This window comes from Sphingomonas sp. PP-F2F-G114-C0414, from assembly GCF_003688595.1.
In the GTDB taxonomy this organism is placed as follows: domain Bacteria; phylum Pseudomonadota; class Alphaproteobacteria; order Sphingomonadales; family Sphingomonadaceae; genus Sphingomonas.
Genome location: NZ_RCWT01000011.1, coordinates 514590 through 571687, shown reverse-complemented (window position 1 = coordinate 571687; position 57098 = coordinate 514590). Strand labels below are relative to the sequence as shown.

The window sequence follows — 57098 nt, the reverse complement described above, 5'->3', positions numbered from 1 at the left end:
CGGGACTGGCAGCGAAACCCGATCTGATCGTGGTCGACCATATCCAGACGCTCGCGAACGTTTCGCTGTGGCGGCTCTTGCTAGGGCGCACGCCCTTCGTCTTCATCGCACACAACGTTACCCCGGACACGCTGGTCGATGGTGCGCGGCTGCGGAAATCGCGCGCGTCGGCGGCGTTCCTCCGCGTCGAGGCGGTGCAGGCGTGGCTGATCGAGGCGCTGCTGCTGCGGCGTGCGGCACGGACCGTGTTCATCTCCGACAGCGACGCGCGCCACTATCGCGGACTGACCGGCGCAAAGGGCGTCGCGCTGTGCCCGGTGATTGAGCGCGCGCCGATATCCACATCGCCCGCGATCGCGCCATCCAACGACATCGACCACCGCCGCGTCCTGTTCATCGGCAGCCCGGGCTTCCCCCCCAATCGCGCGGCGATCGACTGGATCACACGGTCGCTGGCGCCCGCGCTGCTGGCACTCGAAGCCCCCGCGATCGTGACGTTCATCGGCAAGGGAACGCGCGAGCATATCGGCACACCCGCCGCCAATGTCGAAACATTGGGCTTCGTCGCCGACGACGAGATGGAGCGGTTGCTCGGCGCGTGCCTTTGCATGCTGAGCCCGGTCGTCCACGGCAGCGGGCTGAAGATCAAGATGCTCGAGGCTTTCGCCGCGGGCGCGCCGGTGATGGCGACGCCGCTGTCGCTCCAGGGCTTCGAATTCATGGGCGTGCCCGCGCTGCTCGACCTCGACCAGCCCGAGACAGCCGCTCGCCACATCTTCGCACTCGCGCAGGACCCGGCAGCGGTCGAGGCGGCACGGACGCACGTCCGCGAGCGCTGGGCCGCGCACAGCCGGCAGCGCGAGGGCGCCCTGGTCGATACGCTGATCGGAGCGCGCGCAGGACGGACCGGATGATGGCGCCCAAGACGGATAAGGAGCGGGCATCGTGAGCGAGCCGCAGACGCACGCAGAATCGACCGGTCCTCTTGGGACGAAGGTCAGGGTGCTCGATCCCAATTTGTCGATCTATCTCGATCTGCTGCGCCTCGTCGCGGCGTTCGAGGTGGTACTCGGCCATGCCCGGCATTTCGTCATGCCCCGGCTGCCCGGGTTCATCTCGGGCCACACCGGTGAGGCGGTCGCGGTGTTCTTCGTGCTGTCGGGGTTCGTCATCGCGTTCGTCGCGGAGGAGAAGGAACACAGCCTGCGCGCCTATGCGACCGCGCGTCTGTCGCGGCTCTATTCGGTCTGCCTGATCGCGCTGCTGGCGGGGTTCGTCTGCGACATGATCACGCAGCGATATGGCGTGGTACCGCTCACCGATCACCCGTTCTACGATCCCGCCTACCTCACCAACTTGCCGTTCGCGCTGACCTTCACCAACGAACTCTGGTTCAGCCACCGCGTGTTCGGCAGCAACGAACCCTATTGGTCGCTCGGGTTCGAAGCCGCCTATTACGTAATCTTCGCCGCGTTCTTCTATCTCGGGCGCGTGCGGGGCGCGGTGATCGGCGTCCTGCTGATGCTCGCGTTCGGACCGAAGATCGTCGCGTACATGCCGATCTGGCTGTTCGGGCTGCTCGCCTACCGCCATGTTCGCGCCGGCCGCGTGACGATGCCGAAGCGGCTGGCGCTTGCCGCGTTCGTCGCGACGGTACTCGCCTATTTCGTCGTCAAGCGGACGTTGGAGCATTGGGCGTGGCCGATGTACGACCAAGCCGACCTCGCGCAGCTGGCGAAGAGCTTCGTCTATTTCGCGCTCGTCGGCGGGCTGATCACCGTCAACATCATCGCGTTCCGGCGCGCGACGGAGGGGCGGACGATCTTCCCCGCCGGCATCGCCCGTGCGATCCGCTGGCTGGCCGGAGCAAGCTTCACGCTGTATCTCGTCCACCAGCCGTTCTTCCTCATGCTGGCGTCGGTGTTCCCGAAGCTGCGCGCGAGTGCGCTTGGTGGACCGGTAGCAATCGTCGCCGCGGTAATCCTCGCACTACTGATCGCCGAAGTGTCGGAGCGTCGCAAGCGTGTGTTCCAGCGCGCGTTCGGCAAGCTGCTCGGCGTCGCACCGCCGTCCCGATCGAAGGTCGTTTTGAAATAATCTTCGGAGCAAAACAAATATTAGTTAAGATCGAAGAAACTATAGAATAACAGCAATTTTTCATTGCATGCCACCTAGATAGAGCGAGGGTTCAGGGTTTCGCCCGCACTAGGGAACAGATGGTGGCAACGGTACACAACGCAGCATTTTTCGCGGATCCAGCCGAACGTCGCGCCGACACGTGAGTGGCGTTGGCGCGTACCGGTACGCTGCGCCTGCATGACGAGACGACGTCGCGCGAGATCCGGATCGCCGATCTCAACCGCGACGGGTGCCGGATCGAATCGGTACTGCCGTTGCTGCTCGATCAGAATGTCGTGGTCGGCATTCCCGGCGTAGGCCAGCGTGAGGCGCAGATCACCTGGGCCGGCGCACGCGATTATGGTTGCCAGTTCGACCTGCCGCTCCCCGCCGGCAGCATCACCGCGGCGATGACCGACAATGTTTATGGTTTGAACACCATCACCGGCGCGATCCGTGCGCCCGCTACATTCAAATGGCAGCCGCGCGGGCGGTTGTTGCTCCTCGGCGTGATCAGCCTGGCGGGATGGACCGCGATCACCTTGGTGGTCGAGCGTCTGCTGGGCTGATACTCCGCTAGCTTCCGAGACGTGCACTGGCCGTCCCCTTCACGCGCAGGAGGGGGCGGCCAGTTTTTTGTGCGCCTACAACATGCGGTAGCGTATTCCCGCACCGCTGCCCGACAGCGACACCACGACGGGCCGCGACCCGACCGGGATCGTCGTGTCGCGCGGGCCGGCGGGCGAACAGATTGGCCGGTAGGGCGTCGGCGCGCCACCGATTTGCAACTCGGCCTTCTGGGCGGCACGATCCGTCCACGCGATCAGCGTACGCGACTGCCCGTCGCTCATCCTCGCCACGGTCAGGCCGGGCTGCGGCCGATCGATCCGCCAGCTTTTCGCGCGGCCGATCAGGCGGCTGACATCGCGCATCATGCAGGCGGCCGGCTTGGGTTTGTAATCGTAGGTGAACAGCCCGAAATTGGCCTCGTTGTCGGTGGGGTCCTGGGCCTGGTCCTTCAACTGATAGATCCAGACACCGCGCATCCACGGCGTCGCCGCGGACCACAGCAGGAACTGGGCGATGTTATTGCCCGAATCGTTGCGCGCGATATCGCATGGCCCGCCCTGCGTGGTCGGCCAGCCGATCTCGGTGACGTAGATCGGCATCGCCCGACCGCCGCGGATCCGCATCTTCGTTGCGAGCGCCTGCATCCGCGTGATCGCTTCGGCGGCAGTCCGGTTATCGGGGCGTTCGCAGTGGTTATAGTAATGCACCGACAAGCCGTCGGCGCCCTTCAGCCCGCCGCCGCCGGCCACCGCGTGCACCCACTGCCACCCGTCATCCGTACCCGCCGCACCGGCCAGGACGGTGGCGTTCGGTTGGGTCGCGCGAATCGCGGCGGTCGCCTTGGCCGCCAGTCGGGCATAGGCGTCGCCGCCGCGTGGATCGCCGGGTGCGGCGCGTCCGATCAGCTTGCCCATCGCTGGCGCGGCGTTGAGATTCCACTCGTTCCAGATCTCGTAGATCGGGCGTCGGCCTGCGGTCTGGCGTGCGGCCTCGCCGGCAAAGTTCGCAAACGCCGCACGACCCGCATCGGTCACCGGCACGCCGTCGCCGCCGATCGCCGGATTGGGATGATCCAGGATGAACAGCGGCCGCGCCTTGGTCGCGGCCAGGAACGCCGCCAGGCGGGGCCGCATGCTGCCGGGCGCGTTCATGCCCGCGCCCTTGAAGCCCGGCCAGGTCAGGTCGTCGCGGAACGACGATGCACCGACCGTGTCGATCGCCTGCGCCGTCCGGGCGGGATCATAGCCATATTCGCCACCGATCCCGAAATGCACGCCGACGCCGATGATCAACGGCGCGGCGCGTGGCGTCAGCGGTCCATCGGGCAGTGGCCGCAACGGGCCGGGCGACGACGACGGCATCGGCGCCATCGATGCGAGCGCGACGGCACCTCCGACCAGCCCGGTCAGCACCAGCCCGGTACGGGCCACGATCTTCCCGGCCGTGAGGCGGGATTTCGGGGATCGAATAGATGGCATTGGCTTCTCCTCAACCCCCGGAATCGCGCCCTACCGCCCCCGCGGCGCGGGCTCAATAGGCGTTGCTGTGGACGAGAACGGTCATCGTCCGGAACAGGATCTTGACGTCGCGCATCAGGCTCCAGTCATGGAGATATTCGAGATCGGCCTGCAGCCGATTCTTGAGATCGACGTCGCGGTGGGTCGCGCCGCGGAACCCGCGAACCTGCGCAAGGCCGGTGATTCCCGGCTTCAGCGCGTGGCGATGCCAATATTCGCGATCGACTTCCCAGAACAACTGGTTGCCCGCGAGCGACCCAAGCGCGTGCGGGCGCGGCCCGACCAGGCTCATGTCGCCGAGCAGGACGTTCAGGAACTGCGGGATCTCGTCGAGGCTGGTCTTGCGGATGAACGCGCCGACGCGGGTGATGCGCTTGTCGTCGCGTTGCGTCGAGGTTGCGCCCTTCGCATCGAGGCTTTCGACGCGCATCGAGCGGAACTTCAGGATGTTGAAGATGCGGTTGCCGCGCCCGATCCGCTCCTGCCGGAACAGCACGGGGCCGGGCGAATCGAGCTTCACCGCGAGCGCGATCAGCACCAGTGCCGGGGAGATCGCGATCAGCACGATCAGCGTCACGATGATGTCGAGCGCGCGCTTCTTGGCCATGTCGGTATAGCTCAGCGGCCCGCGTGCAACGAGCAGCGTCTGGCGGCCCTTGAAGTTCTGCAGGCCCAGCACGCCGAGCTTGCCGAAACCGGCCGACAGGATCTCGCCGTCGACATTGGCGCCGCGCAGGAGCAGCGACCAGTCGAGCTGGCGATCGACCGGGCAGTGCACCACGACCCGCTCGTACTTGCTGACCATCTGGCCGAATCGATTGAGCATGTGCGGATTGCCCATGTCCGGCTCGATCCCGGCCTCGCCGGCAAAGATTGTGTCGCAGAGCTTCGGCTCGTGCCATTGCGCGCGCGGTACGTCGTCGACGATCAGCAGTTCGGCGACCAGCTTCGGCGCGACCGTGCGCCGGACGACGATGACGATGATCATCCGGAACGTCGCCATCAGGATCGTGGTGCCGCCGAAACCGATCGCGAATGCGACGCGGGAGATGTCGTTGCCCGCCTGAACGAAGAAGATCAGCGTCAGCAGCGCGAACCCGGTGATCGCCAGCGGCACGATCGCGCGCATCATCGATTCGGTGCCGCTGGTGATCGCGGGCCGGGAATACGCCTTGTTGTTGAAGGCGATAAGGAAATAGATCGGCAGGACCGGATAGGCGAGATCGATCCCGCTCAGCGACAGCCAATTGTCGCCGCGGACGAAGCTGCCGATCGCGAATCCGATCGCGATCGCGAACAGGTCGGTCGCGATCAACAGGCAATATAGCCGCAGGCGCAGGTTCCGTCGGTGGAGGGCGCCGGCCAACGAAACTTCGCCGAGATGGTCCATGGCTACTTCCATCGCGTGACTTTATCCTTAGAAAATCGGCCCCTGGCCACCCGACCGGTTTTCGCTGCGCTGCAACAGTGATAGCGGGTGGGCCATCGTGGAGCAATCACGGCGATATAACCTTACGATGCAGGATCTAACCTGAACGAAACACTCGAATCAGTTTAGATTGCCACCCATGGCGGCGCATAGCAGCCTTGCAACAATATGGCGTCACACCGTGGCTATCCCCGGATGGAATTGGAAAATAGAGACAATGATCGCAGTTAATGGTCGTTTTCTGGGACGCTCGGTCACCGGCGTCGAACGGTTCGCGCGCATGTTGCTGGGGCAGGTTCACGACCGCATCGTGGCGGGTGTCGAGCCACCCCGCTGGACGCTGTTGCTGCCGCCCGGCGTTGCTGCACCGCCAGAATGGCCGTGGTTTTCGGCGCGCACCGTCGGTCGCGGCGGTGGTCACGCCTGGGAGCAGATCCATCTGCCGCGAGCGGTACACGGGTCGACGCTTCTCAACCTGTGCAACTCTGGGCCGATCGCGCCGCGCCGGTCGCTGACCGTGATCCACGACGCACTGGTCTACGATCTGCCGGAGAATTTCTCGCGACCGTATCGGACGATGCACCGGACGCTCGGGCATCTGATCGCGCGTCGCTCACAGATCGCGACCGTGTCGGGCTTTTCGCGCGATCGTCTGGCCGCAGTGCTCAAGCTCGACCCCGCCAGAATTCCGGTGATCCCCAACGCGGCGGACCATGTCGAGGCGATCGTCCCTGATACCGACATCGTCGCGCAACTGGGCCTGATTCCGGGCCGATTCCTGCTCTTCGTGGGATCGTTCGCACCGAACAAGAACCTGCCGCGCGCGCTCGAGGCGTTCGCGCGGGTCGCGCGGCCCGACGATCGGCTCGTGCTGGTCGGCGCGGCGGTCAAATCGTTCGCGCAGAACGGCATGGACGACGTGCCGCCGGGCGTGATCCTGCCGGGCCGGATCAGCGACGAGGCGTTGATGGGGCTGTACCGCGCCGCCCGCGCGCTGGTGTTTCCCAGCCTGTATGAAGGCTTCGGCATCCCACCGCTGGAGATGATGCAGTTCGGCCGTCCGGTGCTGGCGGGCGATATCCCCCCGGTGCGCGAGGTGTGCGGCGATGCGGCGCTGTACGTCGATCCGACCTCGATCGACTCGATCGCGGCGGGGCTGGAGCGGATCCTGCGCGACGACATTCTGGTCGACGATCTGGCGGCACGCACCGCGGCGCGCGCTGACGCCTATAGCTGGTCGGCGAGCACCGACGATCTGATCGCCGCGCTCGCTGCGATCTGAATAGCGAGCGAAAAACGCCGATCAGACCGGGCGGTCGGCGTCGCTGGCGTAGAGCGCGATATAGCGGCCCGCGACCGCCGCTTCGGAGAATTGCTCGAGCAATGCCGGATCGGCGGTGCGGCGCGCGCGCCAGGTCGCCGGGTCGTCGAGCGCAAGGCGCAGCTGCGATGCGAGCGCCTCGGGATCGTCCTTGGCGTACATTGCCGACAGCGGCGCCATATGGCCGATCTCGGGCGTGCCGCCAGCGTCCGAATACAAGGTCGGCGTGCCGCGCGCGAGGCTTTCGATCATGGTACGCGGCAGCGGTTCGGGCCAGGTCGAGCCGATGATCAGGACGTCGATGCTGTCGTAGAACGCATCGGCCTCGACGAACCCCATCCAGTCGATCCGCGGATCCGGATAGCGCGCCTTCAGCCCGTCGATATAGTCGGTCTGGCCACCGCCGGCGATGCGCAGTCGCCAGTCGCCTTCGACGCTGGTGATTGCCGCGAGCACCACTTCGATGCCCTTTTCGGGTTCGACCCGGCCGATGACGCCGAACACCAGGCCGGGGGCGTCCTCGCGCCCCGGTCGTTCCGTGCTGGACACCACCGCGTTCACATCGGCGATGTTGAAGATCACGCGGCTCGGCGTATCGTCGAAGAAGCCGTGACGCTCGTGCGTATCGATCACGTACTGACTGTTCGAGGCGACCGCATCGACGAGCGGCGTATTGCGCTTCTTGCGGTCGGTCAGCAGCCGGCAATCGGCGCAGCGTTCGACGCAATCCTTGCGATCGCGGTATAGCGCGGCGCGGGCGCACATAAGGCTGTAGTCGCGCAGCGTGTGGACGATCCGGATGTCGTTGGCGCGCGCCCAGTGCCAGATCTCGGTCGAGAACCCCTGCAGATTGTTGGTGTGCAGCACGTCGGGCTTGATCCGCTTGGCGAGCGCGATCAGGTCGCGAGTCGCCCGCCGATTTTTCCGGTCGCGCAGGTGCCACATCAGGCGCACGGGCTTCGACGGACGATGACCGGGGCGGAACGGCCAATAGATGTTGCGCAGCGGCAGGCGGTGTACCGTCACCGGACCGTCGCGTTCCTCGATGATCGTATCGCCGTCGTGCAGCGACGCGACGTGAACCTCGTGACCGCGCGCGCCGACCGCCCGGCCGAGCAGCGCGACCGACCGCTCGGCGCCACCGACGAGGGAGGGGGGATACAACGTGTTCACGATCAGAATGCGCATGCTACCCTATCAATTCGTCTTTTGCGTATCAGCCGCGACCCAAATACCGCGGAGGAGGCGCACCATGGAATTCAAGGCGGCGTATTCTAAGGCGACATCCACCCGTTCTGGTCGATCGTTACTGTCGTCTCGATCAAATCCAGTGCGGATACTACGCCATCGAACGTTCATCTCGCGTCTGCGATATCGTGACCTCAGCATCTTTCGCAACCGTGAACTTGTGACGGCAAGGGCAGGCACGTGTCCTCTACAGACGATATTTTTACAAAAAATGATACGAGTTCACCGTTATGGCTTTGCGTGACGTCACAATTGCCGCAATGCACAAAAAATTTCTTTATACCATTTTCACCATGCCGAATGGCAGTCTCCAGCAGAGGTAGTGTCCGCCCATGACCAATACGGAATCAGGCGAAGCCGCCGGTTTCCGCGCGGCGGTTCGGCGTGATCTCGCGTTGTTCGCCCATCACGAATCGACCATCGTAACCGCGGGCTTCGCCTTGCGGATGATCCTGGTGACGCAAGGGTTCCAGTTCGTGCTGGCGCGGCGGATCCAGGATCTGTTGGCGCGCATTCCCGTGATTGGTCGTCCGATGCGGCGTATCTGGTGGTGGGCGACGTGCCGCTCGTTCGGTTCGGAGATCGCGATCGGCTGTACTGTTTCGCCGGGACTGTACATTCCTCATCCATACGGGATCGTCGTGGGCGTCTGCACCTTGGGCGAAAACGTCGCGATCCTGCAGAACGTGACGATCGGCTCCCGCCATTCGCACAGCCCTGGTCATGCACGGATCGGCCGAAACGCCTATCTGTCGGCAGGGGCGGCAATTATAGGCGCGATCTCAATCGGGGAGGGAGCCATGATCGGCGCCAATGCCGTAGTGTTGCGTGATGTGCCGAACGGTGCGGTCGCGGTTGGCGTGCCGGCCCGGATCGTCGCCGCGTCATGATGCTGCGCGAACTCTCGTCCTATAGCCATTGGAGCGGCACACAATGCGCATCCTGAGCATTTCCGCCTATTATCCGCCTTATGTGATCGGTGGCGCGGAACTGTGCGCGCACAGTCTGACCTATTGGTTCGCAGCCAATGGCCACGAGGCGGCGGTACTGACAGCGGCGCCGATGGCCGAGCATGAGAGCTGGGCGACGCCGCAGGACGGCTACACGCTGTACCGGGTCGGCACCCCGCACATCTATCCGGTGTTCAAGACCAGCCAAGCGCCGAGCTGGAAGAAGCCGATCTGGCATGCGCAGGATCATTACGATCCGCGCAACGAGGCTATGTTCGAGCAGGTCATCGCCGATTTCAAACCCGATTTCATCCATATCCACTGGATATCGGGGCTGGGCTATAACGGGTTGAAGGCGATCGGCCGTCACGACATCCCGACCGCGATCACATTGCACGACCTTGCCTATACCTGCCTGCGTACGACGATGTTCCGCGGCAGCGACGAGTGCGTCGGCCAGTGTACCAGTTGCCGCGTGAGTTCGAAGGTCAAGATGGGGTTCCTGCGTGAGATTCCGCGGCTCGGCTTCATCTCGCCGTCGCAGTCCAATCTCGACACGGTGTCGTCGTTCCTGCCGATTGAGGACTATCCGCGCTTCCACATCCTCAACCCCAACCGCTATCCCACCCCGCGCACCACGCACGTGCCGTCGGATACGGTGCGACTGGTGTTCGTCGGACGGCTGGAAAAGACCAAGGGGATCAATTTCCTCCTCGAACTGCTCGATCCGCTCGCCGCGCAGTATAAGTTCCATCTCACCGTGCTCGGCAAGGGGCCGGAGGATCAGGCGTTGCGGGCGGCGTATGGCGATCGCCCGTGGCTGACGATGCAGGGCCATGTGCCGCAGCAGAACGTCTCCGATCTGATGGCCGAAAGCGATATGCTGATCGTTCCGTCGCTATGGGCCGAAAATTCGCCGGGCGTCGTGTTCCAGGCGCTGGTCAACGCGGTGCCGGTGATGGGCAGCGACAAGGGCGGGCTGCCCGAACTGATCGAGCCCGGTGTCAACGGCATGCTGGTGCCGCCCGGCGACACCGAGCGCTGGCGTGCGGCGATCGTCGATGTGTTGGAGAATCCCGAGCAATTGCTGGTCCTGCGCGAGCAGGCCGCCAAGCAGACCGACCGGTACGACTATGACGTGCTCGCCAAACAGATGCTCGACGCGTTCGACCAGATCGCGGCCGGCAGCGGAAACCGCTGACCGACGCGAGGATCGCGATTTGTCCGGCAGCCTAGAGCAGGCGGGCGTTGACCCCAAGTCGGCTGGCGTTGGGCATGTCGATCACGACCGGCATCTCGCCGATGGTGAGGGTGCGGTCGGAGGCGGCGGCAGCGGTGGCCTGGCAGAGGGTGCGGGTGGTGTAGGCGGCGGTGCCGCCGACCGTGATCCGCCCCTGCCGGCCGGCCACCGCGCTCCACGCGACGATCGCCAGGCCGCGCGACGTCGTGACGCGGATCACCGTCAGGCCGTTGTCGACGCTCTGCACCGCCATCGCCTTCGCATCGGCGATTACCGCGCTGGCATCGGCGAACGCGCACTGCGCCGACTTCGCCGCGTAATTGGCGTCGTACAGACCGAAATTATGCTGGATGTTGGTCGGATCGACGCCCGAATCCTTGGTCTCGTAATACCAGGACCCCGCCACCCAGGGCAGCGCGGCGGTGTGCAGCAGGAACTGCGGCACGTTGGTCGCGATCTTCGCCGCGCTCACCGCACAGACGTTGGTACCCGCCGGCCAGCCCCATTCGGTGACATACAAGGGCAGGTCGCGCCCGCCATTGGCGCCGGCGATCTTGGTATGCAGCAGCGTCAGCCGGCCCAGCGCCTCGGACGCGGTGCGATTGGCGGTACTGGCGCAGTGATTGTAGATATGCGCGGAGACGCCGTCGGCCTGCGCCGCCGCCCCGCGGGCGAGGACGTCGAGCGTCCATTGCCAGTCGGGATCGTCGCCCGCCGCGCCCACCAAGACCTTCGCGCTGGGTGCGACCTGCTTGATCGCGCTGGTCGCGCGCGCAGCGAGCGGCGCGTAGTAGAGCGACGCGCGATAGTCCGACGCGTCGCCCGGACCGACCATCACCGGCTTGTCGCGGACGACGTTGCGGTTCCATTCGTTCCAGATCTCGTAGATCGCATCGCGGCCGGCGGTCGCGGCGACCGCGCGCTGCGCATAGGCCGCGAACGCGGTCTGTCCGGCATCGGCGACCGGCGGCGACGCGCCCGGAATGAACGCGTTGCCGTTGTTGAGGATATACAGGGGTCGTGCGGTGGTCTTGCCGAGGAAGGTCACGAGCGGCTGCGGCAAATGCGCGCCGGTGACGTCCCAATCGGGTGCCAGCGCGTTCCAGTAGAGATCCTCGCGGAACGCCCGGATGCCGCTATCGGTAAACCGCTGCGCGACGCTGTCGGGATCGTAACCGGCGAGCGCCGCATAGGAGAAGTGCGTGGCCGCGCCGACGATATAGGGCGACGCGCGCACCGGCAGGTCCGACGCGGCAAATATGATCGCGGTGGCGCCGGCTTCGGTGGGCAGCGCACTGGCGTCGGCGGCGGTCGGCGTGGCGGCAGGCGCGGGCGTCGGCGACGGCACTGCAGCAGGAACGGTCGTAACGGCTTCGGTCGAGGCGGAACTGCCGTCGCCGCCGCCGCAGGATGCGAGCAAAATGCTGAATAGTGGCAAAAAACGGCGAACCATGACGAACCCTCGATGAGGACTCATGCTTAATTCGCAGGGTTTTACATGCGGTTAATGGAGGGGACATATAGGAACACTTATGCGGCAGCGCAGCGTGATCGAAGGTGAGTTCGTCTTTTACATCGGTTAGGAGCGTCTTGACGCCGTGGATACGAGAAGGCACGCAGACTCTATGTTCGGTTGTTATTCCTCACCGGTTCGTCGCTCGATGTTGCATTGCAGCATGAATCGCGCGCGAGTCTTCAGCGTCATTGCCCAGGCAATGGGTGCCGCTGCCTTCGTCGTTCCGCAGGTCGCCGTCGCGCAGTCCGAGCAGCTGGGGAATCCGTTGCTGCCGATCCCGCTGATCGGCGTGACGACGATCGATCAGCCGGGTCTGAGCGTGACGCCGTCGGGGGAGGTCGCCTATGACGACAACATCTTTCGAACCAACGAAAACCGCGCGGCGCCGGTCGACGACATCATCGTCACGCCTGCGGTGCGCGCGACCTATCAACGGCAGGTCGGGCATAACGACCTGCGCGTCGACGGCGATTTCGCCTATAGTTTCTATACCCGGAACACCGATCGCAGCCGTGCGCGCGCCGACATAGAGGGGACCGGTACGATCCGAGTCGCTGGCATCTGCCAGATCCAGCCCGATCTGCGATTCGCGCGGCAACAGGCTGATTATGGCGACATCAACGGCCCGGTCGACAATTTCCAGACGTTCTCGACGGTGGCGGTGAAGGCCAGCTGCCCTCGCGCCGTGGGGTTCTTTCCGCTGGCCGAAGTGTCGCGGCGGACGACGCGCAACACGACACAGTTCGATTTCGCGGACCAAACGCTGGTCTCCGCGGCGGGCGGAATCGGCTATGCGCGTCCCAGCCTGGGACAGGTGGCACTGTTTTATCGCTATTCGCGAGCGGATCGTCCGACGATCGGCGTCGTCAATCGCATCGACGAGGCGGGCGTGACGTTCAATCGCGCGGTCGTGAGCCGGGTCGAACTGAACGTCGATCTGCATTACCTCCAGGCGCGAAGCCAGGGGGCCAACGTGCGCCCCTATCATGGCCCCGGCTGGGACGTGGACCTCGTATTCCGGCCTATTCCGCGGATCATGTTCAAGGGTGAGGCGGGTCGGCGCATCGTCAACGATTCGCTGGTGCCGTCCGGGTTCACCGTCCAGTCCGATTACGCGCTGAACACCGAATGGCGGTTTGCCGAGCGCACCACGCTGCGCGGCGGCGCGATTCTGGGACGGCGACAGTTTCGCGGCGATCCGCTTGTGATCGCGTCGCCTTTTTCCAGCGATCGTTTTTCCAGCCTGACTTTGGGGCTGACCCGTGCGATGGGCGAGCGCCTCAATCTGACGTTGGATGGCCAGCGCACGTCGCGGCGTACCAATACGGGGTTAAACGATTATGATGCCAACCGCGCCGCGGCCGGCGTATCGTACAGGTTCTGACACAATGACGAGGCACATCATGACAGTTAGCTGGCACTTCGTACGCCTGGCTGGCGCAGTGGCGTTGTCCGCGGTGCCGCTCGCGCAGGCGCAGGCGCAGGTCGCCAATGCACCCGTTGGTCAGGGACCCGTCACGCCGGCAAGCTCGTACGTGCTCGGGCCCAACGACGAGATTTCGGTCACCGTGTTCGGGCAGGATTCGATGTCGTCGAAGACGCGGATCCGCGCCGACGGCACGATCACCGCGCCGTTCCTCGGCGTGGTCCAGGCGGCGGGCAAGACGACCGCGCAACTCGGCACCGAATTGTCGCAGGCATATGTCCGTGGCGGCTATCTGAGCAAGCCCTCGATCAACGTCGAGATCACCGCCTATGCCAGCAAGACCGCGACCGTGCTGGGTGCCGTGCCCAATTCGGGTCTCTATCCGATCGATCGACCCTATACCGTGTCGGCGATGGTCGCGCGCGCGGGCGGGCCGCGGATCGACGGCGCCAACGCCGTGATCCTGACCCCGGTCGGTGGCCAGCCGGTCCGCATCTCGCTCGCCGATCTGGCAGGTGGCGCGTCGCGCATGGTCCAGCCGGGCGACACGCTGTTCGTGCCGACCGCCGAATCGGTCTATGTCTACGGCGAAGTCAACAAGGGCGGCGCCTATCCGATCCAGCCTGGCATGACCTTCCGCCAGGCGCTGGCGCTCGCCGGCGGGCCGACGCTGGCCGGTTCGGTCAAGCGGATCGAAGTGCGGCGCGGCGGTCAGAAGATCGACAAGCCCGATCTCGACATGGTGGTCCAGCCCGAAGACGTGCTGGTCATCAAGGAAAAGTGGTTCTGATCGTGATGATCCCGATCCTGTTCGAAGCGCGGGGTAGCCACGCGTGAGCTTCTTCGCACGCCTCCGTGACTGGCTGTCCGGTCTGCTCGATCCCGAGCCGCCGATGTCGAGCCTGCCCGACCTGCGTATCGCGGTCGGTACGCCCGTGCAGGAAGCCTCTGCGACGGTGCGTCCGGGTGCGCGGCCGGGGTCGGCGACGCAGCCGGGTCCGGGTGCGGTGTCGCAACCGGCGCGCGCGAATGCGGGCGTCATGGCGATCAGCTCGCAGCGGACTCGTATCCATGCGGCGTTCGATGCCGGGATGCCGGTCGAGCATCGCGCCGGTCTGGCCGGGCGCGCGCGCGAGCTCGACCGGCTCGTCGAGGCCGTCCTCGAGCACGGCAAGCACGGCATCGTGTTCGGCGCGCGCGGGTCGGGCAAGACATCGCTGTCGCGCGTGTTCGGCGATCTGGCGGACGAGGCCGGGGCGACGGTCCTGTACAATCTGGCCGGTGGCGACATCGATTTCTCCGAGCTGTGCCGTCCGTACCTCGTCGAGCTGATGTCGATCCCCGGCGAGGGCGTGCGGCGGATCGATATCCAGCCGCTGCTCAACGCGCCGTTCGACGCGCGGCAGGTAGCCAGCATCCTTGCCGAAAAGGTTCGCCGGCCGACGATCTTCGTGCTCGACGAGTTCGACCGGATCGAGAACCTGGCGACCAAGACCGAGATGGCGACGCTGATGAAGCTGCTGTCCGACATGCGCTCGCCGGTCCGGATCGTCGCGGTCGGCATCGCCGCTAATCTCGAGGACCTGATCGAGGGGCATCCGTCGCTCCGCCGGCATATCGTGTCGGTGCCGATCGGCGGGATCGAAACCGAGCAGCTCAAGGCGCTGCTGCTGCGCTGCTGCGAGACCGCGGGCATGACGATCGACGACGCCGCGGCCACCAGGATCTCGCGGTCCGCGGTGGGGTCGCCCTATCATCTGCGGTTGTTCGGATCGAATTGCGCGATCGCGGCAAGCCGCGCGGGTCAGGACCATATCGACGACGCGGTGGTCCAGCAGGGTCTGGTCGACGCCTATGCCGAGTGGAGTGCGCTGAGCCCGCGCGCCGCCGCGGTGGTCGCCGATATCCAGCGGCTGCCGAAGCAGATCGCGACGGCGGCCGCGGTCATCTGCCTCGCGGCGGCGATGCGGACTCGCATCGAACGCACCGAGGTGGTCCTGGTGCTCGACGAAGACGGCCATGACGATGCGACGATCGCCGCGGCGTTCGCCGCGTTGAGCCCGATCCTGCATGCCAGCGCGATCGAAGGCAGCTATTATTTCGACGATACGCTGGCACCGCAATTCTATCTGCTTGTGTATAATCGCAGGATCGATCCGACCCGGATCAAGACCCCCGGGCTCGACGATCTGCGAACTGTTCTGGAACGGGGAGTGCGTGATCTGTGATCGGTTTCACTGACTTGGTAAGCGCGATCCGGTATAGGCTCCGGCTTGTCCTGATCGTGGGCGGCCTGGTGTTTCTCGCCATCGCCGTGCTCGGCTTCACGCGTCCCCGCGCCTACACCGCGTCGTCGTCGGTGCTGGTCGATCTGACCCAGCGCGATCCGGTCAGCGCCAACAGCGTGACCGGTTCCGACAATAGTTCGGTCCTGGAATCGGTGATCGGCACGCAGGAGGACATCATCCGCAGCGATGCCGTGCTCGGCGAGGTGATTCGCCGCAGCCCGCAGTTCCAGAGCGCGAAGCTGGGCGATACGCCGGCGGAGCGGACCCAGAACGGCCTCGTCATGCTGCGCCGCGATCTCGCGATCAGCAACGAGAAGGGCAGCAACGTGATCCGGCTCAGCCTGACCGCGAACACGCCCGAGCAGGCGGCCAAGACGCTGAACCTGATCGTCGACACGTTCCTGACCAAGCAGGTGACGCTGCGCAGCGGCAGCGCGCAGGGTAACGCCAAATGGTACGACGCGCGGACTCGCGATGTCCGTGACCGGCTGGAAGCGGCGCAGTCGCGCTTGTCCAACTTCCAGCGTCAGCACGGCATCGTCGGCATGAACCGGATGGACGTCGAAGCCGACCGCGTCCGCAACCTGTCGACCGAGCTGGTCTCCGCGCAGGCCGCCGCGGCGGTCGCGCAGTCCAAATCGGGGTCGACCGCGCAGCCCGAGGTCGCGCAGTCGACGATCGTCCAGGACCTTCAGCGCGAGAGCGGTCTGCAGGCGGGCAAGGTCGCCGAGCTGTCGAAGACGCTCGGTCCGAACCACCCCGACATGCTGGCCGCCAACGCGCAGCTGGCGGCGCTGCGCAGCCAGCTCGAATCGGCGCGGTCGATCCAGGCCCAGGCGTTGACCGCCTCGAGCTCGGCAGCGGGCCGGCGCGAGTCGCAGATCCGCGCCGATCTGGCGGCACAGCAGACGCGCATGCTCGCGCTGTCGGGTGTGCAGGATCAGCTGAACGTGCTGCAGCGCGACGTCGATGCGGCGCGGGCGACCTACGACACGGTGCGTCAGCGCTACAACGAGGCGACGCTGCAATCCGAGGTGTCGCAGGCCAATGCGAGCCGTCTCGATCGCGCGGTGGCGCCGACGCTGCCGTCCAAGCCGAACCTGATCCTGTGGGTGATCGCAGCGATCGTGTTGGGTGCGGGCGCTGGGCTCGCCTCGGCGATCGGACAGGAAATGCTCACGCCGCGACTGCGCACTCCGTCGGGGACCGCGCGTGCGCTCGATCTCGACGTGATCGCCGACATGACCGACATCGAAAGCGGGACAACGGGCTGGCGAGCCCCGCGCAAGGAGGCAATAGCGTGAGGCTTCGTTCGACCACTGGTCCCGCATCGTTTCGCTCCGACGGCGACGATACCGGATCGTCCCATGTCGCCCCCGGCAGCGTCGATCCGCTGGTCGTCGCGGCCTATGCGGCCGACACGCCCTATGTGGTGGCGGCGCGCGCGATCCGCAGCTCGATCCTGCAAAGCTACGGCGAGACCGATCGCCGGTCGCGCGCCTGTGCGCTGATCGGCGTCGATTGCGACGAGGCGCTCGCCGTGCTGGCCGCCAATATCGGCGTGGTGATGGCGAAGGCCGGATCGCACACGCTGATCGTCGACACCAATCGCGCGCATCCGCGGATCGCGAGCCTGTTCCAGCTGGCCGACCATGCCGATCACCAGGGCACCGCGATCCCGGGCCTGCTGGTGCAGGGGACCGGATCGGAGGGCGGCAGCGGCGAACCGATCGAGCGGCGGTCGCTGCTCGAACAGCATGACGCGGTCGCGACCTCGAGCGGCCAGATGCTGGCCGTCGCCGCGATCCATTCGACCAACGGTGCGACCAGCATCGCCGATGCGATCAGCGGCTTCGACGCGGCGGTGATCGTCGTCCGCAAACACCGGACCAAGCGCAGCGACGTGCGTGGGCTGATCGAAGTGCTCGACCAACACGGCATTCCGATCACCGGCACCGTCCTCGTCTGATCGCATGGCCGTGTCGACCGGACCGCGCGGGGATGGCGGCGCGCCCCGCGTGCTGCATGTGTGCGACAGCATCATCGGCGGGACGGGGAGCTTTCTCGCCGAGCTGCTGACCCCGCAGGCGGAGCTTTATGGCCCCGCCGCGCTGACGCTGCTGATGCCCGAGCAGCACCGCGACCATATCGAGCCGCGGCTGCGCGACAGCGGCATCCGGTTCGTATTCTTCGATCGGCCCAACCGGCTGCGGGGCATGGCGAAACTGTTCTTCGCGTATCGACGCGTGCGGCGCGCGACCCGGCCTGACATCGTCCACGCGCATTCGTTCGGCGCGGGCGTGATCACGCGGATCCTGCGGTTCGGGCGGCGGCCCCGCGTGTTGTTCTGCCCGCATGGCTGGGCGTTCAGCATGCAGGTATCGCCGAACGTGCGGCGCTTCATCGTCGCGGTCGAGCGTTATCTGGCAAGGGCGGCGGACCGGATCCTGCTGATCTCGCCGCACGAACGCGATGTCGCGGTCGAAGCCGGCTTGCCCGAGCGCAAGCTGGTAACGATCAACAACGCGATCGCCGCGGCCCCGCCCCCGGTCGTGCCGGCGCGATGGGACGACTCCCGGATCAAGCTCTTGTTCGTCGGCCGGCTCGACCGGCAGAAGGGGCTCGATCTGCTGCTGGAGGCGATCGCCGGGCTGGGTGATCGCTATGCACTGCGGATCGTCGGGCAGGCGGTGCTGTCGACGGGCACGGGAAGTCCGACGCCCGATTTCGTCGAGTATGTCGGGTGGCGCGATCGCAACGGCGTGGTGGCCGAGATGATGGCGGCGGATGCGATCATCGTGCCGTCGCGCTGGGAGGGCTTCGGCTTGGTCGCGATCGAGGCGATGCGAGTCCGCCGCGCGGTGATCGCCTCGACCGCGGGCGGGCTGAACGACATCCTCGACGGCGGACGCTACGGCGTCAGCTTCCCGGCGAACGATGCGGCCGCGCTACGCCGGACGTTGGAAGCGCTCGACCCCGCCACGTTGCCCGACTGGGGCGAGCGGGGCCATGCGCGCTTCATCGCCGAATATACCGCGGAGAAAATGGTCGATGCCGTCGACCGGGTGTACCGGTCCGCGCTCGACGACTGACGCGGTCGCACGCCGATCGGGCGATCAGGACGCTTCGGCGATCAGCTTGGCGGCGGCGGGCGTGTTCCATTCATAGCCGCCCGTCATCCGCCACACTTCCTTGCCCGCCGAATCGTACAGGATCGTGGTCGGCAGGTTCGCCTGATAGGCGAGGCTGAGGCCGAGCTTCGGATCGAGATACGGCTTCAGCGTCGAGAACTTCTTCGCGGCGAAGAACGGCGTCACCTTCTCCGCGCCCTGCATGTCCTGGCTGACCGCGATCACCTGAACCTTGCCGGCGAGCGACTTAGCGGCGGCGTCGAGCGTCGGCATTTCCGCGACGCACGGCGCGCACCAGGTCGCCCACATGTTGAGCAGCAACGGCTTGCCCTTGAACGAGGCGAGCGTCACCGATTTGCCGTCCGGCGCGGTGAACGCGACCGCCGGCCCGGTCTCGCCCTTGTGGCTGCGGTCGAGCTTTTCGGCGGGTGCGGCGGGGCCGGTCGCTTCGTCGGGGGCAGGGCCGGACGCGACCTCGTCGGCGGACGCCGTGTTCGCAGCGACGACGTTTGCTTGCTCCGGCGCGGACGATTTCCTATCGCAGCCGGCGACCAGCAGGCCCATCCCCATCACGGCGGCGATCGGCCCAGACTTTAACAGCGAATTGAACACAGGATTCGAGAACATGGACGGTTCCAATTCGATGTGGGGCGGGCGGTTCGCCGAAGGACCGGCAGCGGTCATGCGCGAGATAAACGCCTCCATTCCCTTCGACAAGCGGCTCTGGCAGCAGGATATTGCCGGCTCGAAGGCGCATGTCGCGATGCTCGGCAAGCAGGGCATCGTTTCGGCGGAGGACGCTGCGACGATCTCGGCGGGCCTCGACACGGTGGCGGCGTACTACGCCGAGCACGGCGTCGAGGAGGATCTGGTCCTCGAGGATATCCACATGCAGACCGAGGCGCGGCTGGCCAACGCGATCGGTCCGGTCGCGGGGCGGCTGCACACAGCGCGCTCACGCAACGATCAGGTCGCGACCGATTTCCGCCTTTGGGTGCGCGATGCAATCGACCAGGCGCTGGCGGCGCTCGCCGGGTTCCAGGCGGCGCTTCTCGCGCGGGCTGAAGAGCATGCGGCGAGTGTTATGCCAGGCTTTACGCACCTCCAGTCCGCGCAGCCGGTGACGCTCGGGCATCATCTGATGGCGTATCACGCGATGATTGCGCGCGACATTGGGCGGTTCGCGGATGCCCGCGCAAGGATGAACCGATCGCCGCTGGGTTCGGCTGCGTTGGCGGGCACGGGTTTTCCGATCGACCGCGCGATGACCGCCGAGGCGCTCGGCTTCGACGGGCCGATGACCAACTCGCTCGACGGCGTCAGCGACCGCGATTTCGCGATCGAGTATCTCACCGCCGCGACGCAGACCTCGCTGCACCTCTCGCGGCTGGCGGAAGAGTTCGTGCTGTGGGCGTCGCAGCCGTTCGGGTTCGTCGCGCTCAGCGATCAATGGTCGACCGGCAGCTCGATCATGCCGCAGAAGCGCAATCCCGATGCGGCCGAGCTGGTCCGCGGGCATGCCGGGCGGATCCTCGGCTGCATGACCGCGCTGATGGTGACGATGAAGGGCCTGCCGCTCGCCTATTCGAAGGACATGCAGGACGACAAGCCGCCGGTGTTCGAGGCGCACGACCTGCTCGCGCTGTCGATCGCGGCGATGACCGGGATGGTCGAGAGTGCGACGTTCCGCACCGATCGGATGCGCGGGCTGGCCGAGAGCGGCTTTGCGACCGCGACCGATCTCGCCGACTGGCTGGTGCGCGAGGCTGGTCTCCCGTTCCGCGAGGCGCACCATGTCACCGGGCGCGCGGTGAAGCTGGCGGAGGAGCGGAAGGTCGCGCTCGACGCGTTGCCGATCGAGGACCTGAAGGCAATCGATGCGCGGATCGACGAACGCGTGTACGGCGTGCTCTCGGTCGACGCATCGGTCGCCAGCCGGACCAGCTTCGGCGGCACCGCGCCGGACAATGTGCGTGCCGCGATTCGAGCGGCTCGGGGAGAGACGGCATGAAGCGGTGTGTTGGATTGGCGGGACTGGCGTTGGCCTTGTCCGGGTGCGGTGCGGCGGACGGGTTGAAACCGGCCGAGGGCAAGATGCTGCCAGTCGCGCCTTACGGTGCGAAGACCCGGCCGACGCCGGCGCAGTTGCTGACGCCCACCACGCAGCAACGCCCCAAGCGCAGCGACGAGCTGCTGACCCAATCCGACGAGCGGCGTAGCGACGAGTTCGACCTGCCGCCGCCCAACTGAAGACCTGATCCATGGACCATTTCGCCTATCGTGACGGTGTCATGCACGCCGAGGACGTCGCCCTGCCGGCGATTGCCGAGGCCGTCGGCACGCCCGTCTACGTCTATTCGACCGCCACCTTCCGCCGCCATGCGCAGGTGTTTCGCGATGCGCTGAAGGGCGCGGGCCGCGTGCACCTGGCCTATGCGATCAAGGCCAATCCGAACGTCGCGGTGCTGCGCGTGCTGGCCGACGAGGGCTATGGCGCCGACGTCGTTTCGGCTGGCGAGATGCAGCGCGCGCTGGCGGCAGGAATACCAGCGTCGGACATCGTGTTCTCGGGCGTCGGCAAGACTCGGCGCGAGCTGGCGCAGGCGCTCGATGCGGGGATCGGCCAGTTCAATCTGGAGCTGGAGGAGGAGGGCGAAGTCCTTGCCGCGCTCGCCCACGCCCGCGGGGAACGCGCGCCGGCGGTGTTGCGCGTGAACCCCGACGTCGATGCGGGCACGCACGCGAAAATCTCGACCGGGCGCAAGGAGAACAAGTTCGGCGTTGCGATCGATCAGGCGGTGGCGATGTTCGATCGGTTGTCGCAGCATGACGGTCTCGATTTGCGCGGCGTCGCGATCCACATCGGCAGCCAGCTCGCCGATCTCGCGCCGCTGGAGGCCGCCTATGCGCGGATCGGCGAACTGGTCGCGGAACTGCGTGCTGCCGGTCACACGATCAGCCGCGTCGATCTCGGCGGCGGTCTAGGCGTGCCGTACAAGCCCGGCGACGTGCTGCCGAGCCCGGCCGAGTACGGCGCGATGGTCGCACGCGCGACTGCCGACTGGGACGTCGAACTGATGTTCGAGCCCGGTCGCGTGATCGCGGGCAATGCGGGCGTGCTGCTGACCGAGGTGATCTGGGTGAAGCCCGGCGTGGTGAACCCGTACGTGATCGTCGATGCGGCGATGAACGACCTCGCGCGCGTCGCGATGTACGACGCGTATCACGACTTCGTCGCGGTCGCGCCGAGCGGCGAACGGATGACCGCCAACATCGCCGGGCCGGTGTGCGAGACCGGCGACACCTTTGCGATGGGCCGCGACATCGACGCGGTGAAGTCGGGCGATCTCGGCATCTTCCGCACCGCGGGCGCGTATGGCGCGACGATGGCCTCGACCTACAACAGTCGCGCTTTGGTCCCCGAAGTGCTGGTCGACGGCGACCGGTTCGCGGTGGTCGCCGACCGCATCCACCCCGAGACGATCCTGGCGGCCGAGCGCGTGCCGGAATGGCTCAAGCGGTGACGGCTTCCGTCCCGCTACAGAGCCTGCCGCTGTTCGTCAGGCTGGCGGGGCGCCCGGTGATCCTGCTGGGCGAGGGCGAGGCGGCGGATGCCAAGCGACGGTTGCTCGATCGCGCCGGGGCCGATGTGGTCGGTGAGGATGCTCCGGCTGCGCTGGCGATCGTCGCGATCGACGACGAGGACGACGCGCTGGCGGCGGTCGCGCGGCTGAAGGCGCGCGGCATCCTCGTCAACGCGGTCGACCGCTCGGCGTTGTGCGATTTCACGCTGCCGGCGATCGTCGACCGCGCGCCGGTACTGATCGCGATCGGGACGAGCGGCGTGTCGGCGGGGCTGGCGGCGGCGTTGCGACAGCGGCTGGAGGCTCTGGTGCCAGCCGATCTCGGCAAACTCGCGCTGGCATTGCAGGCCGCGCGCGGCGCGTTGCGGGTGCGTTGGCCCGACATGGGCGAGCGCCGCCGGGCACTCGCGACGGCGATGGGGGCGGGCGGGATGCTCGATCCACTCTCGCCAACACACGACGTCGACGCATGGCTGGCCACACCAGACTCCCCTCCCTGGAAGGGAGGGGCAGGGGGTGGGTTGGCTGCTGATGCACGGGCCGACTCCCAACTGACCTACCCACCCCCAACCCCTCCCTTCCAGGGAGGGGAGCAGGTTGCGATACGGCTCGCCTCGACCGATCCGGACGACCTGACATTGCGCCAGGCGCGCGCGCTGGCGAGCGCGGACCGGGTGTATCACAGCGCTGACGTGCCCGCGGCGATCCTCGATCGCGCGCGTGCCGATGCAGCCCGCCATTGCGCGGCAATGCCCGCCGATCCCGGCACCGGCCTGTCGGTCGCGATCGAGATGGCCTTGTGAGCGGCTTCGGATTTCGTATCACCAATGGCGAAGCGACGCGCGTCGACGTCAAGGAAGCGCTCGATTGCACCGCCGACCTCGTCTGGGTGCATCTGTCGACCACCGCCGAGCATGCGCAGGCGTGGCTGCGCGACGAGGCCAAGCTGCTCGATTACGTCGTCGATGCGCTGACCGCGACCGAGACGCGGCCGCGCTGCGAAGCGGTCGGCGACGGCGCGTTCGTCAATCTGCGCGGGCGATCGAAGGAGGAACTCGACACCTCCGACCTGCTCGCTTCGGTGCGGATCTGGGCGGTGAAGGGCCGCGTGTACTCGGTCACGCGGAAACCGCTGATCGCGGTCGCCGAGGTCGAGAAGATGGTCGAGCGCGGCGAGATCCGCGATCCGGGCGACCTGATCGCCGCGTTCGCGACCGCGATCACCACCGATCTCGATCCCGACGTGGCGACGCTCGGCGACGAACTCGACGATTGCGAGGAACAGCTCGACGCCAACCGCGTGTTCGAACTGCGCCGCACGGTCAGCAAAGTCCGCGTCGCGGCGATCGGCTACAAACGTTTCCTCAATCCGCAACGCGCGGCGCTCGAGAAGCTGGCGGCGTTGCCGGGTGACTGGCTCGCGGACGACGATCGGCTGCATCTGGCGGCGGCGGCGGACCGTGCAGCGCGGATGGCGGAGGAGCTCGAATCGATCCGCGAACGCTCGGCCCTGGTCCACGAGACGCTGACCGACCTGCGCGCCGAGCAGATCGACAATCGCTCGCTGATCATCTCGATCGCGGCAATGGTGTTCCTGCCGCTGACGTTCCTGACCGGGCTGTACGGAATGAACGTCAAGGGCCTGCCCTATGCCGAGGAACCGTGGGCGTTCGATGCGATCGCGGTGGCGTGCCTGGTGATCGCGGTCGGCGTCGTGGGGTATTTCTCCGCGCGCCACTGGTTCCGGCGGTAGCGCTTACGCCGCGCTGACGGTCCGCCAGGCCTGCGCGATCTCGTCGAGCATGTCCGCCGAATCGCGGAACGGGCGCGGGTCGAGGCCGATCGAGGCGTTGATGATGGTTTTCCGCGCGCCGCCGTACAACCGCGCCAGCGTCTCGGCGACCGCGCCGCCATTCTCGAAATCGAGACCCGATTCGAGCGCGAACAGGATCGCGGTGGCGCGCGTGACCCGCTCGCTCTTGATCGCGAGCTTGCCCTTTTCAGCGGCCCAGGCGGCGGCCCGCAACGCGGCGACCAGCTCCTTGTACAGCAGCTGGACGAGCGCCGGGCCGTCCGCGGTCGCGGTGCGGCCGACCGCATCGATCTGGCGATAGGTCGCGAACGGGTCGCGGGTCAGGGTCGTTGCGTAGGTCACGAGTCGCTCTTGTTCCATTGGGCGATCTGGCCGGCGAGGAAGGTCTGCGTCGACTTGTACGCCGACACGCGCGAATTCATGCTGGCATATTGCTGGGTCAGGCGCGTGTTCATCTGAGCCGACTGATCGGTGACCTTGTCCTGCTGGTCGGTGACGACGGACTGCGCCGCGGTGTAGCGCAGCGCCGACGCACCCAGCCCGGTCAGCGTGCTGGTCGCGCCAGTCGTCAGCGCGGTCAGCGTGGCGGACAGGCCGAGCGCGTTGGTCCCCGACGGCGCGAACATCGATTCGATCGTGTCGGGGTTCGCCGCGATCTGTTTGGCGAGCAACACCGCATCGACGCGCAACGTGCCGTCGGTGCTGGTCGCGACGCCGATCTCCGACAGCGTGCGCGGGATACCCGAGACCGCACCGCCGACGAGTGCCTTGGACGACAGCGCCTTGAACGATCGCAGCAGGCTGGTCGCGGCGGGATCGGAGCGGAGATTGCCGGTGATCGGATCGGTCTGCGCGGTGATCGCGGCGAGCACCTGGTTGTAGGTGTCGACGACATCGTTGACCGCCTGCGTCAGCGCGTCGGTCGGCGGGGTGCTGCCCAGCGTGACCGGGACCGTCGAGACGGCGTTGAGCTGAAGCTTCACGCCGTCGACCAGATCGCTGACGGTGTTGCTTGGCCGCTCCACGGCGATGCCGTCGACCGTCAGCTGCGCGTTCTGCGCGGTCGAGACGAGGCTGGTTTTCGTCGCGCCGCCGCCGATGTCGACCGCATCGCCGGTCGCGCCCTTCAGCGTGAACGCCTGCGCGTCGCCGGTGCCGCCCTTGACCGACAGATACGCGCCGCCGTTCGCATCGGTAACGACCGAGGCGGTGACGCCGGTCTTCGCGGCATTGATCGCCGATGCGATCGAATCGATGCTGCCGTTGCCGACGGCGATCGATACCGGGGTGCCGCCGCCGATCGTCAGCGTGAGCGCCCCGGTGCCGAGGTCGGCGGTCCGGTCGGCTACCGCAGTCGTCGTCCGCGCGACCTGTGCGGTGGCGAGGCGCGTGACGGTGACGCTGGCCGCCAGGGTCGACAGCTTCGCACCGGGCAGTGCGGTGGCGGACAGGATTGTGGTGTTGGAGCTGCTCGGCTGGGTCTGGAGACTGCCGCTCTTCACCAGATTGGCGAGCGCGGTGGAGAAGCCGGTGATCGCGCTCTTGATCGTGCCGATTCCCGAAATCTGCGCGGTCAGCGTGTCGGCTTTCGCCTTCAACGTCGCGGTCTTGGTCGCGAATTGCGCGTTGACCAGCGCAGGGACCAGCGTGGAAGTATCGATCCCGGAACCGGTGTTGAGCGACGTCAGCAGCGCCTGGGTCGCCGACTGGATGACGCTCGTCGCGCTCGGCGTGGGGGTCGCAGTGGGCGTCGGCGTGGCCGTCGTGCTGGTGGTCGAAGTTACCATGGCGAAATCCCTGCACTGCGCACGCTTACGATCAGTAACGGCCGGGCCGCCGCGATCTTTAGGCCTGTTTCATCCCGTTTTCGTCGAATCGCGCGTCCTTCGGCACGGTGACGAACGGCTGGACCGGAGCGGCCGCCCCGCCCCCCGTGCCGCCGGCTGCGACGTTGAGCCCGAACACGAACGCGAGCACGGTCGCGATCGCCATGTAGAGGTCGTCGCGGACCTCCTGATTTTCCTTGCTGGTGTAGTAGATCGCACGCGCTAGCATCGGATATTCGAGCACCGGCACGCGGCCCTCCGCGGCGAGTTCGCGGATCGCCAGCGCGGTCGCGCCGCGCCCCTTGGCGACCACCACCGGCACCTGATCCTTGCCGCGATCGTAGCGCAGCGCCACCGCGAAGTGCGTCGGGTTGGTCAGCACGACATGCGCCTCCGCGACCGATTTCCGCAGGCCACCGCTCGCCATCGCGCGCATCTTCGCCCGCATCTGGCCCTTCGCCTCGCCATTGCCCTCGGTCGACTTGTGCTCGTCCTTCACCTCCTGCTTCGACATCCGCATCTTGCCGAGGCGGCGGATGATCTGGATCGGCAGGTCGATGCCGGCGATCGCGCACAGCCCGAACGCCATCGCGATCAGGATCGCCTTGAACGTGCCGCCGAGCGACGACAGCGCCTGGTTGAGATCGGCGGACGAGGCGAGCCCCATCGTCGTGTGCGCGGCCTTCCACAGCATCCACCCGCCGATCGTGCCGAGCAGGATCACCTTCAGCAGCGACTTGCCGAGCTCGATCCAGCCGTTCGATCCGAAGATCCGCTTGAGGCCCGCGGCGGGATCGACCCGGCTGTATTTGGGCGCCATCAGCTTACCGTTGAAGCCGAGCGAGCCGAGCCCGGCCTGGCTCAGGATCGCGGCGGCGATGGTGACGACGAACAGGCTGATCAGCGACGGCGCGAGCTTGCCGCCAGCGTCCATCAGCGGCCGCCACGGCGAGAAATCCTCGACGTCGGCGTGGGTGAACTGGAAGCTCGATGCCATCACCTGCTTGCAGGCGGTGATCAGCGTCGGGCCGGCGTAGATCAGCCAGCCGACGCCCGCGACCATGCTGAGCGCGGTGGCGAAATCGCGCGATCGAAGGATGTCGCCCTTCTCGACCGCATCCTTCTTGCGCTTGGCGGTTGGCGATTCGGTCTTTTCACCGCTGTCCTCAGACATGAGCCGCCGCCGCCATCAGCCGAGCACCAGGTTTTCGGTCGCCGACAAGCCTTCGCGGACGATGACGAGCATGTAGTCGCCCATCGTCGGGAACGCGATCGCGAGCGTGATGACGCCGACTGCGAGGCTGGCGGGGAGGCCGACCGCGAACAGGTTGAGCGCGGGCGCGGCGCGGCTCAGCATGCCGACGACGATGTTGAGGCAGAGCAGCAGGAAACCGACCGGTAGCGCGAGGAGCAGACCGGCGAGAAACGCATAGCCGCCGAAGAAGGCGATCGCCTTCAGCCGCTCGACGCCGATCCACGCGGCACCGGGCGGGAGCACGTCGTAGCTCCGGACGATCAGGTCGATCAGGATCAGGTGGCCGTCGACCGACAGGAACAGCAGGGTGAGCATGATCGAGAAGAACTGGCCGAGCGCCGGCGACGATTTGCCGTTCTGCGGATCGATCGAGGAGGCGAAGCCGAGCCCCATCGCGCCGCCGATCACTTCGGCCGCGATCATCGGCGCGGCGAAGGCGATCTGGAGAACGAAGCCGAGCGCGAGCCCGACCAGCGCTTCGGCGGCGGCGGACAGCATCGTCGGAACGCTGAAGATGTTTTCTGGGGGCACGATCGGGTGCGCCGCGAGGACGAGGAACCCGATCGCGCCCGACAACGTGACGCGCACGGTGACGGGCACCGAGACGTTGCCGAACACGGGCGCGGCGATGAACGTCGCGCCGATCCGGATCATCACGAAGAAGAGCGCCCAGAGCTGGGGCTCGATCGAGAGACCGAAGCCTAGCATGGCGCAGACCGCGAGAGCGCGCACGCTGCGCGCCACGCGGGCAAGCCCGGCCGGCCTCGGCAGGGCCGAGGACCGACGACGCGGCTTTGCCGTGGCGCAATGCTGTTCGAATTCCTGTTCGGATTATGTGCCACGCCGCGGCAAAGCCGCGTCGTCGGACGGGAGCTTTGCCCCGCCGGCCGGGCTTGCGCTAGCAGCGCAGGCGTGGCCGCGCTGGCGCTGCGCCTCACTTCACGAGGTCCGGAATGCGCTCGAAGATCCCGATCGTGAAATCGCTCAGCAACCCGAGGATCAGGCTCCCGAAGATCAGGATCGACACCGCGACCACCACCAGCTTCGGTACGAACGACAATGTCTGCTCGTTGATCGACGTCGCCGCCTGGATCATCCCGAGGATCAGCCCCGCGAGCAGCGCCGGGATCAGGATCGGCGCGCTGGCAAGCGCCAGCACCCACATCGTCTGGTTGGCGACGGTCAGGAAATATTGCGCGTCCATGGCTTACAAAACTGCCGTTCGTGCTGAGCGAAGTCGAAGCACAGGAGTCTCAGGCCCTTCGACTACCGCCCTTGGCGGTAGTTTATCCTGAGCGCCTGCCTTGCAGGCAGCCGAAGGGCTCAGGGCGAACGGTAGGTGTGGGGCGAACAGGAGTGTGGGGCCGTGCATAGCTCTACGTCGCGAACGAGTTGGCGAGGCTGCCCATCGTCAGCGCCCAGCCATCGACGAGGACGAACAGCAGCAGCTTGAACGGCATCGAGATGATCGTTGGACTGAGCATCGCCATGCCGAGCGACATCAGCACGGTCGCGACGACGAGATCGATGACGATGAACGGCAGGAAGATCAGGAAGCCGATCTGGAACGCGGTCTTCAGTTCCGACGTGACGAACGCGGGGAGCAGGACCGAGAAGGGGATGTCGAGCGACGATGCGTAGGGGCCGGACTTGGCCATCTGCGCGAACATCGTGACGTCCTTGACGCGCGTCTGCTTCACCATGAACGCGTGCAAGGGCACGCCCGCGGTGGTGATCATCTGCGTGCCCGCGAGCTTCCCCGCGGCATAGGGCTGGATCGCGGTCGTGTTGATCTGGTTGATCGTCGGCGCCATGATGAAGAACGACAGGAACAGCGACAGCCCGAGCAGCACCTGGTTCGGCGGCGTCTGCTGGAGGCCGAGCGCCTGGCGCAGGATCGCGAGCACGATGATGATCCGCGTGAAGCTGGTCATCATCAGCAGGATCCCCGGCAGGATCGTCAGCAGCCCCATGATGATGAGGACTTGCAGCGAGAGCGACAGCGAGCCGCTCTGGCCGGTATTGCCCGCGGCCTGGCCGCCGAGCTGGCCGAGCGCGCGATCGACCGCGTCGCCGACGGCGGGGTTGGTCGGGGCGGGGACGCCTTGCGCGAAGGCTGGCATCGCGAGGAACAGGGCGAGGAGGACGGCGAGGCCTATCCACACCCACGCGTTGGCGCGCGACCGCGGCGCAGCGTTGCGCAGTGCGCCGTTCGTGGCTTCTGGATTCCCGCGTTCGCGGGAAAACGGCTTGGCCTTCGACGCGGCAAACAAGGCCGGACCGGAACCTTGGCGCGTCACTGTAGCGCGGGGGCTCATGCGTCGACCTTGTCGATCAGGTGCACGCCGCCGCGGCCGACCGAGACGAGCAGCCGGCGGCCCTCGAAATCGATCACCGCAAGGCGCAGGCCCGGCGAGATCATCATCGTTTCCTTGACGCCGATCAGCCGCGTCGAGGGCTTGCCCGGGATCCGGCTCTCGAACTTGCGCCACAGGTACAGGCAGCCGAACATCAGTCCGCACACCAGTGGCAGCAAGATCACGAGCTTGAGGATATAGGTCCAGAGCATCGTGGTTCAGCCGCGCTTGTCTGGCGACACGAGCTCGGTCATCCGCACGCCGAAGCGCTCGCCGACCGTCACCACTTCGCCGCGCCCGATCAGCGTGCCGTTGACGAACACGTCGAGCAGCTCGTTGGCCTGGCGATCGAGCTCGATCACGCTGGATTCGCCGAGCGCGAGCAGTTCGCGCAGGGTCAGGCTGGTCGAACCGATCTCGACGGTCAGCTTGACGTCGACATCCTGGAGCAGCCGAAAATTGGCGGCGACGGCAGCATCTACGGGGAAGCCTCCGGTCATGTCGTTCATGCTGCAAATCCTTCGTCGAAACTGGTAATCGAGGTGAGCTGGATGGCGGCGAAGCCATTGGACGTGCCGACCGTGCCGCAACCGAGCCGGTTGTTGCCGACCATCACCGGCACGTCGCCCGAGATGGTGATCGGGATCACGTCGCCGGGCTTCAGGTCCATCAGCATCGTCAGCTTGACGACCGGCTCGGCGAGTACCGAGCGGATCGGGAAGCGCACGTTCATCGCGGCCCGCGTCAGCTCGGTGCGCCAGGCCGGATCGGGCTCGGCCGACTTGCCGACGACCTTGGCGGTCAGCGACGGCGCATGCGGCTTCAGCGCGGAGACGGGGTAGACGAGGTCGAGGAACACGGGTTTTGCGGCGCCCGCGGCGATGCCGAAGCGCGTGACGATCATCGCGTCCTCGCCGTCGAGATCGGCGATCATCGCCGGGTTCACCTCGACCCGCGTCGGCAGGAAGTCGAACCGCGCCATCGGCTCCCATGCGGTCTTCAGCGGCGCTGCGATCATCTGGCCGATCCGCGCGACCATCGCTTCGGCGGCGGGTGAGAATTCGGTCGGCAGCGTGTGCGGCGCAGCGCCGGTGCCGCCGAAGAACATGTCGAGCATCTCGAGCACGAACTTGCCGTCCATGATGCACAACGCCTGCGCCATCCCCGGCGTCATGATCAGCGGCAACCACGCGGTCAGCGCATCGCTACGTTCGGCCCGGTAATCGGTGAAGCGCTGGACCACCAAAGGCTCGGCCCAGCAGCGGACCTCCTGGCGCAGCAACGGCTCGAACACGCCGCGCAAACCGCGCGCGAACCGTGCCGAGAGATGCTGCAACGAATGCAGGTCGCCGAACGGATTGAGCTTGGCCCCGCCGAGCATACCTTGATGCATCGCGCCGCCCTGGGGGGCGGTGGAGCGATCCCGGTCGCGTCGCTCGCGTGTCTTTGCTGGGGCCTCGTTAACCATGCCTCACTGAACAACGAAACTGGTAAAGTAAACGTTACCGATGCCGCCGAAGCCTTCCTTCTGCTTGAGCGTATCGTTGATCGCCTTGGCCAACCGGACCTGCAACTGGCGCTTGCCGTCGCTGCTCATGACCTGCTCCTCGGTGGTGTCGCCGAGCGCCATCAGGATCGCAGAGCGGACCGCGATGTCGTTGGTTTTCAAGTTGGTGATGACGGTGTCGTCGTACGGCGTGGCGACCGCGATACCGACCTGGACGAAGTGCGACGAGTCCTGGAGATTCGAGGTGAACTCCTTCTCCATTGGGTAATAGGTCGACGCGTATTTGTCGCCGCCCTCTCCTGCGGGGGGCTTCATCCCGTGATTTTCGGGCGCGGCCTCGTCGCCGCCATGACCGCCGCCTTCGCCGCCTTCGGTGGGATGCTTCTGCTCGCTTTTCGGGACGAGCTTGGGCTTTCCGTCGTCGGCCGCCGCAGCGTGACCGCCGCCGAGCAGGCCGGCGTTCGACGCATACACGCCCGCGCCGACGCCGCCGCCGACCAGCACGATCAGCGCGACGCCGCCGATCAGGATCGTCTTCATCTTGCCCTTCTTCTTCGGGGCGGCGTCGGCAGTTTCTTTTTTGTCGGCCATTTCGTGGTCCTTCGGGTCAAGCGATTCGGGTGTCTTCGTGCGCGTCGTCGATCACCGCGGCTGGCGCGGTCGTCGGGCGATTCGGCGTGTGCGGCGCGGTGGGTGTGCGCTGCTGGCTGGAGCTGGCGGCACTGTCACCGAGCATGCCCTGGCCGAGTTTCAACCCGCGCGCTTCGGCGAGTTCGACGAGCCGCGGCTGCGCGTCCTGCAACAGCGCGCGCGTCGCGGCCTGGTCGGCATTGAAATGGACGTGCACCGTATCGCCGTCCTTGCGCATCGAGACGTCGATCGCGCCGAGCGCGTCGGGGATCAGGCGGATCCGCGTATCGGTCGCATCGGCGGCGTCGCGCAGGATTTCGATCCGCTCGATCATCGCATGCGGCCAGCGTTCCTGTCGCATGTCGAGCGGGGTTTGCTGCGCCTCGGCGGTCTTGATCGTCAGCGGCGATACCGGCGCGCCGGGGGCGATCGACGGCGCGGTCGGATCGGTCTGGTCGCGCTCGTCGCGCGCCTTGGCGGCCTGGATCGCGGCGCCGAACACCTGGCTGGCCGAGGCGACGGTGCCGGGTTGCGGCTGGACCGCGGCGGGCTGCGCGAGCGCGAGCGCGACAGGGGTGGTCGCCTCGGTCGCTGTCCAGCGTGGCGCTGCGATCGGCGCGGTCTCGGCGGCCGGCGCTGACGGTTGCGGAAGCGAACCGGGTTCGCTCGCAAGACCGAGTGGGGGATTCACGCTCGAGATTTGTGGTGCGACGGGCACGGTCGCCGCTAGCGCCACGATCTGCAGCGGCGGAGCCGCGACGGGCGTGGTGGTGACCGAGGTGGCGGGCATCAGGGCGACCGGCGTGACTTGCAGCGGTGAGATTTGGCTATGGTCGACCACTCCCACCGCAGGTCGCGGCGCGGCTGTGGCGACGGGGAGGGCGCTGGGCTGCGCGACTGGGCGTGGCGCGATCGGGATTTGCAGAATTGAGGATGGCGCGACGGGGATCGCCGTTGGCACGACCGGTTCGGCCTGAGCGAGCTTCGTCGCGTTGCGGGATTGCCGCGGGGCCGGGGTGATCGAGGTCGTGAGGTCCGGTTCCGCCGCGACGAGAGGCTTTGCATCTGCCGCACCTGTAGCGATGGGTTTCGCGGCACCGATTGCCGATCCGGCGGGGGCGACTGCGTTCTCGGCCCCGATCATCTTGGTGGCTTCGGGGGGCGGCGAGGGGGCAAGGGACGCGACGAGCGGGATATCCGGGTTTGCTTGCGCAAGGGACGGAGCGAGCGTGGGCTGCGCGATCATGGGCTGATCGGGCAGCACCGGTTGGTCGGCGGGCGCCGCGTCGGCGGTGTCGTCCGACGGGGTCGTCGGGGTGTCGTTCTTGGCGTTGCCGCCGCGGGGCGCGGTCGCGAACGCCGCGGGACGCGCTGCACTCGGGCTCGGACGCGTGGCGATGGTGCGTTTGGCGACGTCAGGCGTCGCGGGCTCCGGATCTGCCGGGATTGGCGGCTGTACGAGCGTTAGCGATGTCGTGCGCGGGCCTGCCGCAAGCGGTTCGGCGAGGAGGGTGACGATCGCCGGGACGATCGGCTGTGCGGCCTCCGTCCCGATCGGGGTCGGCAAGGTGTTGCCGGTCGCGGCGGCGTCCTGCCGGACGATCGTGCCGGCCGACAGCGCCGGGATCGCGACGATCGGCACCGGCGTCGTCGGCGCACCCTCCGCGGCGGCGTCGTCGTTCGCCTGCGCGAAGGAGCCCGCGAAATCGCCCGGCGTCCGCCCGTTCTGCACGGTCGTCGACCGCGCCGGGGTCGGCAGCGTGGGAGAGAGGGTCGCGGTCGGGATCATGCAGGATACTCGTTCGGGCGGCGGCACGGCGCCGGTCCGCTAGCGCTCAGCAAGGATCGTGCCGAACCTTTCGGAACGCGGGCGATTCCTCCATCGCGCGGATCGCCTTCAGCACCGCGTCGGCGTCGGCACGCGCGAGCAGCTTTTCGACCGCACTCTGGTCGCGCTTGGCGACGCGGGTCGCCTCAGCGGCGCGGCCGACATGATGTTCGGCGGCCTGCATGCGCTCGACCGCGGCGTCGGCGGATTTCTGCAGGCGTTCGCGGTAATGCGCGGCGGCGCCCAGCGACACCGCGACCTGCGTCTCGTGGACCGGCGCGACCGCGTCGACGAGCAGCGCGATACGCCCGGACAGGAGCTGTTCGCTGGCGAACTTGTCGTGCGCGCGCGCTTCGTCGGCGCGGGTCAGGCCGAGCTGGAGCGTGCGGACGCGGTGGATACGCGCCAGGGTCTTGCCGCGAGCATCCGCCATCTCAACCGCCGAAGACGCCGGTCAGTTCGGCCACGGCATCGTCGAGCGAGACGTTCTCGTCGGCGTCCTGGCGGATATATTCCATGACCGCGGGGTGGCAGGCAATGGCGGCGTCGATCGCCGGATCGGCACCGTGGCGATACGCGCCCATCAGCACGAGATCGCGGTTCTCCTCGTAGGTGGCGAGGTGGCGGCGCAGCGTGCGGGCGGCCGCGGCATGGGGGGCGTCGACGATGTCGGTCATCACGCGGCTGACCGACGGGCCGATGTCGATCGCCGGGTACACGCCGCGCTCGGCGAGCTGACGGTTGAGGACGATGTGTCCGTCGAGGATCGAGCGCGCCGAATCGACCACCGGATCGTTGCCGTCGTCGCCATCCGCCAGTACCGTGTAGATCGCGGTGATCGAGCCGCCGGTGTGGACGTCGACGCCAGCGCGCTCGATCAGGTTCGGCAGCATCGCGATCGCAGAGGGCGGATAGCCGCGTGCGGACGCGGGTTCGCCGAGCGCGAGGCCGATCTCGCGACCGGCATGCGCGACGCGGGTCAGCGAATCCATGATGAGCAGGACTTTCTTGCCCTCGTCGCGGAAGGCTTCGGCGATCGCGTGCGCCCGCAGCGCGCCGCGGATGCGGAGGACGGGCGAATGGTTGGCGGGGACGGCGACGACGACCGAGCGCTTGCGCGCTTCGCCGGCCACTTTGGTCTCGAGGAAGTCGGCGACTTCGCGGCTACGCTCGCCGATCAGGCCGATGACGATCACGTCGGCCTGCGCGGCGCGAACGATCATGCCGAGCAGCACCGATTTGCCGACGCCCGAGCCGGCCATGATGCCGACCCGTTGGCCCTGACCGATCGTCAGCAGGCCGTTGATCGCGCGGACGCCGACATCGAGCGGTTCGCGTACGCGGCCCCGATCCAGCGGCGACTGGAGTTTCCCCGCGAGCGGCCAGCGTCCGGCGCCGCGGATCGGGCCGAGTCCGTCGATCGGCTTGCCGGCGCCGTCGACGACGCGGCCGAGCAGCGCAGGGCCGACCTCGGCCTCGCCGGGCGCACCGATCGGCTTGACTGGCGCCCGCGGCAGCAGCGCGGCGGCGCCGCCGAGGTTCATCATCAACGTACGGCCGTTGCGGAAGCCGATGACCTCGGCCTCGACGCTCGCAGCACCTTCGCCGACCTGGCAAACGGTGCCGACGGGCAACGTCAGCCCGACCGCTTCCATCAGCAGGCCGTCGAACGAGGCTAGGCGGCCCGATACCTTGGGCTTGGCGACGAAATCGGCGTTGGAGAGGGTCTCGAGATAATCGGCGGTGAAGCGGTTCAACATTTGGGCACCGGCACGCGGTCGATCGCCAGCGCAAGCTGATCGAGCCACAATTCCGGACCGTCCTCGACGATCGTCGAGGCGCTTTCGAGGATGAAGCTGCCGCGTGCGACACTTGGGTCGCCCGCCGCGAAGATCGACTTCGGCAAGCGGCCTTCGAGCAGCGCGACGTCGTCGGGGTGGACACGCAGCAACGCCGATTCGGCGCCGTCGGCGAGCAGTTCGGCGGCGTTTTCGATACGGCCGGCGAGCACGTCGGGTGCGATCCCGACTTCGCCGACGACCTTCGACACGAGGAACAGGACGGTCTGGCGGAGCTGTCCGGCGATGCGCTCGCGATCGATCCGATCGGCGCCGAGTGCGGTGGCGAGATCGCCAAGCAACGTCGCGTCCCGCGCGCCGGCATCGCGAGCGGCTGCCGCAGCGGCGGCAAGCCCTTCCTCGTAGCCGGCGGCGTGTGCGGCGGCGAGCGGGTCGATGAACGACGATTCGCTGACCGGATCGAGCGGATCCCAGCCGGCGGTCGGGTTCACGTCCTTGTCGGCCGGGCTGAAGTGACGCGGTGTACCAGCATCCCCCGCGGCGTCGCGGACGGATTCGGCGGTGAACGCGTGCCCGAAATCATTGGCAGGCCGGATCGTCGCGCGGGCGCGGATATCTGCTGCGGCGAACCCCGAAGGTGGGGCGAACGCGCTGGCGAGGACGTTGGCCGCGGTGGTGTGGCGCGACGCGAAGCCTGCGGTGAACCCGTTAGACATAATCGTCCTCGCCTCCGCCCATCTGGATCGTGCCGTCCTTCGCGAGCCCGCGTGCGATCGCGATCATCGCCTTTTGCGCTTCGAGCACCTCGGCGAGCTTCATCGGCCCACGCGCCTCCATCTCGTCACGGATGCCGTCGGCGGCGCGCGCCGACATGCAGCCGAGGAAGCGGTTGCGGATCGTCTCGTCGACGCCCTTCAGCGACTTGGTCAGGATCTCGCTGTCGACGTTGCGGATCAGCGTGCCCAGGTTCTTGTCGTCGAGGTCGAGCAGATTGTCGAAGATGAACATCGCCTCCTCGATCGCCTTGGCGACATCGCGGTCGATCTTGAACAGCTTGGGCATGACGCGCTGTTCGGTCGCTTTGCGCGCGCCCGACAGGATCTTGGCGGCCTCGCGCGTGCCGCCGAGCGTCACGCCCGCGCCCGCCGACGACGTGCTGGTGCGATTGGCGAGCAACGTGCGCAACGTATCGACCGCCTCTGGCGTGATCGGCCCGAGCCGCGCGATGCGGTGGAGGATGTCGGGCTGGACCGCGTCGGGCAGTAGTTCGAGCACCTGGCCGCCGATCGACGCGTCGAGATTGGCGATCAGGACCGCGGCGATCTGCGGATGCTCCTTCTCGATCATCGCGGCGATCTCGGGCGCGTCGAGCCAGTCGAGCAGTTCGAGTTCGCACGCGGCTTCGGCGGGAGTAATCCGCGCCAGCACGCTTTCGGCCTTTTCGCGACCGAGCGCACGGTTCATCACCGCCTCGATCTTGGGACGCGGGTCGAAGCCGATCGCGGTGCGTTCGCGGGCATGCCCGACGAAATCGTCGAGCACGTCCTCGACTTCCTGTTCGGAGACGTCGGCGACCTTGAACATCGCCGCGCCAAGCTGACGCACTTCCTCGGGCTCGAGCTTTTGGAGGATGGCCGCAGCCTCTTCCTCACCGACCAGCATCATCAGGACCGCTGCGCGCTCGACGCCGGTGTAGGTTCTGATGGCGACCTCGCTCACTTCGCGTCCGCCTTGATCATGTCGCGTACCGCCAGCGCGGCGCGGGTCGGATTGTCGCGGGTGAAACCGCGGACTGCGCCGATCCGGTCGTCATAGCCACGCGTGTTCTCGAGCTGGTCGAGGCTAACGGGGGCGGCCACGCCGATGCCGGCAGGCGCGCCGTCGCCATCGACCTCGCCGATCGGCTGGCCGAAGGCGGGACGCGTCGTGGCGTCGTCGCGCTTCTTCATCAGCGCCTTGGCGATCGGACGGACGCCGAGCAGCAGCACCAGCAGCGCGATGACGATCGCGGTGCCGTTGCGTGCGAGCACCGGTAGCCAGGCGTTGTCGTACCAGGCGGGGCCGCTCGTCGCGGACGCATCGGCGCCAGCGAACTTGCGGCTGATCACCGTGACATTGTCGTTGCGCGCCTGATCGAAGCCGACCGCGCTCTTCACGAGATCGCTGATCTGGGTGATCTCCATCGCGGTGCGGCGGGTCTTGTCGGGATCGCGGAGGAGGACGGCGACCGACAGGCGCTTGACCCCGCCCGGCGTGGCGCGCGTGACCGAGACTTCGCGGCCAAGGTCGTAGGCGCGCTGATACTGGTCGGACTGCTTCATCGGATCCGGGGCCGGACCGCCCGCGACCGGGGGACCGGGATTGCCGTTCTGCGCCTGCGGGGTCGACAAGGTGCTGGCCGAGGGCGGCGTGTTGCTGAGTGCGCCTGGAATACCGCCGGGGCCGGCGGCCGCGCCTTCCTTCTGGTTGCCCGTCCAGTTGCCCGTCTCGGCGCGCAATACGCCCTGCTTCTCGTAGCTTTCACGCGTCGCCTGGCTTTCGTCGAGATTGACGTCGGCCTGGACCTCGGCGGTGAAGTTGCCCGCGCCGACCAGCGGCGTGAGCAGCGCGATCAGCTGGGTGCGATACTTGTCCTCGATCCGGCGCTGGATATCGATCCGGGCGTCGCTCGCAGCACCGGCACCATCGCCGCCACCGCTCTTGGTCAGCAGCGCGCCCATCTGGTCGACGATCGTGACCGCCTCTGGCTTCATCCCCGGCACCGACGAGGCGACGAGGTTGATGATCGAGCTGACCTGCGCATCGCTCAGCGAGCGGCCGCCCTGCAATTTCAGGATCACCGACGCCGACGGTGCGGCGTTGTCGCGGACGAACACGGAGGCTTCAGGCATCGCAAGATGCACGCGCGCCTCGGCGACCGCATCGATCTCCTCGATCGACTTGGCGAGCTCGGACTCGCGCGCCTGGCGGAGACGTTCGCCTTCGACCGCGCGGCTAACGCCCATCGGCAGCTGGTCGAGGATCGCATACCCGCCAGGTGCAGCCTTGGGCAGGCCCTGGCCGGCGAGCAGCATCTTCGCGCGGCTATAGTCCTCTTCGGACACCGTCAGCGCGCCGGTACCGTCGTCGATATGGCTCTTGATGTTCGCGGTGGTCAGCGCGGAGGTGACCGCGGCCTTGTCCGAATCGGGCAGGCCGCTGAACAGCGTCTTCTGCGTCGGCGTCGACAGGCTCATCCACGCGAGCGCAGCGGCCGCGATGAGTCCGACCATCAGCGCCATCGGCAGCGAACGACGGACCGCCGGCTGCGCGAACGCGCTCTTGATCTGCTGGAGAGGGTTGGCGAACCGTTCTGTGCCGCCGGGCGATGGGATGAGTGCGGTGCTCATGTCAGACCGGCATGCTCATGATATCCTTGTAGGCGGACAGCAGCTTGTTGCGGACCTGCAACGTCGCCTCGAACCCGACCGACGCCTGCTGGCGGGCGAGCATCACTTTCGCGATGTCGACCGTTTCGCCGCGCTCATAGCTTTCGCTGACCTTGGCGGCCTGGGTCTGGCCTTCGTTGACGCTTTTGAGCGCCGATTCCATCGTGTCGACGAAGCTGACCGGCTTGACCGCTTCGGTCGGCGCGGCGTTGCCGGTGGCGCCGGCCCGCGACAGCGCCTGGTTGCGCTCGAGGATCTGCGAGCGCAGCGCCATCACGCGGTCGACGCTCATCGCGCCGCCGCCAATGCCCGAAACACCGCTCATGCCGAGGCTGCCCAGTTATGGACGCTGCCGATATCGTCACCCTGCTCGCGCGCCTTGGCGAGGCGATAGCGCAGCGTGCGTTCGGAGATGCCGAGGCGCTTGGCGGTCTCGATCCGGCTGCCGTTGCACGCCTTCAGCGTCTCGCGGATCGCGGCGAACTCGCTCATCTGGACGATGTTACCCAAGGTGTCGGGGCTGCCCCGGGTTTCGGGCTCGGCCGGTGCGACGGCCGCGGCGGGAATGATCGACGCCATCGGCACGCTGCGCTGGAAGGTCAGCGACACCGGACGATCGAACACGATGTGGTTCGCCTCGATCGTGTCGCCGCCGCAGAACAGCAACGCGCGCTGGATCACGTTCTCGAGCTCGCGGACGTTGCCGGGCCAGTCATGGTGCATCAGCTGTTCGATCGCGGCGTGGCTCGGCCAGGGAATGAGCGTGCGGTTGCCGGCATGGCGCAGGATCAGCGTGGCGGCGAGCGCGGGAATATCGTGCGGGCGGTCGGCCAGCGGCTTGGTCGCGAGCGGGAACACCGCGAGGCGGTAATAGAGATCCGCGCGGAACCGGCCGGCGGCAACTTCGGCATGAAGGTCGCGGTTGGCGCAGGCGATGACGCGGACGTCGATCGGCTGCGGCACCGACGCGCCCAACGGCACGACTTCGCGCTCCTGCAACACGCGGAGCAGCTTTGCCTGCAGCTGGAGCGGCATCTCGGCGATTTCGTCCAACAAGATCGTGCCGCCATTCGCTGCACGGAAGAACCCGTCGCCACCGCTCGACGCGCCGGTGAACGCGCCCTTCTGGTGACCGAACAGCAGCGCCTCGAGCATCGATTCGGGGAGCGCGGCGCAGTTGATCGCGATGAACGGCTTGTCTTTCCGCGCCGAGCCGTTGTGGATGGCACGCGCGAGCACTTCCTTGCCGGTGCCGGTCGGGCCGTTGATCAGCACGGTGATGTCGGCGGCGGCGACGCGCTCGGCCAGGGCGAGCAGCGCGAGTGATTCGGGGTCGGCGGCGGTCGGCATGTCGGGCCCACCGATCAGTGCGCGCGCGAAGCCGTTGCCGACTGCGGCGTCCTCGGCGGTGAAGCTGATCCGGGCCGGCGTGCCGTCGCGCGACGGGGTCACCTGGCGCCCCTCGCAGCCGATCACCACGGTACGGGCAGGGGCGGTGATGCCCTCGCCATCCGCCACTAGGAACAGGTCGTTCGCGCCTGGCTGGCCGGTTTCGAACGAGCCCACGCCGAAGCCCTGCGCGCGCAGCGACGAGACCAGCGCATATTTTCGCGAAGTGACTGCGGCTGATGGAAAAATCGATCGCATGGTGTTCCCCTTGGACGAGTCGGGGAATGCCGCATTGCTGGTAAACTACTGGTTAAATGCTGCCGCCTGCCGGCAGAATATTTCCGGGCGTGGCTGCGCGGACACGTGCGACCGCGTTCGCTCGCGTGCGCCCGCGTAGAAGACTTTGGCGGCCGGCGGTCGGGACGGCGTGATTTGCCGATTCGATCCCGCTGTAATTTCCGGCGCGATTTTTTTCTAAAGCCCGCGCGGACCCGGCCGTTACTCATTTCGATAGATCGGCACTTCGCCACGGGGGCGGCGCGGATCGTCTGAAAATTTACGGAGATTTCGCAATGACTGTCATCGGTACCAACATCTCGGCCATGCGCGCCGCGAACGCTTCGAACGCAGCCAGCATGGCGCTGTCGACCTCGATGGAGCGTCTGTCGACCGGCAAGAGCATCAACTCGGCCAAGGACAACGCAGCCGGCATGGCGATCAAGACGTCGATGACGTCGCAGATCAAGGGCATGAACCAGGGCATCCGCAACGCCAATGACGGCATCTCGATGGCGCAGACCGCTGAAGGCGCGCTCGACGAGGTCACCAACAACCTGCAGCGTATGCGCGAACTCGAAGTCCAGAAGGGCAACGGCACGTATTCGGCCAGCGACATCCTGAACATCAAGGCCGAGCAGGACGCGCTGTCGACCCAGATCACCAACGTCCTGACGAACACCAAGTTCAACGGCGTGGCGCTGTTCGACGGCTCGGCGGGTACTGGCGGCACGGTGAAGATCCAGGCCGGCGCGAACTCGACCGATGCGATCGATCTCGCTCTCGGCGGCGACCTCAAGGCTGCGGGCACGGGCCTCGGCACGGTCGTGACGGCAACCGGTTCGGCCGGCACGCTCTCCGACTATGACACGGCGATCTCGAACGTCTCGAACCGTCGTGCGAACCTCGGTGCGGCCCAGAACCAGCTGCAGTCGGCGGTCAACAACCTGACCTCGAACTCGACCAACCTGTCGGACGCCAAGAGCCGGATCGAAGACACCGACTTCTCGTCGGAGACGACCGCCCTCGCCAAGGCACAGATCCTGAGCCAGGCATCGACCGCGATGCTGAGCCAGGCCAACCAGAGCCAGCAGAGCGTCCTGAAGCTGCTTCAGTAATCCGAAACGGCACCGGCACCGCCCCCCCCAAAAGGGTGTCGGTGCCGATCGGACCCGTCCGCCGATGCGGACGGACAGAACCCCGGTGGCTTCGGCCGCCGGGGTTTTGCGGTGTTCGCGGTCGGCGCCTGTATAGAGTGTGAGGTCTTGTCAGACGGTCGTCCGCCTTCGATACCGGCGTGCCGCTGTTGCAACGCGAGTGACGATGAACACCAGAGGCGTCGATCCCGGCCTTGTGTATGCGTGGCTTTGCGGCCGGTCGCTGGCGCGCGGGGTACCGCAGCCGGTCGCCGACCAGGGTGGTTTCCGGGTCGATACCGGCACCGAGGCGGAGATCAGCCGCTGGGTGTTTCGGACGGTCGGGCCGGGATTGCCAGCGCTTGCCCGCGGTCTTCAGGATCCCCGCTACTTGCTGAAGCTGTGTGGAGAGGCCGACGAACTCCGATCGATCCTCCCTGGCGGCTGGCAGGTCGAAGGCGGCAATTTCTTCATGCAGAGCAGCGGCGCGCGCTTCGAGGCCGCCCCGGTCGAGGCCTACGCGATCGACGTCGTCCGCCACGATGCGGTGATCGCGGTGCGATAGTGGCGGAGGACGGCACGCTGGCGGCGAGCGGCTATGCGGGTGAAACACCCGCCGCCTTCGCCTATGACCGGATCGCGACCGCGCCCGCGCATCGTCGGCAGGGATTGGGCCGCGCGGTGATGGCGGCGCTTCAGGGTGCGCGGCATTATCCCGGTACGCCCGAACTGCTGGTCGCGACCGAAGCGGGGCGCGCGCTGTACGAACGGCTGGGATGGCGGACGCTCTCGGCCTATTCGACGGCGACGATCGTGCGGCCGTAAGACCGCCGGCGTGCGTGCGTCTGCCGTCACGTTGCATTGCAACAGCAGGGCGAACGCGTAGGCTGACTCTTCCACGACGATATCGAGCAGACCGGGAGCGGGGCCATCAGCGGGCCGAATGTGATCTTTGCGATCATCGCCTATTGCGCGGTGTTGTTCGGCATCGCCTGGGTGGTCGATCGGCGAGGCCTGTCGCAGCGGCTCGGGCGGGTCGCCTATCCGCTGTCGCTTGCGGTCTATTGCAGCAGCTGGACGTTCTTCGGCGGGGTCGGCACCGCGGCGACGCGCGGCTGGGATTACCTCGCCATCTATCTCGGGCCGGCGTTGGTGTTCCTGCTCGCGCCGAAGTTTCTCGCGCGGCTGGTGAAGCTCGCGCGCGACGAGGGATCGAGTTCGATCGCGGACTTCATCTCGGCGCGGTACGGGCGCAGTCGCAGCACCGCGGCGATCGTCGCGGGCACGGCCTTGCTCGCGTCGGTGCCGTATATCGCGCTCCAGTTGCGGTCGGTGACGCTGAGCTTCGGCGCGATCGCGGGCGTCGGCAGTTCGGCGGAGGTCGGCACGTTCGTCGCGCTGCTACTGGCCGTGTTCGCGATCGTGTTCGGCGCGCGGCGGTATGAGGTGGCGGGGCGCAATCCCGGCGTGATCGCGGCGATCGCGGCGGAATCGCTGATCAAGCTGCTGTGTTTCGTCGTGCTCGGCGTGGTGACGATGGCGTTGCTCGTCGACGTACCGGCGACGACGCTGGCGCCGTCACTGGCGCGGCTCCGGGCGGGCTTCACCTGGGGGGCGCTGTCGTCGGATTTCTGGGTACGGACATTGCTGTCGGCGTTGGCGATCCTGTGTCTGCCGCGGCAATTCTATGTCGGGGTGATCGAGGCGCGCGGGCCCGACGCGGTCGCCCGAGCGCGCGGACCGTTCATCGCGTACATGGTGGTGATCTCGCTGCTCGTGCTGCCGCTGGCGCTGGCGGGCATGACGCTGTTGCCGGGCGATGCCGAGCCCGATCTCTACGTGCTCGCGGTGCCGTTGCAGCAGGGTCAGCACGTTGTTGCGTTGCTCGCGTTCCTCGGTGGTTTTTCCGCGGCGACGGCGATGGTGGTGGTCGAGACGATCGCGCTGTCGACGATGGCCACCAACGACCTGCTCGCGCCGCTGCTGCTCCGGCGCCACGGCGAGGCGGGCGAGGGTGAGCTGGGGCGGCGGATGCTGCGCGTGCGGCGCCTCATCATCGCGGCGATCGTCGCGGTCGCGCTGGTGTATGGACGAAGTCTCGGCGCGGATCTGCCGCTCGCATCGATCGGGCTGATCGCGTTTGCCGGCGTTGCGCAGTTCGCGCCTGCGCTGATCGCCACGGTCGGGTGGAACTTCGCCAACCACACCGCCGCGCGCGCGGGACTGGTCGGGGGCGTGATCGTCTGGATCTATTGCCTGTTGCTGCCGTCGATCGGCGAGGGTGTCGGGCCGGCGCTGGCGCAGTTCACGCGCGGGTGGCTCGATCCCGATGCGTTGCTCGGCTGGCGGATCGGTTCGCCTTTGGTCAACGGCACGGTGTGGAGCCTCGGCATCAACGTCGCGCTGATGGCGGGTTTGCACGTCCGCGAACGCCAGCGCGGCAACAGCGCGCTCGATCACGTCACGACGCTCGGCGAGTTGAAGTCGCTCGTGGCCAGGTTCGTCGGCGATACCGAGGCGCTGGCGCTGGATCTGGTGTCCGCCGATCCGCGCGCGCCGATCGACGGCCCCGCCGCGCGCACCGCCGAGCGGCTGATCGCAGGCGTGATCGGCGCACCATCGGCGCGCAAGATCGTCGCGTCGAGCATCGCCGGGTCGGCGATCGACGTCAGCGACGTTGTCCGGCTGCTCGACCAGCGCGGGCGCTCGCTGCGGTTTTCGCGCACGTTATTGTCCGCGACGCTGGAGACGATCGATCCGGGCGTCAGCGTGATCGATGCGGACCTGCGGCTGGTCGCGTGGAATCCGCGCTATGTCGAGATGTTCGACTATCCCGAGGGCTATGTCGTGGTCGGCCGCTCGATCGCCGACCTGATCCGCTACAATGCCGAGCGCGAGGGCATCGCGGGCGATATCGCGGCGCATGTCGGTCGGCGGGTGGCGCACCTCGCGCGCGGGACGCCGCATAGTTTCGAGCGGCAGCGGCCGTCGGGGCGCTGGATCAAGATGGTCGGGCGGCCGATGCCGGGCGGCGGCTACGTTCAGAGTTTCACCGACATCACCGCGGAGAAGGAGGCGCAGGCCGATCTCGAGGCGCGGGTGGCGGCGCGGACGCAGGACCTCGCGCGGTCGAACCACATGCTCGGCGAGGCGCGCGCGATCGCCGAGACCGCGACGCGCGACAAGACGCGGTTCCTGGCGGCGGCAAGCCATGATTTGCTGCAGCCGCTGCATGCGGCGCGGCTGTTCTGCGCGGCGCTTGCCGAAGACAGGGCGCCGCATCAGGCGGAACTGGTGCGCGCGATCGATGGCGCGATCGGGTCGGCGGATACGTTGCTGCGCGCGCTGCTCGATGTGTCGCGGCTCGATGCCGGGGGCGTCGTGCCGAAGGTCGAGCGGTTTGCTTTGGGGGCGTTGATCGAGGAACTGGCGGTGCAGTTCCGGCCGTTGGCGGGCGAGCGCGGGCTGGTGCTGGCGGCGCATCCGGGGGCGTTCAGCGTGGCGACGGATCGGTCGCTGCTGCGCTCGATCCTGCAGAACTTCCTGTCGAACGCGGTGCGCTACTCGGCGGATGGGCGGATCTGGATCGGGGCGCGGCGCAGGGGCGACGATGTGCTGATCGAGGTGCGGGACAACGGGCCGGGGATCGCGGCGGCGGACCGCGAGCGGATCTTCGAGGAGTTCGAGCGGCTCGAGAGCAAGGGCAGCGCGGGCGGTGGCGTCGGGCTGGGGCTGGCGATCGTCCGGCGGATCGCGCGGCTGCTCGGGTCGGCGGTCGAGTTGCGGTCGGAACTGGGGCGGGGGACGACGTTTGCGGTGCGGGTGCCGCTTGCGCCGGCCGGGCTGGACGTTTTGTTGCCGACGCCTCTGGCGAGCCGTGCGCTGGTGCCGGGGTTGCGGGTGCTGTGTCTCGACAACGACGCGACGATCCTCGCGGCGCTCGATGCGGCGTTGCGCGCGCGGCGGTGCGTGCCGTTGCTCGCAGCGACGATCGCCGAGGCGATGGAACTGGCGGCGGATGAGGAGCCGGACGTGGCGCTCGTCGACTTCCATCTGGACGAGGCGGAGGACGGGCTCGACGTGGTTGCGCGGTTGCGGGCGATGGTGCCGGCGCCGGCGATTGCGCTGGTGACGGCGGATCGTACGGTGGCGGAGGATGTGCGGTGTGTGGGGCTGGTGGTGCTGACGAAGCCGGTGGTGCCGGCGGATTTGTGGCGGTTTATTGAAGATGCGTCCGCGGCCGCGGCGCGTGGGAGTTGATCCTCTCCCGCAAGGGGGAGGATTGGGGCACGGGCACACGCCGTCATCCTGACGAAAGTCAGGATCCAGAGCCACGGTCGGGGTGGGTGGTATCCTGGGTCCTGACTTTCGTCAGGATGACGGTGGGGGAAGGGGCAGACGGTGCGCGGCTAATCGGCGAAGTGGATGTCCATCGCGCGCGCCGCGAGGACGGCTTGCGTGCGGTTCTGGACGCCTAGTTTCCGCAGGATCGCGGTCATGTGACCCTTCACGGTGCCCTCCGAAATGCCGAGGTCGAAGGCGACTTGCTTGTTCAGGCGGCCGGCCAGGACGCCGAGGAGGACTTTGAGTTCGGTTGGCGTGAGGCTCGCGACACGCGTCGCCATGTCATCGACAGAGGCACTTTCGATCGGCGCATCGCGTTCGCCGGCGAGGGCTCGGGCTACGGCTTTTTCCAGCGTGGCGAGGTCGGCGGTCTTGGAGACGAAGCCGATCGCACCATACGCCCGCGCACGCGGTGCCGCCTCGGCTTCGTCCGCCGAGGAGATCACCATGATCGGCGTGTCGAGCCGTTCGGCGTGGAGCAGCGCGACGCCTGCAAAGCCTTCGGAGCCCGGCATGCGCAGGTCGAGCAGGATAAGATCGAGACGCACCGCCCCACGCACCGCGTCGACCGCCTCGCAAAGTTGCCCCGCCTCGATCACCACCGCGTCGGGCGCGGCGCGGCTGACCGCCAGTTTCAACGCCTGGCGGAACAGCGGGTGATCGTCGGCGATGAGGATCGTGCGCGTCATGCCGGTACGGGAATGGCCTCCTCGCGGCCCGCGATCAGCGCATCGACCACCGCGGGATCGGCGAGCGTCGAGGTGTCGCCGAGCTGGTCGAGCTGGTTCTCCGCGATCTTCCGCAGGATGCGGCGCATGATCTTCCCCGAGCGGGTCTTGGGCAAGGCCGGCGCGAACTGGAGGATGTCGGGGGTCGCGATCGGGCCGATCTCGCGGCGGACCCACTGGACGAGTTCCTTGCGCAGGTCCTCGCTCTGCTCGGCGTTCGCGTTGAGCGTGACGTAGGCGTAGATGCCCTGGCCCTTCACGTCGTGCGGCATGCCGACGACCGCGGCTTCGGCGACCTTCGAATGCGCGACCAGCGCGCTCTCGACTTCGGCGGTGCCCATGCGGTGGCCGCTGACGTTGATGACGTCGTCGACGCGGCCGGTGATCCAGTAATAGCCGTCCTCGTCGCGGCGGCAGCCATCGCCGGTGAAATACTTGCCGGGGTAGGTCGAGAAGTATGTCTGGAAGAAGCGCTCGTGATCGTTCCACACGGTCCGCATCTGGCCCGGCCAGCTGTCGGCGATGACGAGATTGCCCTCGACCGCGCCCTCCAGAACCTTGCCGTCCGCATCGACCAGTTCCGGCACCACACCGAACAGCGGTTTGGTCGCGCTGCCGGGTTTCAGCGCGGTCGCACCCGGGAGAGGCGAGATCATGTGCCCTCCCGTCTCGGTCTGCCACCAGGTATCGACGATCGGGCAACGGCCGTCGCCGACGACGGTGTGATACCAGTTCCACGCCTCGGGGTTGATCGGTTCGCCGACCGAGCCGAGCAAGCGCAGCGACTTGCGGCTGGTGCGCGTCACCCAGTCGTCGCCCTCGCGCATCAGCGACCGCAGTGCGGTCGGGGCGGTGTAGAGGATGTTGACCTGGTATTTGTCGACGATCTGCCAGAACCGGCTGTGATCGGGATAGTTCGGCACGCCCTCGAACATCACGGTGGTCGCGCCGTTCGCGAGCGCGCCGTACAGCGAATAGGTGTGGCCGGTGACCCAGCCGACGTCCGCCGCGCACCAGAAAATCTCTCCGGGCCGGTAGTTGAAGACGTATTCGTGCGTCATCGACGCCCATACCAGATAGCCGCCGGTCGAGTGCAGCACGCCCTTGGGCTGGCCGGTCGAGCCGCTGGTGTAGAGGATGAACAGCGGGTCCTCGGCGTTCATCGGCTCGGGGGCGCAGTCGGTCGACTGGCCCTCGACGCACTCCGAATACCAGCAGTCGCGGCCTTCGGTCATGGTGACCTTGCCGCCGGTGCGACGGACGACGATGACGGTCTCGACCGCGAGGTCGCCGTGGTCGAGCGCGGCGTCGACATTGGCCTTCAACGGCACGGTCTTGCCGCCGCGCAGACCCTCGTCGGCGGTGATGACGATGCGGCTGTCGCAGTCGTGGATGCGGTTGCACAGGCTTTCGGGCGAGAAGCCGCCGAACACCACCGAATGGATCGCGCCGATCCGCGCGCAGGCGAGCATCGCGAACGCCGCCTCGGGGATCATCGGCAGATAGATCGTGACGCGGTCGCCCTTCTTGACGCCCTTCGCCTTCAGCGCGTTGCCGAGCTTTGACACCTCGTTGCGCAGTTCGGCATAGCTGATCTTGCGGTCGTCGGCGGGATCGTCGCCTTCCCACAGGATCGCGGTCGCGTCGGGGCGCGCGTCGGCGTGGCGATCGACGCAGTTGGCGGCAACGTTGAGCTGGCCGTCCTCGAACCAGCGGATGTGAAAGTCGCTCTCGTCGAACGACGTGTCCTTGATCTTGGTCGGCGGCACGATCCAGTCGAGCCGCTTGGCCTCCTTCGCCCAGAACGCGTCGGGATCGGTCGCGGCCTCGGCATACATCCGGTCATAGGCGGCGGCATCGATCAGGGCGTCCTTCGCCCATGCCGCGGGGACGGGATAGCTTGCCTCGGTCATCTGGCTCTCCTTTTGCCGCGCTGTACGCGGTCGTGTCGGCACGATCATCCCTAACCAAAGTAAGGGATGGACGCAGGTTCGCAATGCGCCATGATCACAAGGCTTATCCCACGCGTAAGACCAGTGGGAGGGCGCGGAGACGGGGATGACACCGATGGCATTCAAGACGAGGCTGGCCTTGACGGCGTTGCTGGCGGGAACTGCGCTGGTACCGGGTATCGCGCAGGCGCAGACCGCGCGCGAAGTCGAGCTCGAGACACGGTTGAAGGCGCTCGAAGCCGCGGTGCAGGATCTGCGCGGCGAGCTGACCGCGGCGCGGGCAACGGCCGCGGCGCCGATCGCCCCGACTACCATGAGCGCGACTTCCACGAGCACGACCCCCATGAGCGTGGCATCCGAGTCGCCAGGCCGATCGCCCGGCGCGACCAACGTGGCCCAGGCCAAGCCTGTCGCGGCAAATTCGGCACCGACCGATGGTTTTCGCGTGGGCAACACGACGGTCAAGCTGGGCGGCTTCGTTCGCCTCAACGTCATTGCCAGCCGTTATAGCGATGGCGAGGCCGCGGTCGGGGGGCTGGGCAAGGAGTTCTTCCTGCCGCAGCAGATTCCGGTCGGCGGCGGGTTCTCCACACAGGATCTGCTGCTCTCCGCGCGCCAGACCCGCCTGCAGTTCAGCACGTCGACCCCGATGAACGGCACCGACATCAAGACGCTGGTGGAGTTCGATTTCGCGCTCGCGACGGCGCCGGTCGGCGCGCAGCGCGCGACCAACCCCTACACGCCCACCTTCCGCCGCGGCTTCATCGAATATGGCAACCTGCTGGTCGGGCAGGAATGGTCGACCTTCCAGAACATCGCGGTGCTGCCGGAGACGACGGATTTCGTCGGACCGCTGGACGGCACCGTGTTCAACCGCCAGGCGCAGGTCCGCTATACCATCCCGTTGCGATCCGGCCTGACGTTGCAGATCGCGGCCGAGAACCCCGAAACGGAAACGGCATTGCCGGCCAACGCGGCGCTGGTCGACACGGATGACGATCGCCTGCCCGACGTGGTGGCGCGGGTGAACTGGAAGCCGAAATTCGGCGATTTCGCGCTCGCCGGCCTCGCGCGCGAGTTGCGCACCGATACGCTGGGGAGCGGCGATACCGCCTTCGGCTGGGGCGTTTCCGGGTCCGGCAAGATTCCCATCGGCAAGCGTCACGACCTGCGCTTCATGGCGACTTACGGGCAGGGCATCGGCCGCTATCTGGGATTGGGATACGTGCCCGACGCGATCTACGGCGGCACCGCGACGCAGCTCGAGCGGATCGACAATTTCGCGGGCTTCGCGGCACTGCGGATCGGCTGGACCGATGCGATCCATTCGACGCTCATGGGCAGCTACCAGTCGGCCAATTATCCGGCGGGCGTGATCGTCACGGGGCTGGCGAACGCCAAGTCCTATGGCGGCGCAGGCAACCTGTTCTGGTCGCCGGGCAAGGGCTTCGACATCGGCGTGGAGTACCGCCACGCGGTCCGCGAGCTGGTCTCGGGCGACACCGGCGCGCTCGACCGCCTCGAATTCGCATTCAAATACGGGTTCTGACTGCCCAACGCAGCAGAATCCCCACCCAACCCATCTGAGAGGATACCGCCATGGCGACGACAACAGGGGACGCATCGCCCCTTGGGCACGTGAAACAGAGCCAGCCGCTCATCATCATCGCGTCGTCGCTCGGCGCGGTGTTCGAATGGTATGATTTCTACCTCTACGGCCTGCTCGCGACGATCATCACCGCGCAGTTCTTCTCGGGCGTCAACGAGACCACCGGGTTCATCTTCGCGCTCGCGGCGTTTGCGGCGGGTTTCGCGGTGCGGCCGTTCGGTGCGCTGGTGTTCGGGCGGATCGGCGATGTCGTCGGGCGCAAGAATACCTTCCTCGTGACGATGGCGATCATGGGCCTGTCGACCTTCCTGGTCGGCCTGCTCCCGAGCTACGCGTCGGTCGGCGTCGCCGCGCCGATCGCGCTGGTGGTATTGCGCCTGTTGCAGGGCCTCGCGCTCGGTGGCGAATATGGTGGCGCTGCGACCTATGTCGCGGAGCACGCGCCCGACAAGAAGCGCGGGCTGTTCACCAGCTTCATCCAGACGACCGCGTCGCTCGGGCTGTTCGCGGCGCTGCTGATCGTCATCGGTGTCCGCACGCTGGTCGGCGAAGAGGCGTTCGCGGCATGGGGCTGGCGCATCCCGTTCATCGTCTCGATCGCGCTGCTCGCGGTGTCGCTCTGGATTCGCATGCAGCTCGAAGAGAGCCCGGTTTTCCAGAAGATGAAGGACGAGGGCAAGACCTCGAAGGCGCCGCTGACCGAGGCGTTCGGGCAGTGGAGCAACCTCAAGGTCGTGCTGATCGCGCTGTTCGGTGCGGTCGTCGGCCAGGGCGTCGTGTTCTACACCAGCCAGTTCTACGCGTTGTTCTTCCTCGAGAAGAATTTGCGCGTCGACGGGCCGACCACTAACATCCTGATCGCGATCGCACTGTTGATCGCAACGCCCGCGTTCATCTTCTTCGGCTGGCTGTCGGACAAGATCGGGCGGAAATACATCATCCTGACCGGCTGCGCGCTCGCCGCGCTGACGTACATGCCGCTGTTCCATGCATTGTCGAAGGCCGCCAACCCGGCGCTCTATGCCGCGCAGGCCAATTCGCCGGTGACGGTGGTGGCCAATCCGGACGAATGCTCGGTGCAGTTCGATCCGGTCGGCAAGAACAAGTTCGACAGCAGCTCGTGCGATATCGCCAAGGCGTATCTGGCAAAGGCCGGCATCTCCTATGCGAACGTGATCGCCCCCGCCGGCACGGTCGCGCAGATCAAGATCGGCGGCACGACCATCCCGGTCGTCAATCCGGCTGTCGTTACGGGTCCTGAAAAGGCGGCAGCGATCAAGGCGTTCGGTACCGAGGTGAAGACCGCCCTGACCGCGGTGGGCTACCCCGAAAAGGCAGACCCGGCGCAGATCAACAAGCCGATGGTCGTCGCGATCCTCGTCCTGCTCGTGCTGTACGTTACGATGGTCTACGGCCCGATCGCCGCGCTGCTGGTCGAGCTGTTCCCGACGCGGATCCGCTACACCTCGATGTCGCTGCCCTATCATATCGGCAATGGCTGGTTCGGCGGGTTCCTGCCGACCGCCGCGTTCGCGATGGTCGCGGCGACCGGGGATATCTATTACGGGCTCTGGTACCCGATCCTCGCCTGCGCGGTGACGGCGCTCGTGGGTCTCGTGTTCCTGCCCGAGACGTTCCGCCGGTCGCTGCATAGCTGACCGGAAATGGTCCGGGCCCCGCAGGATACGGGGTCCGGATCGACTTTCAGCGTAGCAAATCGTTCGACCGGTAGAAGGCGGCAAGCGCGCCGGTCGACTCGAGCGCCACTTTCGGCAGGTGGATAGCCTCGAACATCCGGGCATAGCGGGCTCGGTTGGCCCTAGTGGCGATGGTGATGTGGCGGATCATCGCCCATTTGACCGTGTCGCGACCACCCTCGAGCGCGCCGCGGCGATCATCATCGAACCAGCAGCGTTTCAGATAGCGGTAGAGGCTGACCGCGGTGGGGACATCGAGCAGGATGACCCCGGTGGCGCGCTCCAGCCGATGCGGGAGAAGCCGCGAATAATTGCCGTCCATAACCCAGCATGCGCCCAGAATCGCAGCGTCGTGCAACACGGCGAATTCGTCTGCGGGCCGCGGAACCCAGTCGGTATGCGGCAGATGGTGAAGCTGATCGAGGTGGATCGCGGTAAGCCCCCGCGCCTGCGATAGGGCGTCCGCCAGCGTGGACTTGCCGCTGTTGGATGGCCCCATGATGCAGATGCGCGGTCCGAGTTCGTCCAACGTCATCCGCGCCGATTACCCTTCCGCGCGCTGAAGCGACAGGGCTCAGGCAATCTGGCGGGCGAGTGCCTTCTTCAACTTCGCATGCGCGGACGCCTTGATCTGGCAAACGCGCGCCGAGCCCACGCCGAAGACTTCGCCGATCTCCTCGAGGTTGAGTTCCTCGACATAATAGAGCTGGATCACCTGCGCCTCGCGTTCGGGGAGCGCGGTGATCGCCTTGATCAAGGCCTCGCGCATGTCGCTGTCGGCGAGCTGCTCGAACGCATCCGGCGTGTCGTCGGCGAACCAGGGCAGGTCGTCGGCGTACATCTCGTCGATCGAGTCGAAGCGGATCGAGTCGGCGGTGACGTAGTCGGTGCGGAGTTTCTCGATCGTCACGCCGATATGCTCTGCGATCATGTCTTCTCCTGGGGCTTTCCCGGTGCGGGCGGTGAGCGTCGAGATCGCCTCGGCATACTGCCGACGGCGACGCATCGCGCCGCGCGTCGACGTCGCCTGGCGGCGGAGTTCGTCGATCATGCTGCCGCGCAAACGCGTGATCAGGTAGGTCTTGAACGGCATGCCGCGCTCGTCGAAATTCGCGGCGGCTTCGACCAGCGCGACCAGGCCGACCTGGATCAGGTCCTCGACCTCGACGCTGCTGCTCATGCTGCCATGCACGTGCCAGGCGATCCGGCGGACCAGCGGCAGATGCTGTTTGACGAGCTGATCCGCGTCGCCGCCGGGGCGTTGGTGTGGGCGGTAGGTAAGCGGCTGGCCTGTATAGGGCTGCGCATCGTCGAACGCACCGCGCATCGGAAGCGCGCTCACGCTGCGAGCGCCTGCTGCGAGGCACCGATGACCGCGACGACTTCGACCGCCTTCTCCTCGGGCACTTCGAAGAACGACATCACCGGCGTGTCGGGCAGGCACGTCCTGACCAGCTTGCGGATGGCGATGCGGATGGTCGGCTGGACGACCAGCGCGAACGGCTTCGCCTCGGCGATCAGCGGTTCGGCGGCGCGTTGCAGCGCCTCGACGATGCGGCGGCCGAGATCGGGTTCGATGACGTGGCGGCGCGATTGATCGGCGCGCATCGCCTGGCCGAGCAGACCTTCCAATTGACCCTCCAACGTCATGACGCGCAGCGGTTCGCGCACGCCGCACAGTTTCTGGATGATGAGCGCGCCGAGTTCGGGACGGATCGTCTCGATGATCTCCTCGGCGTCCTGCGTGCGCTGCGCGGCGACCGCGATGGCGCCGGCGATGCGACGGAATTCCTTGAGCGGCACGTTCTCCGCGAGCAGGCCTTTCAGGACCTGCGTCAGCGTCGTGATCGGCAGCGGCGCGAGTGCGGCGACCAGCTGCGCGGCGCGCTCCTTGAGACCATCGAGCAGCGCCTGCACTTCGTCCTGGCCGAGCAGCTCGGCCGCGTTCTGGCCGAGCAGGTGGTTGAGGTGCGTCGCCATCACCGTGCCGGGATCGACCACGAGATAGCCAGCACCGGTCGCGGCATCGGCGTCGCCCGCGTCGACCCAGGTCGCGTCGAGGCCGAAGGTGGGATCCTTGACCTTCTTACCGAACAGATCGCCAAACGCTTGGCCGGTGTCGAGCGCGAGCATCTCGTCGGGCGATACGGTGTCCTCGCCGACGACCACGCCGTTGACGAGGATGCGGTAGACGTAGGGCGCGAGGTTGATGTCGTCGCGGACGCGGACCTGCGGCACGACGAAGCCCAGTTCCTTCGACAGCTGGCGGCGCACGCCGGTGATCCGCCCCATCAGCGGCGACCCGCGACGCTCGTCGGCAAGCGGCACGAGGCCGTAACCGATGTCGAGATTGACCTGCATGCCATCCGTAACTTCCTCCCAGCCGATCTTCGACTGGTCGATCGTCTCGACGGGGACGACCACGACGGGGGCAGGACGGCGCTCGATCTGGCGCAGCTTCCACGCGGCGAACCCGGCGATCGCCGCTGCCGGCAGGATGACCATGTGCGGCATGCCGGGCAGGATGCCGAGCAGCGCGAGGATGACTGCGACAGGCGTCCAGGTGCGGGGCGACCCGAACTGGCCGCCGATCTGGCCGGCAAGGTCCTTGTCGGAGGTGACGCGCGTGACGATCGAGGCGGCGGCGATCGACAGCATCAGCGACGGCAGCTGCGCGACGAGCGCGTCGCCGATCGCTAGCAGGATGTAGTTGTGCGCGGCATCGGCGATCGTCATGCCGTGGCTGACGGGTCCGAGGATCAGGCCGCCGATGATGTTGGCGGCGAGGATCAGCATCGCGGCGACCGCATCGCCCTTCACGAACTTCGACGAGCCGTCCATCGAGCCGTAGAAATCGGCTTCGGTCGAGACTTCGACGCGGCGTGCCTTGGCTTCGTCGGGGGTGATGAGGCCGGCGTTGAGGTCGGCGTCGATCGCCATCTGCTTGCCGGGGAGGGCGTCGAGCGTGAAGCGCGCGCTGACTTCGGACACGCGGCCGGCGCCCTTGGTGACGACGATCATGTTGATGATCATCAGGATCGCGAACACGAAGATGCCGACGACGTAATCGCCGCCGATCAGGAACGTGCCGAACGCCTCGATGACGTGACCCGCCGCGCTCTCGCCCTCGTGGCCGTGGACCAGCACGATGCGGGTGGAGGCGACGTTTAGGCCGAGGCGGAAAAGGGTGGCGAACAGGAGGACGGTCGGGAAGGCGGAGAAATCGAGCGGCTTCTGTGCGTTCAGGGCGACCATCAGCACCGCGAGGCTGATAGCGATGTTCGCCACGAAGAAGATGTCGAGCATGAACGCCGGGATCGGCACGACCATGACGAGCACGAGCAGCAGGATCGCAAGCGGCAGGACCGACGCGCGCGCGTTGGAGAGAATGCGGTTCATCGCTTAGCCGCCCAGCCGTGCGAGCATCATGTAGGCGAGGCGCGCGGTGTCGGGCGTCGGGCGCAGGACGTTCACCGCGGCCTGCGTCGTCTTGCCGGTGAACCTGCCCATCGCGGTAGTTGCCCAGGCGAGCGCGTCGTCGGCGCTTTCGTTGTTGCCGGTGATGACCGTGCTGCCGTTCATGTCGCCCCCCAGCTCGAGCGCCTGCGCGGCGTAGTTGGCGGGCGTCGCGGTCGCGCTTGCCCCCGCGGCGGCACCGCCGAGCTTGTCGGCGAAGCGGTCGTAGATCGCCGACAGCGTGCGCGGCTGGTTGTTCGAATCGTAGAAGACGTTGTGGTTCGCGCGTGCCGCGGCGGGGAAGAGCGCGGCGCCGCTCGCCTGCGGGTTGGCCTGCATCGTCTTGAGGAACTTGGTCGCGCCACCGAGACCCATGAAGTGCGCCATGTAGAGGTCGGTGCCGGACGCGGGACGGTTCAGCGTGCCTTCGAGCGAGGCCTTGTTGTCCGACGCATATTCGGCGGCCATCAGCGAGGCGGCATTGGGATCGTTGCGGAGCGCGAGGATTGCCGCCTTGGTGCCGGCGTCGCCGACCGAGAGGCGGCCGCTCGACGACTGGCCGATGCTGTTCGCGGCCCACGCCATGCCGTGTTCGGCGCCGTGCTTCTTGACGACGGAGAGCCAGCTCTGTTCGATGAACTGGTAGAGGCCCGATGCGCTCGACGTGCCGGCCTTGGCATTGGCGTTGAGCCCGCTCTCGAGCTTCGCCTGGCCCAGCAGATAGTCGAAATCCACGCCCGTCTTGCTGCTCGCAAGCGCGATCGCGGACTGGATCCGGCCGGTAGTGATAGGATTGACGGTCATGCCCGTGTGCGGTGCCCCTGGTTCAGGGGATACTCAGCAAGGGGCGTGCCAGTTTTTGTATTCGGTTCCCGTAACGCCGTCATCCTGACGAAAGTCAGGATCCAGAGCCATGTAGCGCCGTCCCCAGTTACCCTGGATCCTGACTTTCGTCAGGATGACGGAGTGGGGGAAGGCTGAGCGCGCTACTTAAGCGTACGCCGCCCTCAACCCCGGCCGATATCCGGCAACGGCACCATCGCCGGTCAGGGTTTGCAGGCGGCGGCGAACATTTGCCGCCATCAAATTGGTGTAGATCCGGCACGTCTCGTTGAGCCGGTTCGCCTCGTCGGCCAGCTCGCGGATCTCGGTGCCGGCGGGGCCGGTGCCGAGCAACGCAACCTGTTCGATCCCGGCGAGCTTGTCGGCGGTCGCGCGCTCGAGGCTGGCGACGTCGTTCGACTTCAGCGCGGCGATCTCGGCATGCAGCGAGTCGATCACGCGGATCAGGGCTTCACGCCGCTTCATTGGAATTCCAGGCCAGGCTGAGCGCCATCAGCCGATCGGCGATGGTCGCGGGAAGGATGGGGAAGGTGCCGCTGGCGATCGCCTTCTTGATCTCGGCGACGCGAGTCGCGTTGACCGGGGGCGACGAGGCCATCGTCTTCGCCAGTGCCAACGAGTCCGAGAGGACCGAGGGCTGGGCCGATGCCTGCGACGATGCCTGCTGTACCGGCGTCTGAACGGCCGTCGTCGGCGTCGCGGCGGCGACGCGCGCGACGGAGCGATCTCCTGCTACTGACGGCTTCGCGCCGATCGAATCCACCATGTCCGCATCCTTTGGTTTGCGCTGACATCAGGAGATACGACCGCACGCTCGAAAGCTTTAGCAAAATTAAACCGTTCGAAAATCCGGGTCGACCGGGCTCAGTTCGACCAGCCGGGCAGCG

55 protein-coding genes (2 of these 55 cut by a window edge) are annotated in these 57098 nt (G+C 67.0%); 23 read left to right on the top strand and 32 right to left on the bottom strand.

The genetic code is table 11. The features are described from left to right. The 3 genes from C8J47_RS11740 to C8J47_RS11730 form a co-directional block, all read left to right on the top strand. Window positions 1–914, top strand: partial view of a glycosyltransferase gene (locus C8J47_RS11740; RefSeq protein WP_121885778.1) — the 3' portion only. Its footprint begins 322 nt before the window's first position; 914 of the gene's 1236 nt are visible here — the last part of the coding sequence; its start codon lies off the left edge, out of view; the stop codon is at window positions 912–914. A gap of 31 nt (window positions 915–945) precedes the next feature. Further along, a complete protein-coding gene (locus tag C8J47_RS11735; protein WP_183129083.1) occupies window positions 946–2097 on the top strand; it encodes an acyltransferase in 1152 nt (383 codons plus the stop codon). A gap of 185 nt (window positions 2098–2282) precedes the next feature. Then, on the top strand, window positions 2283–2687 hold the full coding sequence (locus C8J47_RS11730) for a PilZ domain-containing protein (RefSeq protein ID WP_121885776.1): 405 nt from the start codon (window positions 2283–2285) through the stop codon (window positions 2685–2687). Window positions 2688–2762: 75 nt separating this feature from the next. Here C8J47_RS11730 and C8J47_RS11725 read toward each other — a convergent pair whose 3' ends face one another. Both C8J47_RS11725 and C8J47_RS11720 read right to left on the bottom strand, forming a co-directional pair. Continuing rightward, on the bottom strand, window positions 2763–4118 hold the full coding sequence (locus C8J47_RS11725) for a cellulase family glycosylhydrolase (protein ID WP_183129082.1): 1356 nt from the start codon (window positions 4116–4118) through the stop codon (window positions 2763–2765). A 100-nt stretch (window positions 4119–4218) separates the two neighbouring features. Then, window positions 4219–5607, bottom strand: a complete 1389-nt coding sequence (locus C8J47_RS11720) for an exopolysaccharide biosynthesis polyprenyl glycosylphosphotransferase (protein ID WP_056054069.1) — start codon at window positions 5605–5607, stop codon at window positions 4219–4221. A 244-nt stretch (window positions 5608–5851) separates the two neighbouring features. On the opposite strand from C8J47_RS11720, the gene C8J47_RS11715 reads away from it, so the two are divergent. Next, a complete protein-coding gene (locus C8J47_RS11715) occupies window positions 5852–6916 on the top strand; it encodes a glycosyltransferase family 1 protein (RefSeq protein ID WP_183129081.1) in 1065 nt (354 codons plus the stop codon). A 21-nt stretch (window positions 6917–6937) separates the two neighbouring features. On the opposite strand, the gene C8J47_RS11710 is transcribed toward C8J47_RS11715, so the two are convergent. Continuing rightward, entirely contained in the window at window positions 6938–8143 is a 1206-nt protein-coding gene (locus tag C8J47_RS11710) for a glycosyltransferase family 4 protein (RefSeq protein ID WP_121885772.1), read from the bottom strand. Between the two features lie 392 nt (window positions 8144–8535). Here C8J47_RS11710 and C8J47_RS11705 point away from each other — a divergent pair, with 392 nt between their 5' ends. Together C8J47_RS11705 and C8J47_RS11700 are read left to right on the top strand one after the other, a co-directional pair. Further along, window positions 8536–9093 carry a serine acetyltransferase gene (locus tag C8J47_RS11705; protein ID WP_056054077.1) on the top strand — a complete coding sequence of 186 codons (558 nt, stop codon included), beginning with the start codon at window positions 8536–8538 and terminating at the stop codon, window positions 9091–9093. Window positions 9094–9136: 43 nt separating this feature from the next. After that, window positions 9137–10354: a glycosyltransferase family 4 protein gene (locus C8J47_RS11700; protein WP_056054080.1), complete on the top strand. Its 1218-nt coding sequence runs from the start codon at window positions 9137–9139 to the stop codon at window positions 10352–10354. A 31-nt stretch (window positions 10355–10385) separates the two neighbouring features. Here the strand turns inward: C8J47_RS11700 and C8J47_RS11695 are convergent, their stop codons facing one another. Next, complete coding sequence (locus C8J47_RS11695; RefSeq protein WP_147454318.1) at window positions 10386–11846, bottom strand: hypothetical protein; 1461 nt, start codon at window positions 11844–11846, stop codon at window positions 10386–10388. Between the two features lie 223 nt (window positions 11847–12069). Between C8J47_RS11695 and C8J47_RS11690 the strand changes: the two genes are divergently transcribed. The 6 genes from C8J47_RS11690 to C8J47_RS11665 are packed head-to-tail and all read left to right on the top strand — an operon-like array spanning window position 12070 to window position 18715. After that, window positions 12070–13293: an outer membrane beta-barrel protein gene (locus tag C8J47_RS11690; protein ID WP_183129080.1), complete on the top strand. Its 1224-nt coding sequence runs from the start codon at window positions 12070–12072 to the stop codon at window positions 13291–13293. A gap of 19 nt (window positions 13294–13312) precedes the next feature. Continuing rightward, on the top strand, window positions 13313–14125 hold the full coding sequence (locus C8J47_RS11685) for a polysaccharide biosynthesis/export family protein (RefSeq protein ID WP_121885769.1): 813 nt from the start codon (window positions 13313–13315) through the stop codon (window positions 14123–14125). A gap of 43 nt (window positions 14126–14168) precedes the next feature. Next, window positions 14169–15563 (top strand): ATP-binding protein, encoded by a 1395-nt coding sequence (locus C8J47_RS11680; protein ID WP_121885768.1) that lies wholly within the window; start codon window positions 14169–14171, stop codon window positions 15561–15563. Next, window positions 15560–16927, top strand: coding sequence for a GNVR domain-containing protein (locus tag C8J47_RS11675; RefSeq protein WP_056054095.1), 1368 nt, complete (start codon window positions 15560–15562; stop codon window positions 16925–16927). Before C8J47_RS11680 ends, C8J47_RS11675 begins: the two co-directional genes overlap by 4 nt. After that, on the top strand, window positions 16924–17592 hold the full coding sequence (locus tag C8J47_RS11670) for a hypothetical protein (protein ID WP_121885767.1): 669 nt from the start codon (window positions 16924–16926) through the stop codon (window positions 17590–17592). The genes C8J47_RS11675 and C8J47_RS11670 overlap by 4 nt, the downstream gene beginning before the upstream one ends. Before the next feature lie 10 nt (window positions 17593–17602). Then, window positions 17603–18715: a glycosyltransferase gene (locus C8J47_RS11665; RefSeq protein WP_183129079.1), complete on the top strand. Its 1113-nt coding sequence runs from the start codon at window positions 17603–17605 to the stop codon at window positions 18713–18715. Between the two features lie 24 nt (window positions 18716–18739). On the opposite strand, the gene C8J47_RS11660 is transcribed toward C8J47_RS11665, so the two are convergent. Further along, window positions 18740–19381, bottom strand: a complete 642-nt coding sequence (locus C8J47_RS11660) for a TlpA disulfide reductase family protein (protein ID WP_121885765.1) — start codon at window positions 19379–19381, stop codon at window positions 18740–18742. A gap of 16 nt (window positions 19382–19397) precedes the next feature. Here C8J47_RS11660 and argH point away from each other — a divergent pair, with 16 nt between their 5' ends. Genes argH through C8J47_RS11635 form a run of 5 tightly spaced genes read left to right on the top strand, consistent with a single transcriptional unit; the run spans window position 19398 to window position 24091 of the window. After that, window positions 19398–20765, top strand: coding sequence for an argininosuccinate lyase (gene argH / locus C8J47_RS11655; RefSeq protein WP_121885886.1), 1368 nt, complete (start codon window positions 19398–19400; stop codon window positions 20763–20765). Further along, window positions 20762–21004 (top strand): hypothetical protein, encoded by a 243-nt coding sequence (locus C8J47_RS11650; RefSeq protein ID WP_056054108.1) that lies wholly within the window; start codon window positions 20762–20764, stop codon window positions 21002–21004. Before argH ends, C8J47_RS11650 begins: the two co-directional genes overlap by 4 nt. Before the next feature lie 11 nt (window positions 21005–21015). Beyond that, window positions 21016–22278 (top strand): diaminopimelate decarboxylase, encoded by a 1263-nt coding sequence (gene lysA / locus C8J47_RS11645; RefSeq protein WP_121885764.1) that lies wholly within the window; start codon window positions 21016–21018, stop codon window positions 22276–22278. Then, window positions 22275–23141: a bifunctional precorrin-2 dehydrogenase/sirohydrochlorin ferrochelatase gene (locus C8J47_RS11640; protein WP_259467498.1), complete on the top strand. Its 867-nt coding sequence runs from the start codon at window positions 22275–22277 to the stop codon at window positions 23139–23141. The genes lysA and C8J47_RS11640 overlap by 4 nt, the downstream gene beginning before the upstream one ends. Continuing rightward, a complete protein-coding gene (locus C8J47_RS11635; RefSeq protein WP_060526199.1) occupies window positions 23138–24091 on the top strand; it encodes a zinc transporter ZntB in 954 nt (317 codons plus the stop codon). Before C8J47_RS11640 ends, C8J47_RS11635 begins: the two co-directional genes overlap by 4 nt. Window positions 24092–24094: 3 nt before the next feature. Here the strand turns inward: C8J47_RS11635 and C8J47_RS11630 are convergent, their stop codons facing one another. The 18 genes from C8J47_RS11630 to C8J47_RS11545 all read right to left on the bottom strand — a co-directional run bounded on the left by C8J47_RS11630 (window position 24095) and on the right by C8J47_RS11545 (window position 40428). After that, window positions 24095–24493 carry a flagellar protein FliS gene (locus tag C8J47_RS11630; protein WP_056054118.1) on the bottom strand — a complete coding sequence of 133 codons (399 nt, stop codon included), beginning with the start codon at window positions 24491–24493 and terminating at the stop codon, window positions 24095–24097. Next, window positions 24490–25938, bottom strand: coding sequence for a flagellar filament capping protein FliD (gene fliD / locus C8J47_RS11625; protein WP_121885762.1), 1449 nt, complete (start codon window positions 25936–25938; stop codon window positions 24490–24492). Before fliD ends, C8J47_RS11630 begins: the two co-directional genes overlap by 4 nt. A 58-nt stretch (window positions 25939–25996) precedes the next feature. Next, window positions 25997–27151: a flagellar type III secretion system protein FlhB gene (flhB, locus tag C8J47_RS11620; RefSeq protein ID WP_056054124.1), complete on the bottom strand. Its 1155-nt coding sequence runs from the start codon at window positions 27149–27151 to the stop codon at window positions 25997–25999. Between the two features lie 15 nt (window positions 27152–27166). Continuing rightward, entirely contained in the window at window positions 27167–27940 is a 774-nt protein-coding gene (fliR, locus tag C8J47_RS11615; protein ID WP_121885885.1) for a flagellar biosynthetic protein FliR, read from the bottom strand. A 226-nt stretch (window positions 27941–28166) separates the two neighbouring features. Continuing rightward, on the bottom strand, window positions 28167–28436 hold the full coding sequence (gene fliQ, locus C8J47_RS11610; RefSeq protein WP_055874447.1) for a flagellar biosynthesis protein FliQ: 270 nt from the start codon (window positions 28434–28436) through the stop codon (window positions 28167–28169). 172 nt (window positions 28437–28608) lie between these two features. Beyond that, window positions 28609–29550, bottom strand: coding sequence for a flagellar type III secretion system pore protein FliP (fliP, locus tag C8J47_RS11605; RefSeq protein WP_121885761.1), 942 nt, complete (start codon window positions 29548–29550; stop codon window positions 28609–28611). Beyond that, window positions 29547–29801: a flagellar biosynthetic protein FliO gene (locus tag C8J47_RS11600; protein ID WP_056054129.1), complete on the bottom strand. Its 255-nt coding sequence runs from the start codon at window positions 29799–29801 to the stop codon at window positions 29547–29549. Before C8J47_RS11600 ends, fliP begins: the two co-directional genes overlap by 4 nt. Before the next feature lie 6 nt (window positions 29802–29807). Beyond that, window positions 29808–30098 carry a flagellar motor switch protein FliN gene (gene fliN, locus C8J47_RS11595; RefSeq protein WP_056054132.1) on the bottom strand — a complete coding sequence of 97 codons (291 nt, stop codon included), beginning with the start codon at window positions 30096–30098 and terminating at the stop codon, window positions 29808–29810. After that, entirely contained in the window at window positions 30095–31057 is a 963-nt protein-coding gene (locus C8J47_RS11590; RefSeq protein ID WP_121885760.1) for a flagellar motor switch protein FliM, read from the bottom strand. Before C8J47_RS11590 ends, fliN begins: the two co-directional genes overlap by 4 nt. Window positions 31058–31060: 3 nt before the next feature. Continuing rightward, a complete protein-coding gene (gene fliL / locus C8J47_RS11585) occupies window positions 31061–31687 on the bottom strand; it encodes a flagellar basal body-associated protein FliL (protein ID WP_121885759.1) in 627 nt (208 codons plus the stop codon). A gap of 16 nt (window positions 31688–31703) precedes the next feature. Continuing rightward, window positions 31704–33515 carry a flagellar hook-length control protein FliK gene (locus C8J47_RS11580; protein ID WP_121885758.1) on the bottom strand — a complete coding sequence of 604 codons (1812 nt, stop codon included), beginning with the start codon at window positions 33513–33515 and terminating at the stop codon, window positions 31704–31706. A gap of 46 nt (window positions 33516–33561) precedes the next feature. Next, a complete protein-coding gene (locus C8J47_RS11575) occupies window positions 33562–33987 on the bottom strand; it encodes a hypothetical protein (RefSeq protein WP_121885757.1) in 426 nt (141 codons plus the stop codon). 1 nt (window position 33988) lies between these two features. Continuing rightward, window positions 33989–35314: a FliI/YscN family ATPase gene (locus tag C8J47_RS11570; RefSeq protein ID WP_121885756.1), complete on the bottom strand. Its 1326-nt coding sequence runs from the start codon at window positions 35312–35314 to the stop codon at window positions 33989–33991. Next, window positions 35308–36069, bottom strand: coding sequence for a FliH/SctL family protein (locus C8J47_RS11565; protein WP_121885755.1), 762 nt, complete (start codon window positions 36067–36069; stop codon window positions 35308–35310). Before C8J47_RS11565 ends, C8J47_RS11570 begins: the two co-directional genes overlap by 7 nt. After that, complete coding sequence (fliG, locus tag C8J47_RS11560) at window positions 36062–37072, bottom strand: flagellar motor switch protein FliG (protein ID WP_056054156.1); 1011 nt, start codon at window positions 37070–37072, stop codon at window positions 36062–36064. Before fliG ends, C8J47_RS11565 begins: the two co-directional genes overlap by 8 nt. Continuing rightward, complete coding sequence (gene fliF, locus C8J47_RS11555) at window positions 37069–38742, bottom strand: flagellar basal-body MS-ring/collar protein FliF (RefSeq protein ID WP_121885754.1); 1674 nt, start codon at window positions 38740–38742, stop codon at window positions 37069–37071. The genes fliG and fliF overlap by 4 nt, the downstream gene beginning before the upstream one ends. A gap of 1 nt (window position 38743) precedes the next feature. Beyond that, complete coding sequence (gene fliE, locus C8J47_RS11550) at window positions 38744–39106, bottom strand: flagellar hook-basal body complex protein FliE (protein WP_056054162.1); 363 nt, start codon at window positions 39104–39106, stop codon at window positions 38744–38746. Further along, window positions 39103–40428: a sigma-54-dependent Fis family transcriptional regulator gene (locus tag C8J47_RS11545; RefSeq protein WP_121885753.1), complete on the bottom strand. Its 1326-nt coding sequence runs from the start codon at window positions 40426–40428 to the stop codon at window positions 39103–39105. Before C8J47_RS11545 ends, fliE begins: the two co-directional genes overlap by 4 nt. 314 nt (window positions 40429–40742) lie before the next feature. Between C8J47_RS11545 and C8J47_RS11540 the strand changes: the two genes are divergently transcribed. From C8J47_RS11540 to C8J47_RS11530, 4 genes are all read left to right on the top strand, one after another. Further along, on the top strand, window positions 40743–41564 hold the full coding sequence (locus C8J47_RS11540; RefSeq protein WP_056054167.1) for a flagellin: 822 nt from the start codon (window positions 40743–40745) through the stop codon (window positions 41562–41564). 205 nt (window positions 41565–41769) lie between these two features. Further along, window positions 41770–42147, top strand: a complete 378-nt coding sequence (locus tag C8J47_RS19200) for a hypothetical protein (protein ID WP_183129078.1) — start codon at window positions 41770–41772, stop codon at window positions 42145–42147. Continuing rightward, the gene (locus tag C8J47_RS19195) at window positions 42147–42407 is read left to right on the top strand and encodes a GNAT family N-acetyltransferase (protein WP_183129077.1); all 261 of its coding nucleotides are present in this window, start codon (window positions 42147–42149) and stop codon (window positions 42405–42407) included. Before C8J47_RS19200 ends, C8J47_RS19195 begins: the two co-directional genes overlap by 1 nt. A gap of 120 nt (window positions 42408–42527) precedes the next feature. After that, the gene (locus tag C8J47_RS11530) at window positions 42528–45842 is read left to right on the top strand and encodes a PAS domain-containing hybrid sensor histidine kinase/response regulator (protein ID WP_259467497.1); all 3315 of its coding nucleotides are present in this window, start codon (window positions 42528–42530) and stop codon (window positions 45840–45842) included. 149 nt (window positions 45843–45991) lie between these two features. On the opposite strand, the gene C8J47_RS11525 is transcribed toward C8J47_RS11530, so the two are convergent. Together C8J47_RS11525 and acs are read right to left on the bottom strand one after the other, a co-directional pair. After that, window positions 45992–46615 carry a response regulator transcription factor gene (locus C8J47_RS11525; protein ID WP_121885751.1) on the bottom strand — a complete coding sequence of 208 codons (624 nt, stop codon included), beginning with the start codon at window positions 46613–46615 and terminating at the stop codon, window positions 45992–45994. Further along, entirely contained in the window at window positions 46612–48567 is a 1956-nt protein-coding gene (acs, locus tag C8J47_RS11520) for an acetate--CoA ligase (RefSeq protein ID WP_121885883.1), read from the bottom strand. Before acs ends, C8J47_RS11525 begins: the two co-directional genes overlap by 4 nt. 154 nt (window positions 48568–48721) lie before the next feature. On the opposite strand from acs, the gene C8J47_RS11515 reads away from it, so the two are divergent. Both C8J47_RS11515 and C8J47_RS11510 read left to right on the top strand, forming a co-directional pair. Beyond that, window positions 48722–50155 carry a DcaP family trimeric outer membrane transporter gene (locus C8J47_RS11515; RefSeq protein WP_310886129.1) on the top strand — a complete coding sequence of 478 codons (1434 nt, stop codon included), beginning with the start codon at window positions 48722–48724 and terminating at the stop codon, window positions 50153–50155. Window positions 50156–50205: 50 nt separating this feature from the next. Next, window positions 50206–51873, top strand: coding sequence for an MFS transporter (locus tag C8J47_RS11510; RefSeq protein ID WP_121885749.1), 1668 nt, complete (start codon window positions 50206–50208; stop codon window positions 51871–51873). A 46-nt stretch (window positions 51874–51919) separates the two neighbouring features. On the opposite strand, the gene C8J47_RS11505 is transcribed toward C8J47_RS11510, so the two are convergent. The 7 genes from C8J47_RS11505 to C8J47_RS11475 all read right to left on the bottom strand — a co-directional run. Next, complete coding sequence (locus C8J47_RS11505; RefSeq protein ID WP_121885748.1) at window positions 51920–52447, bottom strand: AAA family ATPase; 528 nt, start codon at window positions 52445–52447, stop codon at window positions 51920–51922. Between the two features lie 39 nt (window positions 52448–52486). Beyond that, on the bottom strand, window positions 52487–53254 hold the full coding sequence (locus C8J47_RS11500) for a FliA/WhiG family RNA polymerase sigma factor (RefSeq protein WP_121885747.1): 768 nt from the start codon (window positions 53252–53254) through the stop codon (window positions 52487–52489). After that, window positions 53251–55311, bottom strand: a complete 2061-nt coding sequence (gene flhA / locus C8J47_RS11495) for a flagellar biosynthesis protein FlhA (protein ID WP_121885746.1) — start codon at window positions 55309–55311, stop codon at window positions 53251–53253. The genes C8J47_RS11500 and flhA overlap by 4 nt, the downstream gene beginning before the upstream one ends. 3 nt (window positions 55312–55314) lie before the next feature. After that, window positions 55315–56172, bottom strand: a complete 858-nt coding sequence (locus tag C8J47_RS11490) for a lytic transglycosylase domain-containing protein (RefSeq protein ID WP_121885745.1) — start codon at window positions 56170–56172, stop codon at window positions 55315–55317. 186 nt (window positions 56173–56358) lie between these two features. Further along, window positions 56359–56676: a flagellar protein FlgN gene (locus C8J47_RS11485; protein WP_121885744.1), complete on the bottom strand. Its 318-nt coding sequence runs from the start codon at window positions 56674–56676 to the stop codon at window positions 56359–56361. After that, complete coding sequence (gene flgM, locus C8J47_RS11480; protein ID WP_121885743.1) at window positions 56663–56977, bottom strand: flagellar biosynthesis anti-sigma factor FlgM; 315 nt, start codon at window positions 56975–56977, stop codon at window positions 56663–56665. The genes C8J47_RS11485 and flgM overlap by 14 nt, the downstream gene beginning before the upstream one ends. A 98-nt stretch (window positions 56978–57075) precedes the next feature. Further along, a protein-coding gene (locus C8J47_RS11475; RefSeq protein ID WP_121885742.1) for a flagella basal body P-ring formation protein FlgA crosses the window boundary here: on the bottom strand, window positions 57076–57098 show its 3' portion. The gene runs 472 nt beyond the window's last position; the window shows 23 of its 495 coding nt (coding positions 473–495); the start codon falls outside the window, past its right edge; its stop codon occupies window positions 57076–57078.

Bases quoted from the DNA above. Each gene is read 5' to 3' on its own strand.
- C8J47_RS11695 (WP_147454318.1), bottom strand. From the start codon at position 11,846: ATGGTTCGCCGTTTTTTGCCACTATTCAGCATTTTGCTCGCATCCTGC.
- C8J47_RS11685 (WP_121885769.1), top strand. From the start codon at position 13,313: ATGACAGTTAGCTGGCACTTCGTACGCCTGGCTGGCGCAGTGGCGTTG.
- fliP (WP_121885761.1), bottom strand. From the start codon at position 29,550: ATGAGCCCCCGCGCTACAGTGACGCGCCAAGGTTCCGGTCCGGCCTTG.
- fliF (WP_121885754.1), bottom strand. From the start codon at position 38,742: ATGAGCACCGCACTCATCCCATCGCCCGGCGGCACAGAACGGTTCGCC.
- C8J47_RS11650 (WP_056054108.1), top strand. From the start codon at position 20,762: ATGAAGCGGTGTGTTGGATTGGCGGGACTGGCGTTGGCCTTGTCCGGG.
- fliE (WP_056054162.1), bottom strand. From the start codon at position 39,106: ATGAGCGGTGTTTCGGGCATTGGCGGCGGCGCGATGAGCGTCGACCGC.
- flhA (WP_121885746.1), bottom strand. From the start codon at position 55,311: ATGAACCGCATTCTCTCCAACGCGCGCGCGTCGGTCCTGCCGCTTGCG.
- flgM (WP_121885743.1), bottom strand. From the start codon at position 56,977: ATGGTGGATTCGATCGGCGCGAAGCCGTCAGTAGCAGGAGATCGCTCC.
- C8J47_RS11565 (WP_121885755.1), bottom strand. From the start codon at position 36,069: ATGTCTAACGGGTTCACCGCAGGCTTCGCGTCGCGCCACACCACCGCG.
- fliQ (WP_055874447.1), bottom strand. From the start codon at position 28,436: ATGGACGCGCAATATTTCCTGACCGTCGCCAACCAGACGATGTGGGTG.
- C8J47_RS11600 (WP_056054129.1), bottom strand. From the start codon at position 29,801: ATGCTCTGGACCTATATCCTCAAGCTCGTGATCTTGCTGCCACTGGTG.
- C8J47_RS11710 (WP_121885772.1), bottom strand. From the start codon at position 8,143: ATGCGCATTCTGATCGTGAACACGTTGTATCCCCCCTCCCTCGTCGGT.
- argH (WP_121885886.1), top strand. From the start codon at position 19,398: ATGTGGGGCGGGCGGTTCGCCGAAGGACCGGCAGCGGTCATGCGCGAG.
- C8J47_RS11540 (WP_056054167.1), top strand. From the start codon at position 40,743: ATGACTGTCATCGGTACCAACATCTCGGCCATGCGCGCCGCGAACGCT.
- C8J47_RS11590 (WP_121885760.1), bottom strand. From the start codon at position 31,057: ATGGTTAACGAGGCCCCAGCAAAGACACGCGAGCGACGCGACCGGGAT.
- C8J47_RS11510 (WP_121885749.1), top strand. From the start codon at position 50,206: ATGGCGACGACAACAGGGGACGCATCGCCCCTTGGGCACGTGAAACAG.
- C8J47_RS11545 (WP_121885753.1), bottom strand. From the start codon at position 40,428: ATGCGATCGATTTTTCCATCAGCCGCAGTCACTTCGCGAAAATATGCG.
- flhB (WP_056054124.1), bottom strand. From the start codon at position 27,151: ATGTCTGAGGACAGCGGTGAAAAGACCGAATCGCCAACCGCCAAGCGC.
- fliL (WP_121885759.1), bottom strand. From the start codon at position 31,687: ATGGCCGACAAAAAAGAAACTGCCGACGCCGCCCCGAAGAAGAAGGGC.
- fliN (WP_056054132.1), bottom strand. From the start codon at position 30,098: ATGAACGACATGACCGGAGGCTTCCCCGTAGATGCTGCCGTCGCCGCC.
- C8J47_RS11525 (WP_121885751.1), bottom strand. From the start codon at position 46,615: ATGACGCGCACGATCCTCATCGCCGACGATCACCCGCTGTTCCGCCAG.
- C8J47_RS11575 (WP_121885757.1), bottom strand. From the start codon at position 33,987: ATGGCGGATGCTCGCGGCAAGACCCTGGCGCGTATCCACCGCGTCCGC.
- C8J47_RS11660 (WP_121885765.1), bottom strand. From the start codon at position 19,381: ATGTTCTCGAATCCTGTGTTCAATTCGCTGTTAAAGTCTGGGCCGATC.
- C8J47_RS11690 (WP_183129080.1), top strand. From the start codon at position 12,070: ATGAATCGCGCGCGAGTCTTCAGCGTCATTGCCCAGGCAATGGGTGCC.
- C8J47_RS11505 (WP_121885748.1), bottom strand. From the start codon at position 52,447: ATGACGTTGGACGAACTCGGACCGCGCATCTGCATCATGGGGCCATCC.
- C8J47_RS11485 (WP_121885744.1), bottom strand. From the start codon at position 56,676: ATGAAGCGGCGTGAAGCCCTGATCCGCGTGATCGACTCGCTGCATGCC.
- C8J47_RS11720 (WP_056054069.1), bottom strand. From the start codon at position 5,607: ATGGAAGTAGCCATGGACCATCTCGGCGAAGTTTCGTTGGCCGGCGCC.
- C8J47_RS11580 (WP_121885758.1), bottom strand. From the start codon at position 33,515: ATGATCCCGACCGCGACCCTCTCTCCCACGCTGCCGACCCCGGCGCGG.
- acs (WP_121885883.1), bottom strand. From the start codon at position 48,567: ATGACCGAGGCAAGCTATCCCGTCCCCGCGGCATGGGCGAAGGACGCC.
- fliR (WP_121885885.1), bottom strand. From the start codon at position 27,940: ATGCTAGGCTTCGGTCTCTCGATCGAGCCCCAGCTCTGGGCGCTCTTC.
- C8J47_RS11705 (WP_056054077.1), top strand. From the start codon at position 8,536: ATGACCAATACGGAATCAGGCGAAGCCGCCGGTTTCCGCGCGGCGGTT.
- C8J47_RS11490 (WP_121885745.1), bottom strand. From the start codon at position 56,172: ATGACCGTCAATCCTATCACTACCGGCCGGATCCAGTCCGCGATCGCG.
- C8J47_RS11515 (WP_310886129.1), top strand. From the start codon at position 48,722: ATGGCATTCAAGACGAGGCTGGCCTTGACGGCGTTGCTGGCGGGAACT.
- fliD (WP_121885762.1), bottom strand. From the start codon at position 25,938: ATGGTAACTTCGACCACCAGCACGACGGCCACGCCGACGCCCACTGCG.
- C8J47_RS11570 (WP_121885756.1), bottom strand. From the start codon at position 35,314: ATGTTGAACCGCTTCACCGCCGATTATCTCGAGACCCTCTCCAACGCC.
- C8J47_RS11700 (WP_056054080.1), top strand. From the start codon at position 9,137: ATGCGCATCCTGAGCATTTCCGCCTATTATCCGCCTTATGTGATCGGT.
- C8J47_RS11715 (WP_183129081.1), top strand. From the start codon at position 5,852: ATGATCGCAGTTAATGGTCGTTTTCTGGGACGCTCGGTCACCGGCGTC.
- lysA (WP_121885764.1), top strand. From the start codon at position 21,016: ATGGACCATTTCGCCTATCGTGACGGTGTCATGCACGCCGAGGACGTC.
- C8J47_RS19200 (WP_183129078.1), top strand. From the start codon at position 41,770: ATGAACACCAGAGGCGTCGATCCCGGCCTTGTGTATGCGTGGCTTTGC.